We start from the raw sequence: 43,440 nt of genomic DNA, 5'->3' as shown, positions 1-43,440 counted from the left end.
CCGCAGCCGCGCGTGGTCACCGCGTCCCGGGCGCGGCGCCACGGTTAGGGAGTCGGCCGGTCACTGCGGCGCGAACTCCTCCCTCCCTCCCTCCCTCCCTCCAACCCCTCCCTCCCTGCCCACCCCCGTCCCCTCCTCAGCCTCAAGCTCAGCAATCTCAGGGTCTGTGCTCATGGTTCTTGCCGACGGACCTGCCTAAGGCGGAACCCTGGAGTCTGGCCCGGCGGCGAATCCCGAGATCGCCGGCACGCTTCGCCGAACGTTTCGGAGTGATCGGAGTGAGGCGGCCGAGTGCCCACAGCGTGGTGGCGGCGAGCGCGATAGCCCCCAAGAGGGCGGCCTCGGTCGATGCGGCTGCGGTTGAGTGAGGCGCCCCGGGAACAGGGATGCCGATCACCGGGAGCAGCCGCGATGGGCCACCTCTGAGCATCTCCGGCGGCATGAGCGATATCGGGTCCAGGTAGGACTTCCCTCGGCGCAGACCCCAGTGGAGGCACGGCGCCCGGCAGTGGAACGGTCCGTGTTGGAGGACGGCGACCGGCTGCCCCGCCCTGACGCGTTCCCCTTTCCGGGCTGTGGGACGCACGGGCTCGTACGTGGTGCGTAAGGGGGGACGGCCGGAGCGCGACAGCTCGATGGTGAGGACTCCCCGGCCGGCGACCTTGCCCGCAAAGGCCACCCGGCCGGCAGCGGCTGCCCGGACCGGTGAGCCGATGGCGGCTGCCAGGTCCACCCCGCGATGACCTGCCGCCCATGGCGACGGCGGAGGCTCCCAGCCGTGTAAGACAGTGGGCCGCAACCCGGCTACGCCTTTCACGGGCCAGGCCCGGTCATCCCCTGCCGGTATCGCAGCGGAGACGTGCTCCCTGGCCTCGGCAGATTCCGCCGTTGCGTCACGCCCATGCGCATCTCCAGCCTCCGGCCCGGTAGCCGGGTTTCCCGATGCAGGCGACGAGGACGGGGACGGGGCCGGACCGGCGGAGACGAGGGGTGCGGAGGCCGCCGAACTGGTGCTGCTCATGGACCGTGGCCAGGTTCCCGGCCCCGGTCCCGCCCCAGGCTCCGGGCCAAGCGTCAGCCCCGGTACCGACAGCACGGCCGCCGCCGCTGCGGCTACAGCCACGACCACGGAGGCGTTCACCGTCCGCCCTCGCGCAGGGAAGAAGCAGCTCGGCCCGTACCGCAGAGGCACCCCGGGTGCCCCAGGCGACCCCGGCCACTGCCACGGGGAGGGGAAAAGCGGAAACGGGTACCCAAGTAAGGGGCGAAGGGGGAAGGGGAGAAGGAGAGACGGTAGTCGCCACCGCGGAGGTTTTCGGACGCTCCCGCACCCTTCGGCGATGCCGGAGTCCCCGAAGTTCCCGGAGTCACTGGCGCCTCCACAGTTTCCCGAGGCCCCGGAGCCACTGGAGCTCCCACAGTCCCCCGAGGCCCCGAAGTCTCGGGAGCGCCCGGGGCCTCGAAAGCCCCACCGTGAGGACGAGGAATCGGCGGCGCCCTGCGCCGACCGTGCCCGGCGCCTCCGCCTGAACGACAGCGGAGCCCGGTCAGCACCTGGACTCGGACCCGGGCCCACACCCGGGCCCACAACCGGCCCCCGGGTCGGAGCCGGGACGGTGACCACCACCGTCCCCGGCCCCACCCCAGGCCCGGCCCCCGGCCCCACCCCGGGCCCGGCCCCCGGCCCCACTCCACGCCCCGCCCCCACCCCCCGCAGGGACAGGAAAGGGTTCCGCGAATTGTTCAGGTTCTGTCGCATGTCCCGACCGTGCCGTAGCGCGGTCGTCGCGCGGGGATCTTGGTCCGGAGCTGTGGATAACCGGCGGGTTGTGGACAACGGTGTCACTCGTCCAGGGCGGGACCCGGGTGGGGAGAGGTGTGTGTCGCTCAGTGCATCGGCAGTCCCGTACACTTCTTGTGGCGATCCGGGTCACCGGGTCGACTTCGCACGCCCCGCCGTCAGTGCACCAGTCCCGTTCGGGCAGCACGACGGCCGCGCTCCTCGGTCCTCGGACGGTTCCGCAAGGTTCCTCCTCGGCAGGCGCGTCGGGGCGTCAGGCACCGCGGCCGACCGGCCGCAGTGAAACCGAGAAAACGAGGAGTACGGCCATGGCCGTCGTCACGATGCGGGAGCTGCTGGAGAGCGGCGTCCACTTCGGGCACCAGACCCGGCGCTGGAACCCGAAGATGAAGCGCTTCATCTTCACCGAGCGCAACGGCATCTACATCATCGACCTGCTCCAGTCGCTGTCGTACATCGACCGCGCCTACGAGTTCGTCAAGGAGACCGTCGCCCACGGCGGCTCGGTCATGTTCGTCGGCACGAAGAAGCAGGCGCAGGAAGCGATCGCCGAGCAGGCGACGCGCGTGGGCATGCCCTACGTCAACCAGCGCTGGCTCGGCGGCATGCTGACCAACTTCTCGACCGTCTACAAGCGCCTGCAGCGCCTGAAGGAGCTCGAGCAGATCGACTTCGAGGATGTGGCCGCCTCCGGCCTCACCAAGAAGGAGCTCCTCGTCCTCTCCCGCGAGAAGGCCAAGCTGGAGAAGACCCTCGGCGGTATCCGCGAGATGCAGAAGGTGCCCAGCGCCGTCTGGATCGTGGACACCAAGAAGGAGCACATCGCCGTCGGTGAGGCGCGCAAGCTCAACATCCCGGTCGTCGCGATCCTCGACACCAACTGCGACCCGGACGAGGTCGACTACAAGATCCCGGGCAACGACGACGCGATCCGCTCCGTCACCCTGCTCACCCGCGTGATCGCCGACGCCGTCGCCGAGGGCCTCATCGCCCGTTCCGGTGCCGCCACCGGCGACCAGAAGCCCGGCGACAAGGCTGCCGCCGAGCCGCTGGCCGAGTGGGAGCGCGACCTGCTCGAGGGCGAGAAGAAGGCCGACTCCGAGGACGCGGCCGAGAAGCCCGCCGAGGCCCCGGCCGCCGAGGCTGCTGCCGCCACCGAGGCGCCCGCCGCCGAGGCCGCTCCGGCCGCCGAGGCCGACGCCGAGAAGCCGGCTGCGGACTCCGAGCAGGCCTGACCTCAGCACCGGTTGAAGACGGCGGGGGCCGGCGCCACAAGCGCCGCCCCCGCCGTCCACCCGTAGATCTTTCGACTGTCGAGATTTCGAGAAGAGATTCACAGACCATGGCGAACTACACCGCCGCTGACGTCAAGAAGCTCCGCGAGCTCACCGGCGCCGGCATGATGGACTGCAAGAAGGCCCTGGACGAGGGCGACGGCAACGTCGACAAGGCCGTGGAGATCCTGCGCGTCAAGGGTCAGAAGGGCGTCGCCAAGCGCGAGAGCCGTTCGGCCGAGAACGGTGCGGTCGTCTCCCTCATCGCCGACGACAAGTCCGCCGGCGTGCTGCTCGAGCTGAAGTGCGAGACCGACTTCGTCGCCAAGGGTGACAAGTTCCAGGCCGTCGCCAACACGCTCGCCGCGCACGTCGCCGCGACGAAGCCCGCCGACCTGGAGGCGCTGCTCGCCTCCGAGATCGAGGCCGGCAAGACCGTCCAGGCGTACGTGGACGAGGCCAACGCCACGCTCGGCGAGAAGATCGTCCTGGACCGCTTCGCGCAGTTCACCGACGGCTTCGTGGCCGCGTACATGCACCGCACCATGCCCGACCTCCCGCCGCAGGTCGGCGTCCTGGTCGAGCTGGACAAGGAGAACGCCGAGGTCGCGAAGGACGTCGCGCAGCACATCGCCGCGTTCGCGCCGAAGTTCCTCTCCAAGGACGAGATCCCGGCCGACGTCGTCGAGAACGAGCGCCGCGTCGCCGAGGCCACCGCGAAGGAGGAGGGCAAGCCCGAGGCCGCCCTTCCGAAGATCGTCGAGGGTCGCGTCAACGGCTTCTTCAAGGAGAACACGCTGCTCGCGCAGCCGTTCGCCAAGGACAACAAGAAGACCGTCCAGAAGGTTCTGGACGAGGCCGGTGTCACGCTGAAGCGCTTCGCGCGCATCCGCGTCGGCGCCTGAGCCTGCACGAAGGCAGCGAATGACCTACGACCCCGCTAGGGTCGTACGCAGTCGGCCGCTCACCGGCCGGCCGCAGATGTGACGAGGAGGCCATTGCCGCACAGGGATCTGACCCAGACCCACGGCAATGGCCTTCTTCGTATGTGCACGAGGAGAGCGCAATGAATCACGGTGCCGACGGCGCGGACACAGACAAAGCCGTTCATGGCGGGACGCGGCGCTTCCTGCTGAAGCTGTCGGGCGAGGCATTCGCCGGCGGTGGCGGGCTGGGCGTCGACCCCGATGTCGTGCACGCCATGGCCCGCGAGATTGCCGCCGTGGTGCGCGAAGGCTATGAGATCGCCATTGTGATCGGCGGCGGCAACTTCTTCCGCGGAGCCGAACTCCAGCAGCGCGGCATGGACCGGGCCCGCTCCGACTACATGGGCATGCTCGGTACGGTCATGAACTGCCTGGCCCTCCAGGACTTCCTGGAGAAGGAGGGCATCGACTCGCGCGTGCAGACCGCCATCACCATGGGTCAGGTCGCGGAGCCGTACATCCCGCTGCGCGCGGTGCGCCACCTGGAGAAGGGGCGGGTCGTCATCTTCGGCGCCGGTATGGGCATGCCGTACTTCTCCACCGACACCACCGCCGCACAGCGCGCCCTGGAGATCGACGCCGAGGCGATGCTGATGGGCAAGAACGGTGTCGACGGGGTCTACGACTCCGACCCCAAGAAGAACCCGGACGCGGTGAAGTTCGACGCCCTTGAATACGGCGAGGTCATCACCCGCGACCTGAAGATCGCCGATGCCACCGCCATCACGCTCTGCCGCGACAACAAGCTCCCGATCCTCGTCTTCGAACTGCTCGCCGAGGGCAACATCGCGCGCGCGGTGAAGGGTGAGAAGATCGGCACGCTCGTCAGCGATCAGGGCACCCGGGCCTGACAGGGGCCCCAACTGCCGTGATTCCGTACGGGCATCGGCCTGTACGGGCGGCAACTCCCGGCCGTGGCTAGACCTCGGTACGGGGATGGACAACCGCCTGCCGGTCGGACACCGTGCAGGAGAGGACGCACGGCAGGGGCGAGGCTCTGCTTCTTACCGAAAAGACCAGGAGCAAGTGGTGATCGAAGAGATCCTCCTCGAGGCCGAGGAGAAGATGGAGAAGGCCGTCGTGGTCGCCAAGGAGGACTTCGCCGCGATCCGCACCGGGCGTGCGCACCCGGCGATGTTCAACAAGATCGTGGCGGACTACTACGGTGCCCTGACGCCGATCAACCAGCTGGCGTCGTTCTCGGTTCCCGAGCCGCGGATGGCCGTGGTGACCCCGTTCGACAAGAGCGCGATGCGCAACATCGAGCAGGCGATCCGCGACTCCGACCTCGGCGTCAACCCGAGCAACGACGGCAATATCATCCGGGTGACGTTCCCGGAGCTCACCGAAGAGCGCCGCCGGGAGTACATCAAGGTCGCCAAGACCAAGGGCGAGGACGCGAAGATCTCGATCCGCAGCGTGCGCCGCAAGGCCAAGGAAACCCTCGACAAGCTCGTCAAGGACAAGGAGTCCGGCGAGGACGAGGTGCGCCGCGCGGAGAAGGAGCTCGACGACACCACCGCGAAGTATGTCGCGCAGGTGGACGAGCTCCTCAAGCACAAGGAATCCGAGCTCCTCGAGGTCTGATGAACGAGTCATCCTGGGGAGCCCCGTCCCGCGCCGGACAATGGGGACCACCCGACCAGGGAACGGCCTCCCCGCTTCGCGGGGCGGCGCCCCCCGCCCCGGCGGGTCCCGTGCACGACTGGGCAGAGGCGGCGCAGACTCGGCCCATGCCCATCGTGCCCGACGCAGGCGGACACCAGGACGACGACCGGGTCCACCGGGAAATCCGGGACGACCTGGATCACCGGGACGACCGGGGGGCTGCTCGACTGAGCGGCCCCCTGTTCCGCGACGAAAAGCCGCAGGAGCCCATGCCCACTGCCTTCCCCGGTTCTCCCGGGCCTGACAGCTCGCAGAACCCGCCGCAGCCGAAGAAGAGCGCGGGACGAAATCTGCGCGCCGCGATAGGGGTCGGCGTCGGCCTCGGCGTGATCATCATCGCCTCGCTCTTCGTCTACAAGCCCATCTTCATCGGCGTGATAGCGGTCGCCGTGGTCGTGGGCCTGTGGGAGCTGACCTCGCGGCTGGCGGAACGCAGGGACATCCGGGTGCCGCTGGTGCCGCTCGCGGTCGGCGGCACCGCCATGGTCGTCGCGGGATACGTACGCGGCGCCGAGGGCGCCTGGGTGGCGATGGCACTGACGGCGCTGGCCGTCCTTGTCTGGCGGATGACCGAGGCACCCGAGAACTACCTCCGGGACGTCACCGCCGGTGTCTTCGCGGCGTTCTACGTACCGTTCCTCGCGACCTTCGTGGCCCTGATGCTCGCGGCCGACGCCGACGGGCCGCAGCGGGTGCTGACCTTCCTGCTCCTGACGGTCGTCAGCGACACCGGTGCGTACGCGGTCGGCTGGCGGTTCGGAAAGACCAAGCTCGCGCCGCGCATCAGCCCCGGCAAGACCCGCGAGGGACTCGCCGGCGCCGTCCTGTTCGCCATGGTCGCCGGCGCGCTCTGCATGGAGTTCCTGATCACGAACGGCGCCTGGTGGCAGGGCCTGCTGCTCGGCCTCGCCGTCGCCGCCAGCGCCACCCTCGGCGACCTCGGCGAATCCATGATCAAGCGGGACCTCGGCATCAAGGACATGGGCACCCTGCTGCCCGGCCACGGCGGCATCATGGACCGCCTCGATTCCCTGCTGCCGACCGCCCCCGTCGTCTGGCTGCTGTTCGTCATCTTCGTCGGCTCCGGCTGAACCACCGCCGCCCGTTCTCCAGGGAACGTGCTGCGTACGGCGGGTACGCGAAGCCCCGAGGGGCCTGCCACCAGGCGTGGCGGGTCCCTCTTCGCGCGTCCGGGACGCGAGGAACCAAGCGATGCACCCGGAGATCTCAGGCTCCGAGGGTGCGCCAGAGCCCCCACCAGCCCGGTTTGCGCTCACGCCATGCGCGGGGTGGAACGCCCCAGGCGTGTCCCGGCCTCTCGGACCGAGCCGCGGCTTCCGCCCACTCCTGGCCGGGAGCGAGTCAGTTGCGAACACTTCGACCGACAAGGGCCGCTGCGGAACCGCGCTGCCGGACGACGCCGGAGTCGATCTGCGACACTGGGAGAAACATGCCGGCACCGCAGGGCTGACAGCAGCGGTTGGCAACATCAGCGTCGCCGATCACGGTGAACGGGGCACGCCGGGCCAGGACCGGGTGCCGCCTACGAGCGCTCTTCCGATAGGCGCGAGAAGCAGTGATCGGCTCGCCGGCCCGCTTCTCCCCGAAGAGGACAAGAAGCCCACCGCATGCGGCCCTGGTGTCCAAAGCGGCATGACGGCTCGATCTCACCGTCATTGTGGGAGGCATCCGATGCCATTCATCGACATCAAGGTGATCGCGGGAGTGTTCACGCCCGAAGAGAAGCAGAAGATGGTCAAGGATGTCTCGGAGGCGTTGATCGCCATCGAGGGCGAGGCTCTGCGACCGGTCACGCATGTCGCGATCACCGAGACACCCAGCGGCGAGTGGGCGGTCGGTGGCAACGCCCTGACAGCCGACGACGTCAAGGCCAAGAGGGCCGGCTAGCGCGTGCGGTACGTGGCCGGCACGCTCGGCACCGGCTCTACGAAAGGTCAGCCCTGACCGGTTGAGCTGGAAGATTCCGGGTCGGCTGAACCATGCCTCGCCCATGCCTCGCCCACGAAGGTCATCCGATGTTCCGGGCTCCCGGGCAGGCTGGACACCCGTGGGCCCGGCCGTGGATCCTCAGCACGCAGGCGGCATGCCGCCGCACCGCCCGCCCCGTCACTGCTCTTTGGTCCCCTGGCGGCGCAGCCCCACCTGGACGGCCTGAAGCATGACCCGGGCCGCCACGGCCACGAGCAGGATGGTGCCCGCCATCTGCGCCATCGTGACCGCGCGTGCGGCCTCCGTCCGGGCGGTGATGTCGCCGAAGCCGACGGTGCTGAACACGGTGAGGGCGAAATACAGCGAGTCGGTCCTGGTGAGGGGCTCGCTGAAACTGCCGGGCCCGCCGCGTTCCAACAGGTAGTAGGCGCTCGCGAAGAGCAGGAGGAACAGCGGGACGGTGGTGGCGACAGCCTCCAACGCCCGCAGCCGAGGGGTGGCGGAACGCGTGATCATGACGGTATGCCAGGCGAGGAGCAGCACCAAGGCCGCCAGCCCGATGATGAGGCCGGCCGCCGTACCGCCGGTGAACGCTCTGTCCATGGGCAGCAGGTAGTACGCGAGGAAGCAGCCGGTCGCGGTGATGGTGCACCGCAGTACGGCGAACAGCGTCCGACGGCGGCTGTCCGGTCGGGACCGCGGTCGTTCCGGGCTCGTGCCCATCCCCTGCGACTCAGGAGCTTCCATGGGTTCCCCTCGGCATGAGCCTGTGGTCGCGGTCGGCCGTCCCACGCGAGGAGAAGGCCGGTGCTGGAGGGTGCATAACCTACCAAAGGAGAGGTAAGTGGTAGCTCTCGGTAGCGGGCCGGGGGTGGCGGTCCCGGAGGCGGCCGAAGTGGCGACCGGGACCGAGGGCCGAGGGTCGAGGGCCGCGAGGCAACGCCCCGTCACGAGAGGTGATCCTGGGTGGCCAGGGCGCCGGGCGGTCGTGGCGGCACCCGCACGGTGACGGAAGACGGCCTGGGCCGTCCCCGGGCCGTGCAAGGCGGGCCGCCAGGGACAGGGCCACCGGGGGTGACCGGGCCCACCTGCCTGTGGCCTGGGGGGCCGTGGACGATCTGCCACACTGGACGCACCATGCCTGCACCCGGAGAACTCACTTTCGTCGCGCCGCGCGGAGCCAAGAAGCCGCCGCGGCACCTTGCCGATCTGACCCCTGTCGAGCGCCGCGAAGCGGTGGCCGCGATCGGTGAGAAGCCGTTTCGTGCCAAGCAGCTGTCGCAGCACTACTTCGCCCGCTACGCGCACGACCCGGCGCAGTGGACCGACATCCCGGCTGCGGCGCGCGAAAAGCTGGCGGCGGAGCTGCTGCCGGACCTGATGAACGTCGTGCGGCACATCTCGTGCGATGACGACACCACCCGCAAGACCCTGTGGAAGATGCACGACGGGACGCTCGTCGAGTCCGTGCTGATGCGTTACCCGGACCGGGTCACCATGTGCATCTCCTCGCAGGCCGGCTGCGGGATGAACTGCCCGTTCTGCGCCACCGGCCAGGCCGGCCTGGACCGTAACCTCTCGACCGCCGAGATCGTGCACCAGATCGTCGACGGGATGCGGGCGCTGCGCGACGGCGAGGTGCCCGGCGGGCCCGCGCGGCTCTCCAACATCGTCTTCATGGGGATGGGGGAGCCGCTCGCCAACTACAACCGGGTGACCGGCGCCATCCGGCGGCTGACCGACCCCGAGCCGGACGGCCTCGGGCTGTCCCAGCGGGGCATCACCGTCTCCACCGTCGGCCTGGTCCCCGCGATGCTGCGGTTCGCCGACGAGGGCTTCAAGTGCCGGCTGGCGGTGTCGCTGCACGCGCCGGACGACGAACTGCGCGACACCCTGGTGCCCGTCAACACCCGCTGGAAGGTGCGGGAGGTGCTGGACGCGGCGTGGGAGTACGCCGAGAAGTCCGGCCGCCGCATCTCCATCGAGTACGCCCTGATCCGTGACATCAACGACCAGGCGTGGCGCGGTGACCTGATGGGACGGTTGCTGAAGGGCAAGCGGGTCCATGTGAACCTGATCCCGCTGAACCCGACTCCCGGCTCGAAGTGGACCGCCTCGCGGCCCGAGGACGAGCGGGCGTTCGTGAAGGCCATCGAGGCGCACGGCGTGCCGGTGACCGTCCGTGACACCCGGGGCCAGGAGATCGACGGCGCCTGCGGGCAGCTCGCGGCCTCGGAACGCTGACCGCCCGCTGGTATCGTCTGATCGAACAAATGCACATTCCGACAGGGGAGCGCCACAGCGCTGAGAGTGCGGAACCGTCGTAGTCATCCGGCGGCCGCAGACCCTTGAACCTCGCCCGGGTCATTCCGGGTAGGAAGTTCGGTCGTCACTCATGCTGTTGCGCCCCGCCCACGCTCCGCTCGCGGTACGTCGTTTGACGCCGCGCCCGCGGACACCGGGCGGGGCCGCGTCTCTTCCTGGCCAGCCAGGAGGAAATCAGTGAGCATCACGCGCACCATCCATGGCCGTAGACCGGCCGCCGCGGCGCTCGCCGCCATGCTGGGCATGACCGCGCTCGCCGCCTGCGGCTCCGGCGGCAAGGACGGCGCGGACGCCAAGACGGTCACGCTCGTCACCCATGACTCGTTCAGCGTCTCGAAGTCGGTACGCGCCGCCTTCGAGAAGGAGAGCGGCTACCAGCTCAAGGTGCTCCCCGGCGGCGACGCCGGCAAGGCCGTCAACCAGGCGATCCTGTCCAAGGGCAACCCGCAGGGCGATGTGTTCTTCGGTATCGACAACACCTTGCTCTCCCGCGGCCTGAAGGAAGGGATCTTCAGCCCCTACCGCGCCAAGGGGCTGGACAGCGTCCCGGCCGCACTGCAGCTCGACAAGGGCGAGCACCGCGTCACGCCGCTCGACTACGGCGACACCTGCGTCAACTACGACCGCGCCTACTTCGCCAAGCACAAGATCGCGCCGCCGAAGACCTTCGACGACCTCGTCAAGCCCGCGTACAAGAACCTGCTCGTCACGGAGAACTCCGCGACCTCCTCCCCGGGCCTCGCCTTCCAGCTCGCCACCGTCGCGAAATACGGTGCGGAAGGCTGGCAGGGCTACTGGAAGAAGCTCAGGGCCAACGGCGTGGAGGTGGTCGACGGCTGGGAGCAGGCTTACAACGAGCGGTTCTCCGGCTCCGCGGCGGCCAAGGGCAAGGGCGACAAGCCGCTGGTGGTCAGTTACGCCTCCAGCCCGCCCTCCGAGGTGCTCGGCACGAAGCCCGCACCCAAGGAGGCGCCCACCGGGATCGCCACCGGCACCTGCTTCCGGCAGATCGAATTCGGCGGCCTGCTCAAGGACGCGCCCAATGAGAAGGGCGGCAAGGCGCTGCTGGACTTCCTGCTGAGCAAGAAGTTCCAGGAGGACGTGCCGCTGCAGATGTACGTCAACCCGGCCCGCAAGGACGCCAAGGTGCCGGCGCTGTTCACGAAGTACGGAACGACGATCGACAAGCCGGAGACGCTCGCACCGGAGACGATCACCAAGAACCGCGAACAGTGGATCAAGCAGTGGTCCTCGCTCGTTCTGAAGTAACCCGCACCCGGCGCGGGAAGCCCACCCGGGCGACGGCGGTGCGGCTCGGCCTGATGGCTGTGCCGCTCGCCTTCTTCGCGCTGTTCTTCGCCTACCCGGTCGTCGCGATCGTCGGCCGGGGGCTGAAGGACGGCGGGCAGTGGCGGCTCGGCCGGATCGGCGAGGTGCTCGGCGATCCGGACGTGCTCCACGTCCTGTGGTTCACCGTCTGGCAGGCGGCGGCCTCGACCGGGCTGACGCTGCTGATCGCGCTGCCCGGCGCGTATGTCTTCGCCCGCTTCGACTTCCCCGGCAAGCGGCTGCTGCGGGCGCTGGTGGCAGTGCCGTTCGTGCTGCCGACGGTGGTCGTAGGATCGGCGTTCCTGGCGCTGGTCGGACGCGGCGGGCTCCTCGACGACCTGTGGGGCCTGCGGCTGGACACCTCGGTGTGGGCGATCCTGCTGGCGCACGTCTTCTTCAACTACGCGGTCGTCGTCCGCACCGTCGGCGGGCTCTGGGGGCAGCTCGACCCGCGCCAGGAAGAGGCGGCGCGGGTGCTCGGCGCCGGACGGTTCGCTGCCTGGCGGCGGGTGACGCTGCCCGCGCTCGGCCCGTCCGTCGCCGCCGCCGCGCTGATGGTCTTCCTCTTCACCTTCACCTCCTTCGGGGTGGTACAGATCCTGGGCGGGCCGACCTTCTCCACCCTGGAGGTGGAGATCTACCGGCAGACCGCGGACTTCCTCGATCTGCCGACGGCCGCCGTCCTCACCATGATCCAATTCGCGGCGGTGCTGGGACTGCTGGCGCTGCACGCCTGGACCGTGCGCCGGCGGGAATCCGCGCTGCACCTCGTCGACGCCGCGCAGACCGCACGACGGCCGCGCGGCCGCGGCCAGTGGGCGCTGCTGTGGGCCACCCTCGCCGTCATCGCGGTGCTGCTCGTCACGCCGCTCGTCGTCCTCGCCGAGCGGTCCTTCGCCGGGCCGGACGGCTACGGCCTCGTCTTCTACAGGGCGCTGGCCTCCGCCGCGTCCGCCGACAGCACCTTCGTCGTCGCCCCCCTCGACGCCCTGGGGAACTCCCTCGCCTTCGGCGCGGCGGCCACGGTGATCGCGCTGGTGGTGGGCGGGCTGGCGGCGGCCGCGCTGACCTCCAGGGCCGGCCGGCTGGTGCGTGGTTTCGACGCCCTGCTGATGCTGCCCCTCGGCGTCTCCGCCGTGACCGTCGGCTTCGGATTCCTGATCAGCCTCGACACCCCGCCGCTGGACCTGCGCTCCTCGTGGTGGCTGGTCCCCCTCGCGCAGGCCCTGGTGGGCGTGCCGTTCGTGGTCCGCACCATGCTGCCCGTGCTGCGCGCGGTGGACGGGCGGCTGCGGGAGGCGGCCGCGGTGCTCGGCGCGTCGCCGTGGCAGGTATGGCGCGAGGTGGATCTGCCGATGGTGCGGCGGGCCCTGCTGATCGCGGCGGGCTTCGCCTTCGCCGTGTCCCTGGGCGAGTTCGGCGCCACCGTCTTCATCGCCCGCCCGGACAATCCGACCCTGCCGGTGGCCGTGGCGCGGCTGCTGGGGCGTGCCGGTCAGCTCAACTACGGGCAGGCGATGGCCCTGTCGACCATTTTGATGGTGGTGTGCGCCGGCGCCCTGCTGGCCCTGGAGCGCATCCGCACCGACCACTCCGGGGAGTTCTAGGTGAAAGACCAGGCCGAGAGCGCATCGCGGGAACTGCTGCGGCTCGCCGGAGTGAGTGTCCGCTTCGGTCCCGCCGGCGGGCACCCGGCGCTCGACGCGGTGGATCTGGACGTCGCCGCGCACGAGATCGTGTGCGTGCTGGGCCCCAGCGGCAGCGGCAAATCCACTCTGCTGCGGGTGGTGGCCGGACTCCAAAGCGCCGACACGGGAAAGGTGTTGCTCGAAGGGCGGGATCTGCGGGGGGTGCCCACGCACCGGCGCGGCGTCGGCCTGATGTTCCAGGACCACCAGCTGTTCCCGCAGCGCGACGTGGCCGGAAACGTCTCCTTCGGCCTGCGGATGCGGCGCACCGCACGCGCCGAACAGGAGCGTACGGTCGCCGGGCTGCTGGAGCTTGTCGGGCTGCCGGACGCCCAGCGCCGGGCCATCGCCTCGCTGTCCGGCGGCGAACAGCAGCGGGTCGCGCTCGCCCGCGCGCTCGCCCCGCGCCCCCGGCTGCTGATGCTGGACGAGCCGCTCGGCCAGCTCGACCGCGGCCTGCGCGAACGCCTCGTCGTCGAACTGCGGCGCCTCTTCCGCGAGTTGGGCACGACGGTGCTCGCCGTCACACACGACCAGGGCGAGGCGTTCGCGCTCGCCGACCGGGTCGTGGTGATGCAGGACGGACGGATCGCGCAGACGGGCACCCCCCTGGAGGTCTGGCAGCGGCCCGCCACCGAATTCGTCGCCCGCTTCCTCGGCTTCGACAACGTCGTGGCGGCCACCGTCCAGGGCGGGTCGGCCGCCACCCCCTGGGGCAAGGTGCCCGTCCCCGAAGGGACGCCGGACGGCCCCTGCCGGCTGCTCGTCCGCCCGGCGGGCGTCCGGCTGACACCGCTCCCGGAGGGCCTGCCCTGCACCGTGACGGCCCGGACGTTCCGCGGCACCCATGTCGCCCTGCTGCTCCAGCCCGCCGGCGGACCGCAGGTCGAGGCGGCCTGTGCGCTGCGGGACGCCCCGGAGACCGGCGAACGGGTCGGCATCGCCTTCGCCGCCGACGACGTGGTCGTCCTGGACACGCCCCCGGCGTAGCGTCCCCGGGAGCCCTACGCGGAACGGCCGGAAGGCCCGGCCAGGGAAGGCGCGGAGCCCTCCGCGGTGCCCGCGTCCACCGGCAGCCCACCCGGACCGTCGTCCGGCTCCGGCTCGCCGAACCAGGCGACGGCGACGGCCCCGGCCACCGCCACCACGAACCCGAGGACGGCGACCCAGGCGAAGCCCGGACGCGAGGCGTCGCCCAGCCACAGCACCCCGAGAATGCCGGGCACCACCGTCTCGCCCACCACCAGCGCCGCCGTGGCGCCGTTCACCGAACCGATCTGCAGCGCGACGGTGTGCAGATACATCCCGCCGATCCCCGCGACGAGAATCGCGTACAGCGCGGGATCACCGAGGAGCGACGGCAGGTCGAACGGATCCACGCCGTCCAGCACCCGCACTCCCACGCCCAGCGCGCCGAACCCCAGCCCGGAGAGCAGCCCCGCGAGGATCGCCGCCCGGCCGCCCAGCAGGCGCACGAGCAGGGTGCCGCCGCCGATGAGCACGACGGAGGCGGCCAGCAGCCACCAGTGGGCGGCCCGTGAGGTGTCGCCGCCGCCCTCCGGGCCCGCGGCCGTGGCCAGCAGCACCAGTGCCGAACAGACGACGGCGATGGAGGTCCACTCGGGACGGGTGAGCCGGATGCCGAGCAGCTTGATGCTCAGCACCGCCGTGATCACGAGGTTGGCGCTGATCACCGTCTGGGAGAGGAACAGCGGCAGCAGCCGGGCGGCCAGCGCGCCGAGCCCGAACCCGATGAAGTCCAGGACGGTGCCGACCATGAACTCCCAGGTCACCGCGGCCTTCGCGGTGGAGGAGAGGCTGGGGCCGCCGTGCTGGGTGACACCGGAGGTGGACGCGGCGGCGGCCTCCCGGCGGGCGGACCTGCGCGAACCCACCGCCTGCAGAACCGAACCCGTGCCGTAGCAGGCAGACGCCGCCACGGCCGTCAGAAGGCCGATGATCACCAAGAGCTCCGATCGTGCACTGCCTGCATTACCTGTTCATTACCTGGCTTGGCAGACGCACATTCCGGGACATGCGTTGCCTCGGCAGCGCACCCGGATCCGGAAACCGCACGGATCCGGTGCGTTCAGGAACCGTCCCCCGTCGACAGCCTGGCCAGCGCTTCGGGGACCTCGTCCACCGAGTCGACCAGCGCGATCCGGGCCGCCATCGGCCGGTCCGCGGCCAGCGCCTGCAGCAGCGGCCAGGTGGGCAGCTTCTGCGTCCAGTGCGCACGGTCCACCAGCACCATCGGCGTCGGCTCGCCGCGCGACCCGTAGTAGTTGGGCGTCGCGTTGTCGAAGATCTCCTGCACGGTCCCCGCGGCGCCCGGCAGGAACACCACCCCCGCGTTGGACCGCGCCAACAGGCCGTCCTCGCGCACCGCGTTGACGAAGTACTTCGCGATGTGGGTGGCGAAGGCGTTCGGCGGCTCATGGCCGTAGAACCACGTGGGGATGCCCACGGAGGCACCGCCGCCCGGCCGGTCCCGGCGGACGTCGAAGGCCGCCCGCGCCCAGTCCGTGACCGACGGGGCGAAGCGCGGGGCCTTGGCGAGGAGTTCGAGCGCCGAGTCGAGCATGGTGTCGTCGAACGGCGCGGCGTACGCACCGAGGTTGGCGGCCTCCATGGCACCCGGGCCGCCACCTGTGGCGACGGTCAGCCCGGAACGTGCCAGCCGGCGGCCCAGCCGCGCCGCGCCCGCGTACGCAGCCGAGCCGCGCTCCAGCGCGTGCCCGCCCATGACGCCCACCACGCGGGCACCGGCGAGGTGTTCGTCCAGTGCGTCCGAGACGGCGTCGTCATGGACGCTGCGCAGCATCGAGGCGAAGACATCGCCGTCCGTCCTGGTGCGCCGGTACCACTCGTACGCGCGGGCGTCCGGCGTCGCGTCATAGCCGCTGTCGGTCAGCCCCTCGAAGAGCTCCTCCGGTCCGTACAGGCTGCCGCGGTACGGGTCGAACGGCAGGCCCGGTATGGGCGGGAACACCAGGGCGCCGCCGGCCCGCACCTTCGCCGCGGCGTCCGGCTCCATCTCGCAACCCAGGAACACGGCTTCGGTGGTGTCCGTGCCGAGCAGCGCGAACGTACGGTCCGTCAGATCCACCGACTGGATGCGCCGCCCGGCGAGGCTGCCGGCGGTGACGGCCCGGTCGAACTCCTCCAGGGACTCGATCTCGTTGTCATGAGAGGCGGGGCGGGCGGATCGCTCGCGGTGGGACGCGGGGGACTCTGAATTCGGCTGCACGTCGGCCATGTTAGGTCGGCGGTGGAGCCGCCAGGGCCCCAAGGCCCCGCCGGCCCCACCCGTCACGCGAGCAGCGGCATCGTGGCCAACTCCGCCACGGCCCACGTCAGCGGGCCCAGCACGAGGACCAGGGCGAGGGCGCGCAGGGCCGCCGCGCGACGGAGGACGGAGGCGGAGGCGCCGAGGCGGCGCAGGGCGGACATGGTGTGGGCGCGGGCCGACCGGGATTCCAGGGCGGCGGCCAGCGCGCTGGCGAAGACGCAGCCGAGGACGACCGCGGTGCCGATGGCGGTGAGCGGCCCGAAGGGCCGGGAGGCCGACGACTGGTGGACCTGGACGGCGGCGCAGACGGCGGAGGCGACCGCACACAGGACGCCGAGGGGGCGGCCGACGCGGTGGGACTCCTCCTGGAGCATGCGTCCGGACAGCAGCCGCAGCGCGCCGGGCCGGCCGGCGCACAGCAGCAGGCCGCAGACGTGCACCAGGCCGGGGCCGGCCAGGACGAGGCCGAACGCGGACAGCGCCCAGCCGGCCAGCACGCCCGGAGGGCTGCCGATCAGCCGGCCCGGGAGCGACAGCAGGCCGCCGGGGGCCCCGACGCCGCGGCCGGCGTACGCCTCGATCGCCAGGCCCGCCGCCGCCAGGGCGATGCCCCAGGGGAGCCCCGAGGGCGCGGCGGTGCCGGCGCGGGGCCCGGCGGGGACGGCCTGGCGGCGCGGGCGGCGCGGGCGCAGCGAGACGGCGGTCGCGGCGGCGGCCGTCAGCGGGACGACCGACAACAGCAGGAGCGCCCCGATGAGCGGCACCGGGTGGCCGGCGCCGAGCAGATCGGCGCCGATTCCGGCGGAGGAACCACCGAGTCTGCCGCGGAGCCGGAGGAAGACGAGCAGCGCGAGGACGATGCCCAGGACGCAGGACACCGCGGTGGTCGAGGCGGCGAACAGCGTGAGCCGGACCGGCCCCAGCCCGGCCGCGGCCATACCGCGGGGGAGACGGGCGGCGGGGTCCGTACGGGCCACGGACACCGCGAGCTGGGCGGTGGCGGCGAGCGGGGCGGCGCACCACAGCAGGCGCACCAGCGAGTCGGCGGCCGTGGTCGGGTGGCCGGCGGCGTGGCCGACGGTGGACAGCAGCAGGAAGCCGGTGCCGCCGGCCGCCGCGGCCACGAAGAGGCGGCGCAGCTGGACGAGGGGGTGGGAGCTGCGGGCTAGACGGAGAGCGAGCACGCTGCCCTGCTTTCCTCATCGGGGGAATCGGCGGCGGCGGGCGTGGTGCCCGCATGGCTGCCGTCGAGGAGGGTGAGGGTCCTGTCGGCGAGCGTGGCCACGTCGGGGTCGTGGGTCGCGAGGACCACGGCGATCCGGTGCGAGCGGGCCGCGGTGGTCAGGGTGCGCAGGGCCTGGGTGCCGTCGGTGCGGTGCAGCGGCGCGGTCGGTTCGTCGGCGAAGAGGATCTGCGGGGTGGCGGTGAGGGCGCGGGCGATGGCGATGCGCTGGCGCTGCGACTGGTCGAGCCGGGCGGGGCGGCGCTTGGCGCACATGCCGACGTCCAGCCGGTCCAGCCATTCCATCGCGGCGTGCTTGGCGGCGCGGTGGCCGGCGCCGCGCAGCAGGAGCGGCAGCGCGGCGTTCTCCCAGGCGGTGAGTTCCGGGACGAGGTGGGGTTCGGTGTCGATCCAGCCGAACCGGTCCAGGCGCAGCCGTTCGCGGCTGAGGGCGGAGAGGGTGTGTACGGGGGAGCTGTTGAACCAGACCTCGCCCTCGGACGGGACGAGTTGGCCGGAAAGGCACTTCAGGAGGGTGGTCTTGCCGCTGCCGCGCGGGCCGTTGACGGCGAGGATCTCGCCCTCGCGGACGCCGAGGGAGACCCCGGCGAGCGCGACGCTGCCGCCGTGCGTGTGGTGCAGGCCGCGGGCCCAGAGAACGTCGTTGTCAGGCGGGGCCACCATCTGCGCACCTCTTGCTTGTTCGCGTCGACTCGTTCCCCTGACCGGGTGAACGACCCTGGAGGGTATCGGTCACTGGCACGGTAAGGACTGGGGACCCCCGGTAATCGTCGCTGGGCACGGACAACGGCCCAGATTCACTCGTATGGCTTCAAGTGAGTGAATCCGGGCCGTTGGATATTCATGTGTGCATCAGCGCAGGGGTGGCCTACGCGGTGAGGCGGGGATCAGAGCTTGGTCCAGGCCTCGGTCAGCACTCCGCGCAGGATCTGCTCGATCTCGTCGAAGACCGTCTGGTCGGCGATCAGCGGCGGGGCGAGCTGGATGACCGGGTCGCCACGGTCGTCGGCGCGGCAGTAGAGGCCGTTGTCGAAGAGCGCCTTCGACAGGAAGCCGTACAGGACGCGCTCGGTCTCCTCGTCCGTGAAGGACTCCTTGGTGACCTTGTCCTTGACGAGCTCGATGCCGTAGAAGAAGCCGTTGCCGCGGACGTCGCCGACGATCGGCAGGTCGTGCAGCTTCTCCAGGGTGGCCTTGAAGGCACCCTCGTTGGCGAGGACGTGCTTGTTGAGGCCCTCGCGCTCGAAGATGTCGAGGTTGGCGACACCGACGGCCGCGGAGACCGGGTGGCCGCCGAAGGTGTAGCCGTGCAGGAAGGTGTTGTCACCCTTGTAGAACGGCTCCGACAGGCGGTCGGAGATGATGCACGCGCCGATCGGGGAGTAGCCCGAGGTCATGCCCTTGGCGCAGGTGATCATGTCCGGCACGTAGCCGAACTTGTCACAGGCGAAGGTCGTGCCGAGGCGGCCGAAGGCGCAGATCGTCTCGTCGGAGACGAGCAGCACGTCGTACTGGTCGCAGATCTCGCGGACCCGCTGGAAGTAGCCGGGCGGCGGCGGGAAGCAGCCACCGGCGTTCTGCACCGGCTCCAGGAAGACGGCGGCGACGGTCTCGGCGCCCTCGAACAGGATCTGCTGCTCGATCTGGTCGGCGGCCCAGCGGCCGAAGGCCTCGGGGTCGTCGCCGTGGATCGGGGCGCGGTAGATGTTGGTGTTCGGGACCTTGTGCGCGCCCGGGACCAGCGGCTCGAAGGGGGCCTTCAGGGCCGGCAGACCGGTGATGGACAGGGCGCCCTGCGGGGTGCCGTGGTAGGCCACCGCGCGGGATATCACCTTGTGCTTCATCGGCTTGCCGGTGAGCTTGAAGTACTGCTTGGCCAGCTTCCAGGCGGTCTCGACGGCCTCGCCGCCACCGGTGGTGAAGAAGACCTTGTTCAGGTCACCGGGGGCTTCGCCCGCCAGGCGCTCGGCGAGCTCGACGGCCTTGGGGTGCGCGTAGGACCAGATGGGGAAGAAGGCGAGTTCCTGCGCCTGCTTGTAGGCGGTCTCGGCGAGCTCCACCCGTCCGTGGCCGGCGTTGACCACGAAGAGGCCGGCAAGGCCGTCGATGTAGCGCTTGCCCTTGTCGTCGTAGATGTTGGTGCCCTCGCCGCGCACGATCGTGGGCACGGGGGCATTCTCGTACGACGACATGCGGGTGAAGTGCATCCACAGGTGGTCGTACGCCGTCTTGGAGAGGTCGGCGCTCATTGCTATCTCGTTCCCCAGGTGTAGGTCTGCTTCCGGAGCTTGAGGTAAACGAAGCTCTCGGTGGTCCGTACGCCGGGCAGCGTGCGGATCCGCTTGTTGATCATTTCGAGCAGGTGATCGTCGTCCTCGCAGACGATCTCGATGAGGAGATCGAAGGAGCCTGCGGTCATGACGACGTATTCGACTTCTTCCATGGTCGTCAGGGCGTCGGCCACGGGATCGAGGTCACCCTCGACGTTGATGCCGACCATTGCCTGCCGTCGGAAACCGACCGTGAGGGGGTCGGTGACCGCGACGATCTGCATCACGCCTTGGTCGAGCAGTTTCTGTACGCGTTGGCGTACCGCCGCCTCGGAGAGGCCGACGGCCTTGCCGATCGCGGCGTACGGACGGCGCCCGTCCTCCTGGAGCTGCTCGATGATCGCCAGGGAGACGGAGTCGATCGACGGAGTGCCGTTTCTGTCACGTGTGGCCACGTCCCTCACTGTGCACGAGCCTCGTCTGTCGTGCAACCCTAAATCGATGAAATCAGTCGTGTCGCGATCGAAACTTCACTGATTTCGTTGTTCCGGGGTGGTGGGTGTGTTGAAAACGTCGACTTCATGGCTAGGGTGGGTGTCTCAACCACCGGACATCTGACTGAAGGGGGCGCACAGTGACCACCTCACTGCGTCGTCTGCGCAACTACATCGACGGGGAGTTCCGGGACGCCGCCGACGGGCGGACCACGGAGGTGGTCAACCCGGCGACGGGTGACGCGTACGCCACCGCCCCGCTCTCGGCCGCCACCGACGTCGACGCGGCCATGGCCGCCGCCGAGGCCGCCTTCCCCGCCTGGCGGGACCTGATCCCGGCCGAGCGCCAGAAGGTGCTGCTCAAGATCGCCGACCGCTTCGAGGAGCGCGCCGAGGAGCTGATCGCCGCCGAGTCCGAGAACTGCGGCAAGCCGCTGGCCCTCGTACGCTCCGAGGAAATCCCGCCGATGGTGGACCAGATCCGCTTCTTCGCGGGTGCCGCCCGGATGCTGGAGGGCCGCGCCTCCGGTGAGTACATGGACGGCTTCACCTCCATCATCCGGCGCGAGCCGATCGGCGTCTGCGCCCAGGTCGCGCCGTGGAACTACCCGATGATGATGGCGGTGTGGAAGTTCGCCCCGGCGCTCGCCGCGGGCAACACCGTCGTCATCAAGCCGTCCGACACCACCCCGGCGTCGACCGTGCTGATCGGCGAGATCATCGGCAGCGTTCTCGACGAACTCGGGCACTCCCGCGGCGTGTTCAACGTCGTCTGCGGTGACCGCGAGACCGGCCGGCTGATGGTCGAGCACCACGTCCCGGCGATGGCCTCCATCACCGGCTCGGTCCGGGCCGGCATGCAGGTCGCCGAGTCCGCGTCCAAGGACCTCAAGCGGGTCCACCTGGAGCTGGGCGGCAAGGCGCCGGTCGTCGTCTTCGAGGACACCGACATCGCCAAGGCCGTCGAGGACATCTCCGTCGCGGGCTACTTCAACGCTGGCCAGGACTGTACGGCCGCCACCCGGGTGCTCGTCCACGAGTCCATCCACGACGAGTTCGTGACCGCGCTCGCCAAGGCCGCGGCCGACACCAAGACCGGTGCGGCCGACGACGAGGACGTGCTCTACGGACCGCTGAACAACGCCAACCAGCTCAAGCAGGTCCAGGGCTTCATCGACCGGCTGCCCGCGCACGCCAAGATCGAGGCCGGCGGCCAGCGGGTCGGCGAGAAGGGCTACTTCTTCGCCGCGACCGTCGTCTCGGGCCTCAAGCAGGATGACGAGATCATCCAGCAGGAGGTCTTCGGCCCGGTCATCACCGTCCAGTCGTTCTCCGACGAGGCGCAGGCGCTGAGCTGGGCCAACGACGTCGAGTACGCCCTGGCGTCCTCGGTGTGGACCAAGGACCACGCCCGTGCCATGCGGATGTCCAAGAGCCTCGACTTCGGCTGCGTGTGGATCAACACCCACATCCCGCTGGTCGCCGAGATGCCGCACGGCGGATTCAAGAAGTCCGGTTACGGCAAGGACCTTTCGGCCTACGGCTTCGACGACTACACCCGCATCAAGCACGTGATGACCTCGCTGGACGGCTGATCCGGCAGGATCCGCGAGGATCCGCACCGTCGCGCGGCACCGGCCGCTCGACACACCGTCGCGGGCGGAGGCCCGGCAGTTGACGAGCTGTCTCTTGCCGCCTCCGCCCGCGTCGCGTGAGAGTGCTCACATGGCTGATCTTTCGCGGCGTTCGCTGCTTCGGGGTATGGGCGGAATCGGTGTGACCGGGGCGCTGGCCGCCCTGACCGGCTGCGGGGTGCCGCCGGCGTACGTCAAGGCCGCCGACCGCGGCAGCCCCGACCACTCGGCGCGCGACCACGACATCGTCTTCGCGAACTGGCCGCTCTACATCGACGTCGACGACCACGACAAACAGCGCCGGCCCACCCTCGACCGCTTCCGGCGGCGCACCGGGATCTCCGTCACGTACACCGAGGAGATCAACGACAACGACGAGTTCTTCGGCAAGATCAGCCCGTCGCTGATGAACCACCAGCCCACCGGTCGCGACCTCATCGTCATCAGCGACTGGATGTGCGCCCGCTTCGTCCGGCTGGGCTGGGTCCAGGAGATGGACCGGGCGGCGCAGCCGCACGTGGCCGCACACCTCGACCCGCTGCTGCGCTCCCCGCACTTCGACCCGGGACGCAAGCACACCGTGCCCTGGCAGTCCGGGATCACCGGCATCGCCTACAACCGCAAGAAGCTCGGCCGGGAGATCCAGCACACCTCGGACCTGTGGAAGGACGACCTGCGCGGCCGGGTCACGCTGCTCTCCGGGCTCGACGAGTCGTTCGCGATGCTGATGCAGGGCGACGGCGTCGACATCACCCGCTGGACGGCCGACGACTTCCACCGGATGACCGACCGGATACGCGGTCTCGTCGGCAAGGGCCACATCCGGCGGTTCACCGGCAACGACTACATCAAGGACCTCGACTCCGGTGACGTGCTCGCCGCGCAGGCCTACTCCGGCGATGTGATCCAACTCCAGGCGGACAACCCCGACATCGAGTTCGTGGTGCCGCAGGAGGGCGCCGAGCTGTGGTCGGAGAGCCTGATGATCCCCAACCTCGCCGACCACAAGCGCGACGCCGAGCGGCTGATCGACTACTACTACCGGCCAGAGGTCGCCGCGGACCTGGCGGCCTGGGTCAACTACGTCTGCCCCGTGCCCGCCGCACGCGAGATCCTCGCCGACTCCAAGGACAAGGAACGCTCCGCCCTCGCCGAGGACCCGCTGATCTTCCCGGACGCCTCGATGCGCAAACGGCTGGCCATCGCCCGCGACATCACCTCCCAGGAGCGCACCGCCTTCGCGAAGGAGTGGAACGCGATCGTGGGGCTGTGAGCCCGAAGCTGTAAGCGGGGGGTTCCCGGGGGTGTTTGGGGGCGTTGGGGGGCGGGAGGGGCGGCGGCCCGCGTTCCGCCCGACGCGGCCGGAATCGAGCAGGTCAGGGCCCGGCGACCGTATGCTCCGCACATGAGCCGCACCCCGGTCCGCAGCCCGCTGGGCGCCCCCGCCCGCACCCTCGCCCTCCGCAACCGGACCGCCGCTCCCCAGGGGCCGCGGCGTGCGCCGCGGCGGTGTCCGGGATGAAGGCGGCGGTCAGCCGCTGGGAGGCGGGCATCTGCCGGTCCCGGATGCTGCGGGAGCCGGACCGCGCCGGGCTGGAGGCCGCGCTGGCCGAACTCGACGGCGAGATCTGCACGGAGCTCTCTCTCGACCGCTGGGAGGACGGCGGCGGCTGCCTGACGGTCAGCGGGGGGCCGGACGTCTTTCTCGTGACCGGTGAACGTGACGACGGAGCGCTGCTCCAGCTGTGCCGGGCGCCGGAGGCGGTCTCCGCGGGCGGGCGGCGGCGGGCGCGGACGGCGGCGCGCGACGCCCGCTACCTCGCCGGGGACCCGGACCGCCCGCCGGAGGAGGCGATCTGGCTGGTGTGCGGCGGCCAGGGCGCCTACTTCCCCGCCGACGAACTGGTCGGCGCCGGGGCCGCCCGCTGGGCGATCCGGCAGTTCATGGGCGGCTTCCCCGACGGCCTCGGCGCGCCCTGGCGGGTGGAGTAGACGCCCGCCCCGGAGGGGAAGCGGCCGGGGGCGGGCGGTGGCCGGGGGAGCGGGACCGCCCTCCCCGGCAGGTGCGACCGCCCCCTCGGGACGGCGTACGCGCAGGTCAGCGGGGGCGACGTCCGACGACCAGCGGGCGGAGTACGTCGACGCGGTTGGTCGTCACCGCGTCGACGCCGGCGCGCAGCAGCCGGCGCACCGCGCGCGGGGTGTCGACGGTCCAGGCGGCGCACGCATAGCCGTCGTCGTGCACCCGGCGGACCAACTCCCCGGTGACCAGCCCGAAGTGGTAATTGAGCCAGCGCGGACCGATGCGCTCCAGGAGCGCCCGGCGGGGCGGTGCCGAACGCGCCCAGGACAAGGCGATCTCGGCGTCCGTGTCCTCGGCGCGCACGGCGAGCATGGCCCGCCCGCCGCCGCAGTAGTACGCGCGCCCGGCGGCGCCCGACTCATGGACCTCGGTGACGGCGCCGGAGGCGGCAGCGGCGTCGGGGAGGTCGATCAGCGCACGCGCCGCGGGATAGCCGGCGGTCAGCGCCAGTGCGTCGCGCAGGGTGGGAACGCCGCCGGACGTCAGCTCGCAGAGCTTCTCGAACGTCAGCGACGACAGCGGGCGGTCATGGCCCCACAGCCGGTCGAGGGTGGCGTCGTGCAGCAGCACCGGGGTGCCGTCGCGGGTGAGGCGGACATCGATCTCGACGGCGTCCGCGCCCGCCTCCAGCGCGGAGCGCAGCGAGGCGAGGGTGTTCTCGCGGTGGGCGTACGGCGCGCCGCGGTGCCCGATGACCGCGGGCCGGCCGGCGGGTCGTACGCCCGGCGCGGTGCGCGTCGCCGCGGACGGCGGTGCGGCGGTCGCGGCGGGCGCCACGGCTACGCGCCCCATGACGCGGTGTAGGTGTCGATCTCGGAGGCCAGCCGCGCCTTGGCGGGCGCGTCCATGAAGGAGGCCGTGACGGCGTTCTTGGCGAGCGCGGCCAGGCCGGTGGTGTCCAGCCCCAACAGGCGTGCGGCAACGCCGTATTCGGTGTTCAGGTCGGTGCCGAACATGGGCGGGTCGTCGCTGTTGACGGTGACCTGCACACCGGCCTCGACCATCTCCTTGATGGGGTGCTCGTCCAGGGTGCGCACGGCGCGGGTGGCGATGTTGGAGGTCGGGCAGACCTCCAACGGGATGCGGTGCTCGGCGAGATGGGCCAGCAGGCGGGGGTCCTGGACGGAGCTGGTGCCGTGGCCGATGCGCTCGGCGTGGAGGTCGCGCAGGGCGTCCCAGATGGTTTCCGGGCCCGTCGTCTCGCCGGCGTGCGGCACGGAGTGCAGGCCGACCGATCGGGCGCGGTCGAAGTACGGCTTGAACTGGGGGCGCGGCACACCGATTTCCGGGCCGCCGAGGCCGAACGAGACCAGTCCCTCGGGCTGCAGGTCGCAGGCGATCCGGGCGGTCTCCTCCGCGGCCTCCAGACCTGCCTCACCCGGGATGTCGAAGCACCAGCGCAGCACGACACCCAGCTCGGACTCGGCCGACTTGCGGGCGTCCTCGATGGCCTCGACGAAGGCGGCGTCCGGGATGCCGCGACGGGTCGAGCTGAAGGGGGTGACGGTCAGTTCGGCGTAGCGGATGTTCTGCCGGGCCATGTCGCGGGCGACTTCGTACGTCAGCAGCCGGACGTCCTCGGCGTTGCGGATCAGGTCCACGACGGAGAGGTAGACCTCGATGAAGTGGGCGAAGTCGCGGAAGGTGAAGAAGTCGGCGAGCGCTTCGGGGTCGGTGGGGACGGCCGAGTCCGGGTGCCTGGCGGCGAGTTCGGAGACGATCCGTGGCGAGGCCGAGCCGACGTGGTGGACGTGCAGCTCCGCCTTGGGCAGGCCCGCGATGAAGGCATCGAGATCGGACAACGGGTCCTCCTGGTCAAGCGGTGTGCCGGTGTGTGCCGGGGTGCGTGCGGCGGCCCGGCCATCGTATGCGGCGGGCGGCCCCGCTACGCGGGCTCCCCCGCAAGTCGCTGCCGGGCTTCCATGAGGGCGAAGCCCAGCAGATTCAGGCCCTTCCAGAGCGCCGGATCCGCGGTCCGCTCATCATCCGCGGACAGGCCGATGCCCCATATCCGGTCCCTCGGGCTGGCCTCGACCAGCACCCGGGAACCCGTGCCCAGCAGATAGGCGCGGAGCGCACCGTCCTGGCCGAATTTGTGCAGGCTGCCCTCGGTCACCAGGGCGAAACGGTGCCGCTGCCAGACCGCGTCGTCGAAGCCGCGGACCGTGCGGCCGATGTCCTTGGCCTGCTTGGGGTGGGACGCGGCGATCGCGGCCCGCTCCGCCTCCCGGTCGTCGAACAGCCGGGCCTTGGCCGCCATCATCCAGTGTTCGGCGGTGGCGTAGGTGACCGTGCCGACCGTGAAGGGGGACGGCCACCACTGGCTGAGACAGCCGGCTCCGAGGCTGCCGTCACGCCGCGGGGTGTGGCCCCAGAAGGGAAGGAACTTGAAGGTGCTTCCGGCGGCGGTCGCCGCGCGCAGTTCCTCGACGGTGCGCGGGCCGTCCGGGGCGGCGCGGTCCGGGGCGGCGCGCCGACCGGTGTCCTGCGGGTGTTCCCCCGTGATGTTGTGCATCATGCCGGGATTCTGTCAGCGGGCACCGACAACGTGTCGGGGGCCTTGACCACGGAAACCGCAGAATCCGTTGCGTAACCAAATGGCAACAACGGAATCACTTGTTGAGGCCCTATCCCTCTGTCAGGATCAGCCATCGATTCCAGAAATAGCTACGCCAGGCAGTGCCGCTGAGCGGCCCCGGCGCCCGGCGGAGGAGAGCACCATGGATCAGCCTTTCGATGTCACCGAGCGATTCGCCGAAGGCGCGCAATTCATCGCGGGCGGGCTGCGGGGCGGCAGTTCCGGCCGTACCCAGACCGTCGTGGACCCGGCGACCGGCGAGCAGGTGTATTCCTACGCCCTGGCCAGCACGGCCGACGTCGACGCGGCCGTCGAGGCCGCCGCACGCGCCTTTCCCGAATGGGGCGGCGCGACGCCCGGCGAGCGCTCCGACGCCATGCACCGCTTCGCCGCCGCGCTCGCCGAGGACGCCGACGACCTCGCCCACGCCGAGTCGCTGAACTGCGGAAAGCCGATCAAGCTCAGCAAGGAATTCGACGTACCGGGCTCGGTCGACAACGCCGCGTTCTTCGCGGGCGCCGCCCGCCACCTGGAGGGCAAGGCGGCCGGTGAGTACAGCCCCGACCACACGTCCGCCATCCGCCGGGAGCCCATCGGCGTCGTCGGCTCCATCGCCCCCTGGAACTACCCCCTCCAGATGGCTGCCTGGAAGGTGCTGCCGGCCATCGCCGCGGGTAACACCATCGTCCTCAAGCCCGCCGAGATCACCCCGCTGACCTCGCTGATGTTCGCGCAGGCCGCGACGCGTGCGGGACTGCCCGACGGCGTGATCAACATCGTGTCCGGGGCGGGCCGGGACTCCGGCGAACACCTGGTGGCCCATCCCGGTGTCGCCATGACGTCCTTCACCGGCTCGACCGGCGTCGGCAAGCGCGTCGCGGAGATCGCCACCGGCACCGTCAAGCGGCTGCACCTCGAACTCGGCGGCAAGGCCCCGTTCGTCGTCTTCGACGACGCCGACCTGGAGGCCGCCGTCCACGGCGCCGTCGCCGGCTCGCTGATCAACACCGGCCAGGACTGCACCGCCGCCACCCGCGCCTACGTCCAGCGTCCGCTCTACGACGCGTTCGTCAGCGGCGTCGCCGACCTGATGGCGACCGTACGGCTCGGCGACCCCTTCGACCCGTCGACCGACCTCGGGCCGCTGATCACGCACACCCAGCGCGACCGGGTGGCCGGCTTCGTCGACCGGGCGCGTGGCTACGCCACCGTCGTCACCGGGGGCGAGGCGCCCGGCGGCGAGCTCGCCAAGGGCGCCTACTACCGGCCCACGCTGATCGCGGGCGCCGCCCAGGACAGCGAGATCGTGCAGTCCGAGATCTTCGGCCCGGTGCTGGTCGTGCTGCCCTTCGACAGCGACGACGAAGGCATCGCGCTCGCCAACGACACCCCCTACGGGCTGGCCGCCTCCGCCTGGAGCCGGGACGTCTACCGCACCGGCCGCGCCACCCGCGAGATCAAGGCGGGCTGCGTCTGGGTCAACGACCACATCCCGATCATCAGCGAGATGCCGCACGGCGGTGCCAAGGCATCCGGCTACGGCAAGGACATGTCGGCCTACTCCTTCGAGGAGTACACCCAGGTCAAGCACGTCATGTACGACAACACCGCGGTCGCCAGGAAGGACTGGCACCGCACGGTCTTCGGCGACCGCCCGTAGCGGACCACCGAGCACGGCGTGCCGAGCCCCCGCCCACCCCTGCGGCCGGCGCCGCGCGGCACCGTTTCCACCGGCCGAGTGCCGGGCCCCTGTCCGTGAACCCTGAAAGGGCACCGCGCATGGAGCACCACGAGCAGCCCGAACCTCTGTCCCCGGTGGAACTCGCCGCCATGCGCCGCAGCCTGGCCAACGGCAGGCTCGCCATGACCCGGCGCTCGCTGCTGCGGGCGAGCGCCGCGACCGCGGTCGCGGTGGGCGGCCTCGGCGCCCTGTCGTCCTGCGGTATCCCGCCCGCGGGCCGTACCGACGCGGCCGGCTCCACGGACCACTCCTCGGCGGAGAAGCGCGTGAACTTCTCCAACTGGACCGAGTACATGGACGTCAGCGACGACGGCAAACACCGCCCGACGCTGGAGGCCTTCACCAAGCGCACCGGCATCGCCGTCAAATACACCGAGGACATCAACGACAACGACGAGTTCTTCGGCAAGATCCAGGCCCAGCTCGCGGCCGGCCAGGACACCGGCCGCGACCTGATCGTGCTCACCGACTGGATGTGCGCGCGGATGATCTCGCTGGGCTGGATCCAGTCGTTGGACCCCGCCAACCTGCCGCACGCCTACAGCAACCTCGCCCCCCAGTTCCGCAACCCGGGCTGGGACCCGGGCCGTGCGCACTCCTATCCCTGGCAGGGCATCCCCGCGATCATCGCGTACAACAAGAAGGCCACCGGGGGCCGGAAGGTCGACTCCATCAGCCAGCTGCTGGAGGACCCGAAGCTCAAGGGCCGGGTCGGGTTCCTCTCCGAGATGCGCGACAGCGTCGGGCTGACCCTGCTGGACATGGGCAAGAAGCCCGAGACCGTCACCGCCGACGACTTCGACGCCGCCATCGCCCGGATCCAGAAGGGCGTCGACAGCAAGCAGATACGCCGCTTCACCGGCAACGACTACACCAACGACCTGGACAAGGGCGATATCGCCGCCTGCGTGGCCTGGGCCGGCGACATCGTCCAGCTCCAGCACGACAACCCGGACATCGCCTACGCCATCCCCTCCTCCGGCTACATGACGTCCACCGACAACCTCATGGTGCCGAACAAGGCCCGCCACAAGCAGAACGCCGAACGGCTCATCGACTACTTCTACGAGCCCAAGGCGGCGGCGCGGCTCGCGGCGTACATCAACTACGCCTGCCCCGTCGACGGCGTACGCGAAGAGCTCGCCAAGATCGACAAGGATGCCGCGGACAACCCGCTGATCCTGCCGGATGCGGAGATGGCCGCCCGGTCCCACTCCTTCCGTGCCCTGAACGCCAAGGAGAGCAAGGAGTTCACCCAGAAGTTCTCCGACCTCACCGGCGCCTGACCGCACCCGCCCGATCCGCAACCGCCGCCAGGCCCGGATGAGCTGTTCCGACCTCCGACACACGGGACGACCGACATGACCAAGACCGCGACCTCCCAGAGCAGCGGCGGCGACGTCCGCCTCCAGGGGATCAGCAAGACCTTCGGCTCCTTCACCGCCGTCCACCCGCTCGACCTCACCGTCCCCGCGGGCTCCTTCTTCGCGCTGCTCGGCGCCTCGGGCTGTGGCAAGACCACCACCCTGCGCATGATCGCCGGGCTGGAGGACCCCACCACCGGGACCGTCGAATTGTCCGGCCAGGACGTCACCGCCCTGCCGCCCTACAAGCGCCAGGTCAACACCGTCTTCCAGAACTACGCGCTCTTCCCGCACCTGGACATCTACGAGAACGTCGCCTTCGGACTGCGCCGCCGCGGCATCAAGTCCGTCAAGAAGCAGGTCGAGGAGATGCTCGACCTCGTCCAGCTCGGACCGATGGCACGCCGCAAGCCGCAGCAGCTCTCCGGCGGCCAGCAGCAGCGCGTGGCCGTCGCCCGCGCCCTGATCAACAAGCCGCAGGTGCTGCTGCTCGACGAGCCGCTGGGGGCCCTGGACCTCAAGCTGCGCCGCCAGATGCAGCTGGAGCTCAAGCGCATCCAGACCGAGGTCGGCATCACCTTCGTACACGTCACCCACGACCAGGAGGAGGCCATGACGATGGCCGACACCGTGGCCGTGATGAACGGCGGCAGGGTCGAACAGCTCGGCGCCCCGGCCGACCTCTACGAGAACCCCGCCTCCACCTTCGTCGCCAACTTCCTCGGCACCTCCAACCTCATCGCCGCCGAGGTCGTCGCGGTGAGCGGCGACGACGTGCAGGTCACGGCCGGTGACGCCAAGCTGCGGCTGCCCGCCGCCCGATGCAGCGCCACGCTCGCCGCGGGCGAGAAGCTGCTCGCCGGCGTCCGTCCCGAGAAGGTGAGCCTGGCGCACGCCGACGACGCCGAGGCCATCCCCGACGGCCGCAACCGGCTGCCCGCCCGCATCAAGGACGCCAGCTTCATCGGCGTCTCCACGCAGTACGTCATCGACGCCGGCGCCCTGGGCGCCCTCGCCGTCTACGAGCAGAACATCGAACGCGACGGCCGCCTCATACCCGGCGCGGACGTCGTCCTGCACTGGAACCCGGCCCACACCTTCGGACTCGACGCCGCCCAGGACATCTCCGCCGGCGCGGACCTCGACGAGGAGGCCGCGTGACCACCACCGAGGCGCCCGCGCCCGCGCCGGAGACCGAGCGGCCCGCGATCCGCAAACCGCCCGCCCGCAAACGGCTCGTCCCCTACTGGCTGCTGCTCCCCGGCATCCTGTGGCTGGTCGTCTTCTTCGCCGCGCCCCTCGTCTACCAGGCGTCCACGTCCATCCAGACCGGCTCCCTCGAAGAGGGCTTCAAGGTCACCTGGCACTTCGCGACCTACTGGGACGCCCTCGGCGAATACTGGCCGCAATTCCTGCGGTCGGTGGGCTACGCCGCCACCGCCACCGTGCTCTGCCTGCTCCTGGGCTACCCGCTGGCCTACCTCATCGCCTTCAAGGCCGGCCGCTGGCGCAACGTCGTGATGATCCTCGTCATCGCCCCGTTCTTCACCAGCTTCCTGATCCGCACGCTGGCCTGGAAGACGATCCTGGCGGACGGCGGACCGGTCGTCGGCATCCTCAACTCGCTGCACGTCCTGGACGTCACCAGCTGGCTGGGCCTCACCGACGGGCAGCGGGTGCTGGCCACCCCGCTCGCGGTGGTCTGCGGACTGACGTACAACTTCCTGCCGTTCATGGTCCTGCCGCTCTACACCTCCCTGGAGCGCATCGACCCGCGCCTCCACGAGGCCGCCGGCGACCTCTACGCCCGCCCGGCCACCACCTTCCGCCGGGTCACCTTCCCGCTGTCCATGCCCGGCGTCGTCGCGGGCACCCTGCTCACCTTCATCCCCGCCGCCGGCGACTACATCAACGCCGAACTGCTGGGCTCCACCGACCAGAAGATGATCGGCAACGTCATCCAGTCGCAGTTCCTGCGTGTCCTGGACTACCCGACGGCCGCCGCCCTCTCCTTCATCCTCATGGCGGCCATCCTCGCCATGGTCACCCTCTACATCCGCAAGTCCGGGACGGAGGACCTGGTCTGATGGCCGTCCGCGAGAGCACCGCACCCACCGCACCACCGGCCGCACGCGCCCCCCGCACGGCACTGCGCTGGCTGCGCCGCCGCATCATCGTCATCGCCGGACTGTGCACGCTGGGCTATCTCATCCTGCCCAACCTCATCGTGCTGGTCTTCTCCTTCAACAAGCCCAACGGCCGCTTCAACTACCAGTGGCAGCGCTTCTCCACGGACGCCTGGACCGATCCGTGCGGCGTCGCCGACCTCTGCGGCTCACTGGGCCTGAGCCTGCAGATCGCCGTATGGGCCACCATCGGGGCGACCGCCCTGGGCACGATGATCGCCTTCGCGCTGGCGCGCTACCGCTTCCGCGCCCGGTCCTCCGTCAACACCCTGATCTTCCTGCCGATGGCCATGCCCGAGGTCGTCATGGCCGCGTCCCTGGCGACCCTGTTCCTCAACATGGGCATCCAGTTCGGCTTCTGGACGATCCTCATCGCCCACATCATGTTCTGCCTGAGCTTCGTCGTCACCGCCGTCAAGGCCCGCGTGATGAGCATGGACCCGCGCCTCGAACAGGCCGCGCAGGACCTCTACGCCTCCCCGCTGCAGACCTTCTGGCGGGTGACCCTGCCGATCGCCGCCCCCGGCATCGCGGCCGGCGCCCTGCTGTCCTTCGCGCTGTCCTTCGACGACTTCATCATCACCAACTTCAACGCCGGCTCCACCGTGACCTTCCCCATGTTCGTCTGGGGATCGGCACAGCGGGGCACACCCGTTCAGATCAATGTCATCGGAACGGCGATGTTCCTGGTCGCCGTGTTGTGCGTAGTCGTCGGCCAACTGGCCGGCAACCGCCGTAAGAGGAGCAAGAGGAGCTGAGAACCATGGCACGAGCTGCCATGACCCCGTCCGCCGCCCAGGCACTCGCGGACGCCGAACCCACCCCCTTCTGGCTGGCCGATCCGGACCGCCCGGCGGCGCTCCCCGCCCTCGTCGGCGACGAGACCTGCGACCTGCTGGTCGTCGGCGGCGGCTACTCCGGGCTGTGGACCGCGCTCATCGCCAAGGAACGCGACCCGGACCGCGATGTCGTCCTCATCGAGGGCGCCGAGATCGGCTGGGCCGCCTCCGGGCGCAACGGCGGTTTCTGCGCCGCCTCGCTCACCCACGGCCTCGGCAACGGCATGGCCCGCTGGCCGGACGAACTCGCGCGCCTCGAAGACCTCGGCATCCGGAACCTCGACGCCATTGAGGACGCCGTCGCCCGCTACGGCATCGACTGCGCCTTCGAGCGCACCGGCGAGATCGACATCGCCACCGAGCCGCACCAGGTAGCCGAGCTCCAGGAGGCCGCCGCGGACGCCGCCGAACTCGGCCTGGACCGCCACCGCTTCCTCGACGAGGACGCCCTGCGCGCCGAGGTCGACTCACCGACCTTCCGCGCCGGACTGTGGGACCGCGACGGCGTCGCCATGCTCAACCCCGCCCGGCTCGCCTGGGGTCTGAAGAAGGCCTGCCTCGGCCTCGGGGTCCGCATCTACGAACGCACCCGCGGCACCGACCTCGCCTCCGAGGGCACCGGCATGGCCGTCCGCACCCCCTACGGCCGCGTCTTCGCCCGCCATGTCGCCCTCGGCACCAACGCCTTCCCGTCGCTGGTCAAGCGGGTGCGCCCGTACATCGTCCCGGTCTACGACCATGCCCTGATGACCGAGCCGCTGAGCGAGGAGCAGCTCGCCGCCATCGGCTGGAAGAACCGCCAGGGCCTCTCCGACAGCAACAACCACTTCCACTACTTCCGCATCACCCCCGACCACCGCATCCTGTGGGGCGGCTACGACATCGTCTACCGCTACGGCGGCGGAGTGCGCTCCGAATACGACCAGCACCCCGACACGTCACTGAAGCTCGCCCGGCACTTCTTCCGCTGCTTCCCGCAGCTGGAGGGCCTGCGCTTCACCCACACCTGGGGCGGCGCCATCGACACCTGCTCCCGCTTCTCCGCCTTCTTCGGCACCGCGCACGCCGGCCGGGTCGCCTACGCCGCCGGCTACACCGGCCTCGGTGTCGGCGCCACCCGCTTCGGCGCCGAGGTGATGCTCGACCTGCTCGGCGGCGAGCGCACCGAACGCACCGGACTGGAGATGGTGCGCAGCAAGCCGCTGCCGTTCCCGCCCGAACCGCTGCGCTGGGCCGGTATCGGCATCACCCAGTGGTCGATGACCCGCGCCGACAGCCGCGGCGGACGCCGCAACCTGTGGCTGAAGGCCATGGACAAGGTGGGAATGGGCTTCGACAGCTGACCGCGGGACGAACCGGCGGACGCGGAGCGGACCGTTGTTGACGGCTCGTCGAAAAGAGTGCGCCGACCCGTGTAAGGATGCCGCCCCCGTGCGCTCTCCCCTCCGACACCACGGCCCGACCGGGCCGGGAGAAGGAGGGCGGCATGAGCTCCACGGGGGCGAAGAACGCGGTGGACTGGCTGGTCTCGGCGGCACCGGACCCCGATGCCTGCCGGTGGGAATGGGAGCGGAACCCCCTGGGGGTCGCCCTCCTTCCCGCGGGCAGGCTCTGGGACGTCCTGATCATCGAGGGCGAGCTGGGCTATCCGACCCTCGACGTGCTCGCCCGGATCCTCGCCCGGCCGGGCCCCGTGCTGGCCGACTTCGGCGAATCCCGGATGGGCTTCTTCGTGCCCGCGGGCACCGTGACCCGCTGGCTGGGCACCGGAGTACGGGGCGCCGGGCACGGCACCTGGATCGTGGTGCCCTACCCGGGCCGGGTCACCGGTGGCGTCCGCTGGATCGTTCCGCCGGACGGCACCGGCAACCTCACCGATCCCGGGGTCCTGGAATTCGCCATGCACGAAGCGGCCGCCTCGCTGGCGGGGGAGAGGTAAGCCGGCGGGGCTTCGGGGTGCACCCGGCTATGCCGGGGCGCCGCTTCCCCCGGCATCCGCCCGGTCGCCGCCGCTGTGGTGCGCCCACCGCCGGCACACCACGCACCACACCGCCATCAGCATCCCCGCCAGGCACCAACTGCCCAGCACATCCAGCGGCCAGTGATACCCCTGGCGCACCAGCCCGGCGCCGACTCCGGCATTGAGCAGCACCACCCCGGCAGCGAGCGCCCGCCCACCGCCGGGCCCGCCGCCCCCGCGCCGCCGGGCAGCGGCCACCAGCAGCGCGGCGACGCCGTACGCGACCGCGGCCGTGGCGCTGTGGCCGGAGGGGTAGAAACCGTCGTGCGCGCCGCCCGCCATCCGCGGCGGCCCCGGCCGGGCGAGCCACAGCTTGAGCGGGACGACCAGCGCGGGCACCGCGACGAGCGCCAGCAGACCGCCGAGCGGCGGCAGCCACCAGCGCGCCGGGGCGCCGCCGTCCCCGCCCGCGCGGCCCTCCCACCTGCCGCGTCGCAGCCGCCACCCGGCATACGCGGCGGCCGCCAGCAGCACCGGAAGGGCCACGGCGGTGTTGCCGAGGTCGGCGAAGAACTCCGCGAGAGGGGCGGGAACGGCGCTCGCGGCGAAGGCCCGGCCGCACCGTTCGTCGAGGGCGCGCAGCGGGCCGTGGCCGGCCACCTGCCAGGTCAGCGCGGCGAAGAGCAGTGCACAGAGGGCGAAGAGCTTGGCCGGCGCGGACCGCGCGGCAAAAAAAGTCGGCCGCCTCGGAACAGGGGGGGTGGTTCCGAGACGGCCGAGCTGACCGGTGTCCCGCGCGCCCCGGGGGGTGTGGGGCGGGCGGACATCCGATCGGTGAGGATTCCCGGAGCCGGAAGCTCCGGTGTTGTGCGCGAGGGCACAGCCTGGTCGGAGCCGGGGAAGCGCCGACCGGGCGTCGCCCGCAGTCCCCTGCGGGCGGGGTGTTTCTCTCATCTGCAGAAACCGTACGACACCTGGAGCGGACCCGACAGGCGGATCACCTGGCCACCATCGGCCCCGCACATCTTCTTCACGCCGCGCCACCGGCTACGCGCGTGGCACACACCGGCCCCCGCACACGCCACGGCCCGGGACACGGCATTCGCCGCACCCCGGGCCGTACCCGGAAATTCCGTGTCCGTGCAGGTCAGAGCGCGCCGAGCGCCGCCTCCAGGATGTCCAGGCCCTCGCCCAACAGGTCCTCGCCGATCACCAGCGGGGGCAGGAAGCGCACCACGTTGCTGTACGTGCCGGTCGTCAGGACCAGCAGGCCCTCCTGGTGGCACGCCTTGGCGAGCGCGGCGGTGGCCTCGGCGTTCGGCTCCTTCGAACCGGACTGCACCAGCTCGATCGCGATCATCGCGCCGCGGCCGCGGACCTCACCGATGATGTCGAACTTCTCCGCCATCGCCTCCAGGCGCGGCTTCATGATCTCGCCGATCCGGCGGGCCTTGGCGTTCAGGTCCTGCTCGCGCATGGTCTCGATGGAGCCCAGCGCGGCAGCGCAGGCCACCGGGTTACCGCCGTAGGTGCCGCCCAGGCCGCCCGCGTGCGCGGCGTCCATGATCTCGGCGCGGCCGGTGACCGCGGCCAGCGGCAGACCGCCCGCGATGCCCTTGGCCGTCGTGATCAGGTCCGGGACGATGTTCTCGTCCTCGCAGGCGAACCACTGGCCGGTGCGGCAGAAGCCGGACTGGATCTCGTCCGCGACGAAGACGATGCCGTTCTGCTTCGCGAAGTCCGCGATGGCGGGCAGGAAGCCCTTGGCCGGCTCGATGAAACCGCCCTCGCCGAGCACCGGCTCGATGATGATCGCCGCGACGTTCTCCGCGCCGATCTGCTTGGTGATCTGCGAAATGGCCTGGTCGGCGGCCTCCTGCGCGCAGTTCTCCGGGCCGGTCAGCCAGCGGTAGGGGTAGGCGACCGGCACCCGGTAGACCTCGGGCGCGAACGGGCCGAAGCCGTTCTTGTACGGCATGTTCTTCGACGTCAGCGCCATCGTCAGGTTCGTACGGCCGTGGTAGCCGTGGTCGAAGACGACGACCGCCTGGCGCTTGGTGTACGCACGCGCCACCTTGACGGCGTTCTCCACGGCCTCCGCGCCGGAGTTGAAGAGCGCGGACTTCTTCGCGTGGTCGCCCGGCGTCAGGTCGGCCAGCTGCTCACAGACCTCGACGTACGGCTCGTACGGCGTGACCATCGCACAGGTGTGGGTGAAGTCGTTGAGCTGCGCGGTGGCCCGCCGGACCACGGCCTCGGCGCTGTTGCCCACCGAGGTCACCGCGATGCCCGAGCCGAAGTCGATCAGGGAGTTGCCGTCCACGTCCTCCAGGACACCGCCGCCGGCCCGCTTGGCGAAGATCGGCAGCACGGCGCCGACGCCGGCGGCGACGACTGCCTGCTTACGGGCCCACAGCTCCTGGGACTTGGGGCCGGGGATCGCGGTGACGACGCGACGCTCCTGGGGGAGGGCAGGGCCTCCGGACAGTTCGGTCATGGCAGTCTCCTGGGGGTGGAACGGGCACGTGACGAAGGTTGTTCTCGCAGGCTAGGGGCGGGCGGCCGGGTCTGGCATGTTCCGTTCGGGAGAAGTGCGCGTGTTGCGTTGTCCTCGGCGGACATAGCGACGCGCCGCGGCCAGTAGATTGAGCGACGGCGCGACGACACCCGGTGGCGGCACGCCGACGCAGAACCGGCGGTGCCGTGGCCTGTCGCGGCGCCTTGAGGAACAGCCACGGCTCAAGGGGGACCAGAGCACCGGATGGACACCGAGGGCACGCACGACGCACACCACATCGCTTCCCAGCCGTCCGGCGGGGCGAAGCCACCCGAACCGACCGTGCCGCGCCCCGCGGCACCGCCCGCCCCACCGGCAGCACCGCCGCCCATGCCCGCGACGCCCCCCACCGCCCTTCCCGCGGGCTCCGCCACCGCGCCCGAACCGCCGCTGCTCGGCTGGCTGCGCACCCCGCGCCCGGCCGCGGCCCCCGGCATCTGGACATACGGACACCGTCCCCGGCCCACCGAGGAGCCCGACCGGGTCCCGACCCGGCAGCTGGTCAGCGGCGCGGTGATCGCGTTCCTGTGCGGGTGGCTGCTGTGGTCGCTGCTGTGGAACGGCTATCTGGGGGGCTACTGGCTGTGGCCGCTGTACGCCCTCACCCCGGATTCGTGGCGCACCAGCGGCTCCTTCGCGGTGTGGGTCGTGTACCTCTACTACGGACTGATCCTGGCCCTCCTCGTCGTGGTGTTCGGCCGCCTCGGCCGCTGGCCCGAACTCCTCCGCCGCTTCGTGCTCCCCCTCGTCCGGCGCGCCCGCCCCCGCGCACCCGCCCCCGCCCCCCAGCCCGCCGCCGACCGCGCGCAGTGGCCCGAACTGCGCGCCCGGGGTGCGGCCGACGCCGCCGACAAGCTCGCCTCCGAGGCGCGTGCCGGGCGGATGAACGACGTGGACGTGGCCAGGATCGAGCGCGCCTGGAGCTCCGTCCGCTCCGGCCGCAACTCCCTCGCCACCTTCACCGACACCGTGCTCCGGCATGGCGCCGAGGCCTGCGCACACCCCTCGGGGCGGCGCGACCTGGTCCGCAGGACCGCGCATCACGACCTGCTCGCGCACCAGGTGCGGATCGGTGTCGCCGCCGACCACGCCCGCAACCCGTACCAGCACCGGGGCGCCGGATGCGCCCTGGAGCCGGGGCTGTTGGGCACCTCGCTGCTGGCTGTGGGCCCTTCGGGCAGTGGTAAGACCACCCGCGTGGTGAAGCCGGTCGTGGAGTCGATGTGCCTGCAGGCGCTCGCCGGGCAGGCGGCGGTCGTCGCCGTCGGGCCGGCCGGCAGTGATCTCGGGCCGGACGACGCCTTCGACGTGGTCGTCCGGATCGGCCGCCCCGGCCCGGAGTGCGACCTCGACCTCTACGGCGGCACCACCGACCCGGACGAGGCGGCCGGGATTCTCGCCGAGGCGCTGGTCGGCGACCTGGCCGAGCAGCTGCCCGGCGGCGACAGCCGGCGGGCCGCGACCGCCCTCTCCCAGCTGCTGGGCCCCTTCCGGGCCGTCCACGACCGCTTCCCCTCCGTGCCCGAGCTGCGCGAACTCCTCGACGGCGCCCAGGGCGCCACCGCCGCGCTGCGCAGCGCCCTGGAGGGCGCGGGCCGGCACCCCCTGGTGCGTGAACTGGACGCCCGCGCCCGGCAGTCGGAGCGCGCCGGGGACGTGGGGGTGCTGCTCGCCGACCGCATCGCGCTGCTCGACCGGCCGGCCTTCGCCGACTTCTTCGACCCGACGGGACGCACCCGCCAGGTGTCCCTGCGCGCCCTGGACCACCCGCTGCGGGTCCGTATCGAACTGCCCGAGCGCGGCCACACCGAGGCCTCGCGGATGCTCGCGCGGCTGGTCCTCGCGCAGTTCACGGAGTGCGTGGTGTCCCGCGCCGACCGTTCGGTGTTCGCCTGCCTGGTGCTCGACGAGGCGGCACACACCGTCACCGCCGAGGCGCTGCGCGGGCTGCAGCGGCTGCGGTCGGCCAATGCCGGGGCGGTGCTGACGCTGCGTTCGCTGGACGACGTCCCCGACGCGCTGCGCAGTGCGCTGCTGGGCGCGGTGGGCTGCCGGATGGCGTTCGCGGGTGTCACGACCTGGGACGGTGCGCGGTTCGCCGAGGTGTGGGGCAAGGAGTGGGTGGAGACCCGCGATGTGACGGACCGCCAGATCATCGCGGAGAGCGCCGCGGGCAAGGCGTTCCACATGTTCCGCCAGCTCATCACCGGCAAGGCCGCCACCGCCAAGGCCGTCACCGTACGCACCGTCGAACGCGAACGCTGGTCCGCCTCCGACCTCGCGAACTCCGTCCCGGCCGGTCACGCGGTGCTGTCGGTGACCTCCGTCAAGGGGGAGCACGCACCGCCGGTGCTGGTGGACCTGCGGGAGTGAGGCGGCGGCCCGGACGAGGGGGCGGGGCCGGCCGGCGAGCCCGGATCAGCGCCTCCTCCGGGTGACGCGCCTGCCGGAGGGCTTCCCGGATTCCGCCATTGAGGCAGAATCGAAAGAGGCCGTTCGTACGGGACGGCGAAAACGCTGCCCGGCACCCGCCGTGCCGTCGCGCCCCACGCATCGACGCCGCAATCGAAGGTCCCATGCCGCACACCCTCGCTTCCCTGGTCAGCCACACCGCGCTCAAGCTCACCGTCCTCGCGGGCGAGGGCCGGCTGAACGTCCCGGTGCGCTGGGCGCACGCCAGCGAGCTGATCGACCCGGTGCCCTACATGGAGGGCGGTGAGCTGCTGCTCATCACCGCCCTCAAGCTGGACGCCGAGGACGCCGAGGCGACCCGCACCTACATCCGGCGGGTCGCGCAGGCCGGCGTCGTCGGGCTGGGCTTCGCGGTCGGCGTCAACTACGAAGGTGTACCGGACGCGCTGGTCGAGGCGGCCCGGCAGGAGAATCTGCCGCTCCTAGGGGTACCGCGCCGGACCCCGTTCATCGCCATCAGCAAGGCCGTCTCGGCCGCCGTCGCCGCCGACCAGTACCGCGCGGTGACCGCCGGTTTCGAGGCGCAGCGGGAGCTGACCCGGGCGGCGCTCAGCGCGGAGGGCCCGGCCGACCTGCTGGCCCGGCTCGCCGCCCACCTCGACGGCTGGGCCGCCCTCTACGACGCCTCGGGCGCGGTGGTGGCCGCCGCCCCCGACTGGGCCGCGCGGCGTGCCGCCCGGCTCACCGACGACGTCGGCCGGCTGCGTGAGCGCCCCGCCCCCGCCAGCTCCGTCGTCAGCGACACCGACGGCGACGACCGCGTCGAGCTCCAGTCGCTGGGCACCGGCCGCCGGGCGCGCGGCGTCCTCGCCGTCGGCACCGGCGCCCCGCTGGGCACCGCCGAGCGGTACGCCGTGCACTCGGCCGTCGCGCTGCTCACCCTCACCACCGAGCGTTCCCGGTCCCTGCAGGAGGCCGAGCAGCGGCTCGGCGCCGCTGTGCTGAAGATGCTGCTGGCGGGCGAACCGGACCATGCGCGGGCGGTGGCCGGGCGGCTCTACGGCGGGCTGCTGGACGCCCCGTTCCGGGTGGTGGTGGCCGAGCCCGTCGCCGCGGACGACGACCCGTCCGCGGCGCAGCCCGCCGCTGCCGGGTCCGCGGAGTCCACCGCCACCCTGGACGCGCTCGCCGACGCGATGGACTCCGCGGCCGCCAGGACCGGCGAGGCGGTGCTCGCCGTCCCGGACCCGGGGCGGCTGGTCGTGCTGGTCGTCGACGGCGGGGCGGCGGCGGAGGCCTGCGCCGCGCACGCCGCCGTCGCCGAGGCCCGCGCCGGCACGCCGCCGCGGTCGCGCGGCCGGTCGGCGCGGGCCGAGGCCGGGCGGACCGGCACGGGACTGGCCGTCGGGATGTCCGCACCGACCGGCCCGACGGCCGCGGCGAACGCCTACCGGCAGGCCGAACAGGCCCTGTCGGTGGCCCGCCGCCGCGGCCGCGCCCTCGTCGAACACGAGGACGTGGCGGCCGGCTCCGTCCTGCCGCTGCTCGCCGACGACGCCGTACGCGCCTTCGCCGACGGACTGCTGCGCTCGCTGCGCGACCACGACGCGACCGGCCGCGGCGACCTGGTGGCCTCGCTGCGCGCCTGGCTCTCGCGGCACGGCCAGTGGGACGCGGCCGCCGCCGACCTGGGCGTTCACCGCCACACGCTGCGCTACCGGATGCGGCGGGTGGAGGAGATCCTGGGCCGCTCGCTGGACGACGCGGACGTCCGCATGGAGCTGTGGCTGGCGCTGAAGGCCACCTCGACGCCACCGGGGGAGTGAGGCGCCCCCGCGCGCACCCTCCACCGCGGAGAGACACGCGGACGGATTACTCCGCTTCGGACAAACGCCACGGCGCCGTCGCGCCCCTACGGTGGAGCCAGAGCCGAACCCGTTTGACACGTCGGCCGCGTGGACGGACGGATGCCGTCGACGCGGTGCACACACCGAAACGCAGAGCCGCTCCCAGAGCCATGCGCACCACCCACCACTTCGGAAGGGCCGGGATCCACTGTGCCGATCCACAATGATGCAGCCCCCACCGCCTTCTGGCTCGCCGGCCGCAAGGCCACCGGCGACGCCACCTTCGATGTCACCTCCCCCTGGGACGGACGTCTCGTCGGCACGGTGAGCCTCCCCACCGAGGATCAGGTCGAGGAGGCCATCGCCGCCTCCGTCGCCGTGCAGGCCGAGTTCGCCGCGACCCCCGCGCATGTGCGTGCCGCCGCGCTGGCCCACGTCGAGCGCCGCCTGGTGGAGCGTACGGAGGAGATCGCCCGGCTGATCTCCGCGGAGAACGGCAAGCCCATGAAGTGGGCGCGCGGCGAGGTCGGCCGTGCCATCTCCGTCTTCCGCTTCGCGGCCGAGGAGGCCCGCCGCTTCAACGGCGGCGACGCGCAGCGCCTGGACACCGACGCCGGCGGCGCCGGCCGGCTCGCGCTGACCCGCCGCTTCCCGCGCGGCACGGTCCTGGGCATCGCGCCGTTCAACTTCCCGCTGAACCTCTGCGCCCACAAGATCGCCCCGGCGATCGCGGCCGGCGCCCCGATCCTCCTCAAGCCGGCCCCGGCCACCCCGCTCTCCGGCCTGATCCTCGGCGAACTGCTCGCCGAGACCGACCTGCCGGCCGGCTCCTGGTCGATCCTCCCGGTGCCCAACGACCGGATGGAGGCGCTGGTCCAGGACGAGCGGCTGCCCGTCGTCTCCTTCACCGGCTCCGAGAAGGTCGGCTACGCCATCCTCGACTCGGTGCCCCGCAAGCACTGCACCCTGGAGCTCGGCGGCAACGGCGCGGCCGTCGTCCTGCCGGACTACTCCTCCGAGGCGGACCTGGACTGGGCGGCGCAGCGCATCGCCACCTTCTCCAACTACCAGGGCGGCCAGTCCTGCATCTCCGTGCAGCGGGTGATCGCCGACGCCACCGTCTACGACCGCCTGGTGCCCAAGATCGTCGCGGCCGTCAACGCGCAGGTCACCGGCGACCCGTCGGACGACGCCACCGAGGTCGGCCCGCTGGTCAGCGAGGACGCCGCCAAGCGCGTCGAGAGCTGGGTCGACGAGGCCGTGCAGCGCGGCGCGAAGCTGCTCGCCGGCGGTAAGCGGGACGGCGCCTCGTACGCGCCGACCGTGCTCGCCGACCTGCCCGGCGACGTGACGCTGGCCTGCGAGGAGGTCTTCGGCCCGGTGCTCAGCGTCAAGAAGGTCGAGGGCGAGCAGGAGGCGTTCGACGCGGTCAACGACTCCAAGTACGGCCTCCAGGCGGGCGTGTTCACGCACGATCTGCAGACCGCCTTCCGGGCGCACCGCGCGCTGGACGTCGGCGGCGTGATCGTCGGCGATGTGCCGTCCTACCGTGCCGACCAGATGCCGTACGGCGGCGTCAAGCAGTCCGGTGTCGGCCGTGAGGGCGTCCGCTTCGCCATGGACGACTACACCTACGAGCGGGTCATGGTCCTCACCGGCCTGGACCTGTAACCCACCGGGTATCCGCCAGACCGGCCTGGACCGGTGGACAGCGGCGGCCTTCCCCCGGGCCGCTCGCCGTCCAGGCCCCGGCCGGCCCGCCCCCCCGGCGCCGGCCTCGGTCGCGGGGGGGGGCCGGCCCCCGGGGGGGGGGGGGCCCCCCCCCCCCAGCCCCCCCCCGCCCCGGCCCCCCCCCGCCCGGCCCCCCCCGGTGAGGCCGGGCCCAACCCCCCGCCACCCCCCGGATAACGGCCCCCCCC

The 43,440-nt window shown here is 71.4% G+C and carries 36 protein-coding genes and 1 riboswitch; of the genes, 23 read left to right on the top strand and 13 right to left on the bottom strand.

The window, feature by feature from the left end; genetic code table 11:
- Positions 1-157 precede the first annotated feature (157 nt).
- Positions 158-1,021, bottom strand: coding sequence for a M23 family metallopeptidase (locus tag ACIRQ7_RS00425; RefSeq protein WP_404258822.1), 864 nt, complete (start codon positions 1,019-1,021; stop codon positions 158-160).
- A 1,088-nt stretch (positions 1,022-2,109) separates the two neighbouring features.
- Here ACIRQ7_RS00425 and rpsB point away from each other — a divergent pair.
- The 6 genes from rpsB to ACIRQ7_RS00395 all read left to right on the top strand — a co-directional run bounded on the left by rpsB (position 2,110) and on the right by ACIRQ7_RS00395 (position 7,637).
- Entirely contained in the window at positions 2,110-3,036 is a 927-nt protein-coding gene (gene rpsB / locus ACIRQ7_RS00420) for a 30S ribosomal protein S2 (RefSeq protein WP_404258821.1), read from the top strand.
- A gap of 107 nt (positions 3,037-3,143) precedes the next feature.
- Positions 3,144-3,980, top strand: a complete 837-nt coding sequence (gene tsf / locus ACIRQ7_RS00415; RefSeq protein ID WP_401463511.1) for a translation elongation factor Ts — start codon at positions 3,144-3,146, stop codon at positions 3,978-3,980.
- 161 nt (positions 3,981-4,141) lie between these two features.
- Positions 4,142-4,912: a UMP kinase gene (gene pyrH / locus ACIRQ7_RS00410; RefSeq protein ID WP_401463513.1), complete on the top strand. Its 771-nt coding sequence runs from the start codon at positions 4,142-4,144 to the stop codon at positions 4,910-4,912.
- A gap of 178 nt (positions 4,913-5,090) precedes the next feature.
- Positions 5,091-5,648, top strand: a complete 558-nt coding sequence (gene frr / locus ACIRQ7_RS00405; protein WP_398557197.1) for a ribosome recycling factor — start codon at positions 5,091-5,093, stop codon at positions 5,646-5,648.
- A complete protein-coding gene (locus ACIRQ7_RS00400; protein ID WP_404258819.1) occupies positions 5,648-6,820 on the top strand; it encodes a phosphatidate cytidylyltransferase in 1,173 nt (390 codons plus the stop codon). The genes frr and ACIRQ7_RS00400 overlap by 1 nt, the downstream gene beginning before the upstream one ends.
- A 601-nt stretch (positions 6,821-7,421) precedes the next feature.
- A complete protein-coding gene (locus ACIRQ7_RS00395) occupies positions 7,422-7,637 on the top strand; it encodes a 4-oxalocrotonate tautomerase family protein (protein ID WP_401463517.1) in 216 nt (71 codons plus the stop codon).
- A gap of 219 nt (positions 7,638-7,856) precedes the next feature.
- On the opposite strand, the gene ACIRQ7_RS00390 is transcribed toward ACIRQ7_RS00395, so the two are convergent.
- Positions 7,857-8,426, bottom strand: a complete 570-nt coding sequence (locus ACIRQ7_RS00390) for a potassium channel family protein (RefSeq protein ID WP_404258817.1) — start codon at positions 8,424-8,426, stop codon at positions 7,857-7,859.
- Between the two features lie 390 nt (positions 8,427-8,816).
- On the opposite strand from ACIRQ7_RS00390, the gene rlmN reads away from it, so the two are divergent.
- From rlmN to ACIRQ7_RS00370, 4 genes are all read left to right on the top strand, one after another.
- Positions 8,817-9,923 carry a 23S rRNA (adenine(2503)-C(2))-methyltransferase RlmN gene (gene rlmN / locus ACIRQ7_RS00385; protein WP_404258815.1) on the top strand — a complete coding sequence of 369 codons (1,107 nt, stop codon included), beginning with the start codon at positions 8,817-8,819 and terminating at the stop codon, positions 9,921-9,923.
- Between the two features lie 33 nt (positions 9,924-9,956).
- Positions 9,957-10,077: riboswitch (TPP riboswitch) on the top strand.
- A 161-nt stretch (positions 10,078-10,238) separates the two neighbouring features.
- A complete protein-coding gene (locus tag ACIRQ7_RS00380; RefSeq protein ID WP_404260026.1) occupies positions 10,239-11,273 on the top strand; it encodes a thiamine ABC transporter substrate binding subunit in 1,035 nt (344 codons plus the stop codon).
- Positions 11,274-11,311: 38 nt separating this feature from the next.
- Positions 11,312-12,940: an ABC transporter permease gene (locus tag ACIRQ7_RS00375; RefSeq protein WP_401463827.1), complete on the top strand. Its 1,629-nt coding sequence runs from the start codon at positions 11,312-11,314 to the stop codon at positions 12,938-12,940.
- Positions 12,941-14,011 carry an ABC transporter ATP-binding protein gene (locus ACIRQ7_RS00370; protein WP_404258813.1) on the top strand — a complete coding sequence of 357 codons (1,071 nt, stop codon included), beginning with the start codon at positions 12,941-12,943 and terminating at the stop codon, positions 14,009-14,011.
- A 14-nt stretch (positions 14,012-14,025) separates the two neighbouring features.
- Here the strand turns inward: ACIRQ7_RS00370 and ACIRQ7_RS00365 are convergent, their stop codons facing one another.
- The 6 genes from ACIRQ7_RS00365 to ACIRQ7_RS00340 all read right to left on the bottom strand — a co-directional run bounded on the left by ACIRQ7_RS00365 (position 14,026) and on the right by ACIRQ7_RS00340 (position 20,281).
- On the bottom strand, positions 14,026-14,985 hold the full coding sequence (locus ACIRQ7_RS00365) for a hypothetical protein (RefSeq protein WP_404258811.1): 960 nt from the start codon (positions 14,983-14,985) through the stop codon (positions 14,026-14,028).
- A gap of 125 nt (positions 14,986-15,110) precedes the next feature.
- Complete coding sequence (locus ACIRQ7_RS00360; RefSeq protein WP_404258810.1) at positions 15,111-16,280, bottom strand: LOG family protein; 1,170 nt, start codon at positions 16,278-16,280, stop codon at positions 15,111-15,113.
- A gap of 53 nt (positions 16,281-16,333) precedes the next feature.
- The gene (locus ACIRQ7_RS00355; RefSeq protein ID WP_404258809.1) at positions 16,334-17,497 is read right to left on the bottom strand and encodes a hypothetical protein; all 1,164 of its coding nucleotides are present in this window, start codon (positions 17,495-17,497) and stop codon (positions 16,334-16,336) included.
- Positions 17,479-18,219, bottom strand: coding sequence for an ABC transporter ATP-binding protein (locus ACIRQ7_RS00350; protein ID WP_404258807.1), 741 nt, complete (start codon positions 18,217-18,219; stop codon positions 17,479-17,481). Before ACIRQ7_RS00350 ends, ACIRQ7_RS00355 begins: the two co-directional genes overlap by 19 nt.
- Before the next feature lie 224 nt (positions 18,220-18,443).
- Positions 18,444-19,805, bottom strand: coding sequence for an aspartate aminotransferase family protein (locus tag ACIRQ7_RS00345; RefSeq protein WP_404258805.1), 1,362 nt, complete (start codon positions 19,803-19,805; stop codon positions 18,444-18,446).
- A gap of 2 nt (positions 19,806-19,807) precedes the next feature.
- Positions 19,808-20,281 (bottom strand): Lrp/AsnC family transcriptional regulator, encoded by a 474-nt coding sequence (locus tag ACIRQ7_RS00340; RefSeq protein WP_052860613.1) that lies wholly within the window; start codon positions 20,279-20,281, stop codon positions 19,808-19,810.
- Between the two features lie 179 nt (positions 20,282-20,460).
- Between ACIRQ7_RS00340 and ACIRQ7_RS00335 the strand changes: the two genes are divergently transcribed.
- The 3 genes from ACIRQ7_RS00335 to ACIRQ7_RS00325 all read left to right on the top strand — a co-directional run bounded on the left by ACIRQ7_RS00335 (position 20,461) and on the right by ACIRQ7_RS00325 (position 23,946).
- Entirely contained in the window at positions 20,461-21,915 is a 1,455-nt protein-coding gene (locus ACIRQ7_RS00335) for a gamma-aminobutyraldehyde dehydrogenase (RefSeq protein ID WP_401463536.1), read from the top strand.
- Positions 21,916-22,045: 130 nt separating this feature from the next.
- Positions 22,046-23,227 carry a PotD/PotF family extracellular solute-binding protein gene (locus ACIRQ7_RS00330; protein WP_404258803.1) on the top strand — a complete coding sequence of 394 codons (1,182 nt, stop codon included), beginning with the start codon at positions 22,046-22,048 and terminating at the stop codon, positions 23,225-23,227.
- A gap of 245 nt (positions 23,228-23,472) precedes the next feature.
- Entirely contained in the window at positions 23,473-23,946 is a 474-nt protein-coding gene (locus ACIRQ7_RS00325; RefSeq protein ID WP_404258802.1) for a hypothetical protein, read from the top strand.
- Positions 23,947-24,052: 106 nt separating this feature from the next.
- On the opposite strand, the gene ACIRQ7_RS00320 is transcribed toward ACIRQ7_RS00325, so the two are convergent.
- From ACIRQ7_RS00320 to ACIRQ7_RS00310, 3 genes are all read right to left on the bottom strand, one after another.
- Positions 24,053-24,829, bottom strand: coding sequence for a glycerophosphodiester phosphodiesterase (locus tag ACIRQ7_RS00320; protein WP_404258800.1), 777 nt, complete (start codon positions 24,827-24,829; stop codon positions 24,053-24,055).
- Entirely contained in the window at positions 24,817-25,839 is a 1,023-nt protein-coding gene (locus ACIRQ7_RS00315; protein ID WP_404258798.1) for an adenosine deaminase, read from the bottom strand. Before ACIRQ7_RS00315 ends, ACIRQ7_RS00320 begins: the two co-directional genes overlap by 13 nt.
- An 83-nt stretch (positions 25,840-25,922) precedes the next feature.
- Positions 25,923-26,555 carry an NADAR family protein gene (locus ACIRQ7_RS00310; RefSeq protein WP_404258797.1) on the bottom strand — a complete coding sequence of 211 codons (633 nt, stop codon included), beginning with the start codon at positions 26,553-26,555 and terminating at the stop codon, positions 25,923-25,925.
- A 202-nt stretch (positions 26,556-26,757) separates the two neighbouring features.
- On the opposite strand from ACIRQ7_RS00310, the gene ACIRQ7_RS00305 reads away from it, so the two are divergent.
- From ACIRQ7_RS00305 to ACIRQ7_RS00275, 7 genes are all read left to right on the top strand, one after another.
- Positions 26,758-28,275, top strand: a complete 1,518-nt coding sequence (locus ACIRQ7_RS00305; protein ID WP_404258795.1) for a gamma-aminobutyraldehyde dehydrogenase — start codon at positions 26,758-26,760, stop codon at positions 28,273-28,275.
- A 119-nt stretch (positions 28,276-28,394) separates the two neighbouring features.
- Positions 28,395-29,642 carry a PotD/PotF family extracellular solute-binding protein gene (locus ACIRQ7_RS00300; RefSeq protein WP_404258793.1) on the top strand — a complete coding sequence of 416 codons (1,248 nt, stop codon included), beginning with the start codon at positions 28,395-28,397 and terminating at the stop codon, positions 29,640-29,642.
- A gap of 75 nt (positions 29,643-29,717) precedes the next feature.
- On the top strand, positions 29,718-30,881 hold the full coding sequence (locus tag ACIRQ7_RS00295; protein WP_404258791.1) for an ABC transporter ATP-binding protein: 1,164 nt from the start codon (positions 29,718-29,720) through the stop codon (positions 30,879-30,881).
- Positions 30,878-31,807, top strand: coding sequence for an ABC transporter permease (locus ACIRQ7_RS00290; RefSeq protein ID WP_401463553.1), 930 nt, complete (start codon positions 30,878-30,880; stop codon positions 31,805-31,807). The genes ACIRQ7_RS00295 and ACIRQ7_RS00290 overlap by 4 nt, the downstream gene beginning before the upstream one ends.
- The gene (locus ACIRQ7_RS00285) at positions 31,807-32,664 is read left to right on the top strand and encodes an ABC transporter permease (RefSeq protein WP_404258789.1); all 858 of its coding nucleotides are present in this window, start codon (positions 31,807-31,809) and stop codon (positions 32,662-32,664) included. Before ACIRQ7_RS00290 ends, ACIRQ7_RS00285 begins: the two co-directional genes overlap by 1 nt.
- Positions 32,665-32,669: 5 nt before the next feature.
- Positions 32,670-34,088 carry an NAD(P)/FAD-dependent oxidoreductase gene (locus ACIRQ7_RS00280; RefSeq protein ID WP_404258787.1) on the top strand — a complete coding sequence of 473 codons (1,419 nt, stop codon included), beginning with the start codon at positions 32,670-32,672 and terminating at the stop codon, positions 34,086-34,088.
- Between the two features lie 143 nt (positions 34,089-34,231).
- The gene (locus ACIRQ7_RS00275; RefSeq protein WP_404258786.1) at positions 34,232-34,684 is read left to right on the top strand and encodes a hypothetical protein; all 453 of its coding nucleotides are present in this window, start codon (positions 34,232-34,234) and stop codon (positions 34,682-34,684) included.
- Between the two features lie 27 nt (positions 34,685-34,711).
- Here ACIRQ7_RS00275 and ACIRQ7_RS00270 read toward each other — a convergent pair whose 3' ends face one another.
- Both ACIRQ7_RS00270 and gabT read right to left on the bottom strand, forming a co-directional pair.
- A complete protein-coding gene (locus ACIRQ7_RS00270) occupies positions 34,712-35,365 on the bottom strand; it encodes a phosphatase PAP2 family protein (protein WP_404258784.1) in 654 nt (217 codons plus the stop codon).
- Between the two features lie 487 nt (positions 35,366-35,852).
- The gene (gene gabT, locus ACIRQ7_RS00265) at positions 35,853-37,202 is read right to left on the bottom strand and encodes a 4-aminobutyrate--2-oxoglutarate transaminase (RefSeq protein WP_401463563.1); all 1,350 of its coding nucleotides are present in this window, start codon (positions 37,200-37,202) and stop codon (positions 35,853-35,855) included.
- Positions 37,203-37,466: 264 nt separating this feature from the next.
- Here gabT and ACIRQ7_RS00260 point away from each other — a divergent pair, with 264 nt between their 5' ends.
- The 3 genes from ACIRQ7_RS00260 to ACIRQ7_RS00250 all read left to right on the top strand — a co-directional run bounded on the left by ACIRQ7_RS00260 (position 37,467) and on the right by ACIRQ7_RS00250 (position 43,192).
- Complete coding sequence (locus tag ACIRQ7_RS00260) at positions 37,467-39,635, top strand: ATP-binding protein (RefSeq protein ID WP_404258783.1); 2,169 nt, start codon at positions 37,467-37,469, stop codon at positions 39,633-39,635.
- Between the two features lie 203 nt (positions 39,636-39,838).
- On the top strand, positions 39,839-41,500 hold the full coding sequence (locus tag ACIRQ7_RS00255) for a PucR family transcriptional regulator (protein WP_404258781.1): 1,662 nt from the start codon (positions 39,839-39,841) through the stop codon (positions 41,498-41,500).
- A 231-nt stretch (positions 41,501-41,731) separates the two neighbouring features.
- The gene (locus ACIRQ7_RS00250) at positions 41,732-43,192 is read left to right on the top strand and encodes an aldehyde dehydrogenase family protein (RefSeq protein WP_401463569.1); all 1,461 of its coding nucleotides are present in this window, start codon (positions 41,732-41,734) and stop codon (positions 43,190-43,192) included.
- Positions 43,193-43,440 lie beyond the last annotated feature (248 nt).

Origin of the sequence: Streptomyces sp. NPDC101393 (assembly GCF_044767385.1) — a bacterium.
In the GTDB taxonomy this organism is placed as follows: domain Bacteria; phylum Actinomycetota; class Actinomycetes; order Streptomycetales; family Streptomycetaceae; genus Streptomyces.
This window is presented reverse-complemented; position numbering and strand designations above follow the sequence as displayed.

Coding starts and splice junctions, on each gene's coding strand:
- ACIRQ7_RS00425 (WP_404258822.1), bottom strand. CDS start 1,021: ATGAGCAGCACCAGTTCGGCGGCCTCCGCACCCCTCGTCTCCGCCGGT.
- rpsB (WP_404258821.1), top strand. CDS start 2,110: ATGGCCGTCGTCACGATGCGGGAGCTGCTGGAGAGCGGCGTCCACTTC.
- tsf (WP_401463511.1), top strand. CDS start 3,144: ATGGCGAACTACACCGCCGCTGACGTCAAGAAGCTCCGCGAGCTCACC.
- pyrH (WP_401463513.1), top strand. CDS start 4,142: ATGAATCACGGTGCCGACGGCGCGGACACAGACAAAGCCGTTCATGGC.
- ACIRQ7_RS00400 (WP_404258819.1), top strand. CDS start 5,648: ATGAACGAGTCATCCTGGGGAGCCCCGTCCCGCGCCGGACAATGGGGA.
- ACIRQ7_RS00395 (WP_401463517.1), top strand. CDS start 7,422: ATGCCATTCATCGACATCAAGGTGATCGCGGGAGTGTTCACGCCCGAA.
- ACIRQ7_RS00390 (WP_404258817.1), bottom strand. CDS start 8,426: ATGGAAGCTCCTGAGTCGCAGGGGATGGGCACGAGCCCGGAACGACCG.
- rlmN (WP_404258815.1), top strand. CDS start 8,817: ATGCCTGCACCCGGAGAACTCACTTTCGTCGCGCCGCGCGGAGCCAAG.
- ACIRQ7_RS00380 (WP_404260026.1), top strand. CDS start 10,239: ATGCTGGGCATGACCGCGCTCGCCGCCTGCGGCTCCGGCGGCAAGGAC.
- ACIRQ7_RS00360 (WP_404258810.1), bottom strand. CDS start 16,280: ATGGCCGACGTGCAGCCGAATTCAGAGTCCCCCGCGTCCCACCGCGAG.
- ACIRQ7_RS00350 (WP_404258807.1), bottom strand. CDS start 18,219: ATGGTGGCCCCGCCTGACAACGACGTTCTCTGGGCCCGCGGCCTGCAC.
- ACIRQ7_RS00345 (WP_404258805.1), bottom strand. CDS start 19,805: ATGAGCGCCGACCTCTCCAAGACGGCGTACGACCACCTGTGGATGCAC.
- ACIRQ7_RS00330 (WP_404258803.1), top strand. CDS start 22,046: ATGGCTGATCTTTCGCGGCGTTCGCTGCTTCGGGGTATGGGCGGAATC.
- ACIRQ7_RS00325 (WP_404258802.1), top strand. CDS start 23,473: ATGAAGGCGGCGGTCAGCCGCTGGGAGGCGGGCATCTGCCGGTCCCGG.
- ACIRQ7_RS00320 (WP_404258800.1), bottom strand. CDS start 24,829: ATGGGGCGCGTAGCCGTGGCGCCCGCCGCGACCGCCGCACCGCCGTCC.
- ACIRQ7_RS00310 (WP_404258797.1), bottom strand. CDS start 26,555: ATGATGCACAACATCACGGGGGAACACCCGCAGGACACCGGTCGGCGC.
- ACIRQ7_RS00305 (WP_404258795.1), top strand. CDS start 26,758: ATGGATCAGCCTTTCGATGTCACCGAGCGATTCGCCGAAGGCGCGCAA.
- ACIRQ7_RS00300 (WP_404258793.1), top strand. CDS start 28,395: ATGGAGCACCACGAGCAGCCCGAACCTCTGTCCCCGGTGGAACTCGCC.
- ACIRQ7_RS00295 (WP_404258791.1), top strand. CDS start 29,718: ATGACCAAGACCGCGACCTCCCAGAGCAGCGGCGGCGACGTCCGCCTC.
- ACIRQ7_RS00285 (WP_404258789.1), top strand. CDS start 31,807: ATGGCCGTCCGCGAGAGCACCGCACCCACCGCACCACCGGCCGCACGC.
- ACIRQ7_RS00280 (WP_404258787.1), top strand. CDS start 32,670: ATGGCACGAGCTGCCATGACCCCGTCCGCCGCCCAGGCACTCGCGGAC.
- ACIRQ7_RS00275 (WP_404258786.1), top strand. CDS start 34,232: ATGAGCTCCACGGGGGCGAAGAACGCGGTGGACTGGCTGGTCTCGGCG.
- gabT (WP_401463563.1), bottom strand. CDS start 37,202: ATGACCGAACTGTCCGGAGGCCCTGCCCTCCCCCAGGAGCGTCGCGTC.
- ACIRQ7_RS00260 (WP_404258783.1), top strand. CDS start 37,467: ATGGACACCGAGGGCACGCACGACGCACACCACATCGCTTCCCAGCCG.
- ACIRQ7_RS00255 (WP_404258781.1), top strand. CDS start 39,839: ATGCCGCACACCCTCGCTTCCCTGGTCAGCCACACCGCGCTCAAGCTC.